Source organism: Rhizobium sp. BK650 (assembly GCF_014195325.1).
Lineage (GTDB): Bacteria > Pseudomonadota > Alphaproteobacteria > Rhizobiales > Rhizobiaceae > Rhizobium.
In genome coordinates this window covers 330,752-387,563 of the sequence record NZ_JACIBK010000003.1, presented here as the reverse complement: position 1 = coordinate 387,563, position 56,812 = coordinate 330,752, and the positions used below count along the sequence as shown (strand labels likewise).

At 60.5% G+C, this 56,812-nt stretch carries 54 protein-coding genes and 1 pseudogene (1 of these 55 only partly in view); 21 read left to right on the top strand and 34 right to left on the bottom strand.

The window, feature by feature from the left end; all coding sequences use genetic code 11:
• Positions 1-232 carry the final stretch of a helix-turn-helix domain-containing protein gene (locus tag FHX15_RS10090; protein WP_184396274.1) on the top strand. 989 nt of this gene lie to the left of the window's left edge, so only the last 232 of its 1,221 coding nucleotides appear in the window; its start codon lies beyond the left edge, outside the window; its stop codon occupies positions 230-232.
• A gap of 28 nt (positions 233-260) precedes the next feature.
• Positions 261-893 (top strand): PQQ-binding-like beta-propeller repeat protein, encoded by a 633-nt coding sequence (locus FHX15_RS10085; protein ID WP_184396271.1) that lies wholly within the window; start codon positions 261-263, stop codon positions 891-893.
• Positions 894-931: 38 nt separating this feature from the next.
• Here FHX15_RS10085 and FHX15_RS10080 read toward each other — a convergent pair whose 3' ends face one another.
• From FHX15_RS10080 to FHX15_RS10060, 5 genes are all read right to left on the bottom strand, one after another.
• Positions 932-1,621, bottom strand: coding sequence for a type 1 glutamine amidotransferase domain-containing protein (locus FHX15_RS10080; RefSeq protein WP_184396268.1), 690 nt, complete (start codon positions 1,619-1,621; stop codon positions 932-934).
• A 239-nt stretch (positions 1,622-1,860) separates the two neighbouring features.
• Entirely contained in the window at positions 1,861-2,280 is a 420-nt protein-coding gene (locus tag FHX15_RS10075; RefSeq protein ID WP_184396265.1) for an organic hydroperoxide resistance protein, read from the bottom strand.
• Between the two features lie 60 nt (positions 2,281-2,340).
• Positions 2,341-2,985, bottom strand: a complete 645-nt coding sequence (locus FHX15_RS10070; protein WP_184396262.1) for an isochorismatase family cysteine hydrolase — start codon at positions 2,983-2,985, stop codon at positions 2,341-2,343.
• Positions 2,986-3,002: 17 nt separating this feature from the next.
• A complete protein-coding gene (locus FHX15_RS10065; protein ID WP_184396259.1) occupies positions 3,003-3,545 on the bottom strand; it encodes a hypothetical protein in 543 nt (180 codons plus the stop codon).
• A gap of 71 nt (positions 3,546-3,616) precedes the next feature.
• Complete coding sequence (locus FHX15_RS10060) at positions 3,617-4,849, bottom strand: epoxide hydrolase family protein (protein ID WP_246778934.1); 1,233 nt, start codon at positions 4,847-4,849, stop codon at positions 3,617-3,619.
• A gap of 359 nt (positions 4,850-5,208) precedes the next feature.
• On the opposite strand from FHX15_RS10060, the gene FHX15_RS10055 reads away from it, so the two are divergent.
• From FHX15_RS10055 to FHX15_RS10045, 3 genes are all read left to right on the top strand, one after another.
• A complete protein-coding gene (locus FHX15_RS10055; protein WP_312861812.1) occupies positions 5,209-8,064 on the top strand; it encodes a winged helix-turn-helix domain-containing protein in 2,856 nt (951 codons plus the stop codon).
• Positions 8,065-8,177: 113 nt separating this feature from the next.
• Positions 8,178-8,426: a hypothetical protein gene (locus FHX15_RS10050; protein WP_184396257.1), complete on the top strand. Its 249-nt coding sequence runs from the start codon at positions 8,178-8,180 to the stop codon at positions 8,424-8,426.
• A gap of 135 nt (positions 8,427-8,561) precedes the next feature.
• A complete protein-coding gene (locus tag FHX15_RS10045) occupies positions 8,562-9,350 on the top strand; it encodes a hypothetical protein (RefSeq protein ID WP_184396254.1) in 789 nt (262 codons plus the stop codon).
• A gap of 38 nt (positions 9,351-9,388) precedes the next feature.
• On the opposite strand, the gene FHX15_RS10040 is transcribed toward FHX15_RS10045, so the two are convergent.
• Together FHX15_RS10040 and FHX15_RS10035 are read right to left on the bottom strand one after the other, a co-directional pair.
• Positions 9,389-10,192 (bottom strand): class I SAM-dependent methyltransferase, encoded by an 804-nt coding sequence (locus FHX15_RS10040; protein WP_184396251.1) that lies wholly within the window; start codon positions 10,190-10,192, stop codon positions 9,389-9,391.
• A gap of 90 nt (positions 10,193-10,282) precedes the next feature.
• A complete protein-coding gene (locus FHX15_RS10035; protein WP_312861811.1) occupies positions 10,283-10,735 on the bottom strand; it encodes a TspO/MBR family protein in 453 nt (150 codons plus the stop codon).
• A 166-nt stretch (positions 10,736-10,901) separates the two neighbouring features.
• On the opposite strand from FHX15_RS10035, the gene FHX15_RS10030 reads away from it, so the two are divergent.
• Together FHX15_RS10030 and FHX15_RS10025 are read left to right on the top strand one after the other, a co-directional pair.
• Positions 10,902-11,660, top strand: a complete 759-nt coding sequence (locus tag FHX15_RS10030) for an adenylate/guanylate cyclase domain-containing protein (protein WP_184396245.1) — start codon at positions 10,902-10,904, stop codon at positions 11,658-11,660.
• A gap of 102 nt (positions 11,661-11,762) precedes the next feature.
• Entirely contained in the window at positions 11,763-12,560 is a 798-nt protein-coding gene (locus FHX15_RS10025; protein WP_184396243.1) for a class I SAM-dependent methyltransferase, read from the top strand.
• Positions 12,561-12,588: 28 nt separating this feature from the next.
• Here FHX15_RS10025 and FHX15_RS10020 read toward each other — a convergent pair whose 3' ends face one another.
• From FHX15_RS10020 to FHX15_RS09995, 6 genes are all read right to left on the bottom strand, one after another.
• Positions 12,589-12,981: a hypothetical protein gene (locus FHX15_RS10020; protein WP_210290646.1), complete on the bottom strand. Its 393-nt coding sequence runs from the start codon at positions 12,979-12,981 to the stop codon at positions 12,589-12,591.
• Positions 12,982-13,149: 168 nt separating this feature from the next.
• Positions 13,150-13,896, bottom strand: coding sequence for an SDR family oxidoreductase (locus FHX15_RS10015; protein WP_184396237.1), 747 nt, complete (start codon positions 13,894-13,896; stop codon positions 13,150-13,152).
• A 157-nt stretch (positions 13,897-14,053) separates the two neighbouring features.
• Positions 14,054-14,953 (bottom strand): helix-turn-helix domain-containing protein, encoded by a 900-nt coding sequence (locus tag FHX15_RS10010; RefSeq protein ID WP_184396234.1) that lies wholly within the window; start codon positions 14,951-14,953, stop codon positions 14,054-14,056.
• 93 nt (positions 14,954-15,046) lie between these two features.
• Positions 15,047-15,673 carry a hypothetical protein gene (locus tag FHX15_RS10005; protein ID WP_184396231.1) on the bottom strand — a complete coding sequence of 209 codons (627 nt, stop codon included), beginning with the start codon at positions 15,671-15,673 and terminating at the stop codon, positions 15,047-15,049.
• On the bottom strand, positions 15,660-17,693 hold the full coding sequence (locus FHX15_RS10000; protein ID WP_184396228.1) for a DEAD/DEAH box helicase: 2,034 nt from the start codon (positions 17,691-17,693) through the stop codon (positions 15,660-15,662). Before FHX15_RS10000 ends, FHX15_RS10005 begins: the two co-directional genes overlap by 14 nt.
• A gap of 207 nt (positions 17,694-17,900) precedes the next feature.
• On the bottom strand, positions 17,901-18,938 hold the full coding sequence (locus FHX15_RS09995; RefSeq protein WP_184396225.1) for an MBL fold metallo-hydrolase: 1,038 nt from the start codon (positions 18,936-18,938) through the stop codon (positions 17,901-17,903).
• 775 nt (positions 18,939-19,713) lie between these two features.
• Between FHX15_RS09995 and FHX15_RS09990 the strand changes: the two genes are divergently transcribed.
• The 3 genes from FHX15_RS09990 (at position 19,714) to uvrB (ending at position 25,307) form a co-directional block, all read left to right on the top strand.
• Positions 19,714-19,914, top strand: coding sequence for a hypothetical protein (locus FHX15_RS09990; RefSeq protein ID WP_184396222.1), 201 nt, complete (start codon positions 19,714-19,716; stop codon positions 19,912-19,914).
• A gap of 391 nt (positions 19,915-20,305) precedes the next feature.
• Positions 20,306-22,096, top strand: a complete 1,791-nt coding sequence (locus FHX15_RS09985) for a glycoside hydrolase family 15 protein (RefSeq protein WP_184396219.1) — start codon at positions 20,306-20,308, stop codon at positions 22,094-22,096.
• A 277-nt stretch (positions 22,097-22,373) separates the two neighbouring features.
• The gene (uvrB, locus tag FHX15_RS09980) at positions 22,374-25,307 is read left to right on the top strand and encodes an excinuclease ABC subunit UvrB (RefSeq protein ID WP_184396216.1); all 2,934 of its coding nucleotides are present in this window, start codon (positions 22,374-22,376) and stop codon (positions 25,305-25,307) included.
• Between the two features lie 312 nt (positions 25,308-25,619).
• Here the strand turns inward: uvrB and FHX15_RS09975 are convergent, their stop codons facing one another.
• Complete coding sequence (locus tag FHX15_RS09975) at positions 25,620-26,399, bottom strand: DUF3037 domain-containing protein (protein ID WP_184396213.1); 780 nt, start codon at positions 26,397-26,399, stop codon at positions 25,620-25,622.
• Position 26,400: 1 nt separating this feature from the next.
• Positions 26,401-27,168, bottom strand: a complete 768-nt coding sequence (locus FHX15_RS09970) for a HipA family kinase (RefSeq protein ID WP_312861818.1) — start codon at positions 27,166-27,168, stop codon at positions 26,401-26,403.
• Between the two features lie 464 nt (positions 27,169-27,632).
• Here FHX15_RS09970 and FHX15_RS09965 point away from each other — a divergent pair, with 464 nt between their 5' ends.
• Both FHX15_RS09965 and FHX15_RS09960 read left to right on the top strand, forming a co-directional pair.
• On the top strand, positions 27,633-28,805 hold the full coding sequence (locus tag FHX15_RS09965) for an MFS transporter (RefSeq protein ID WP_184396206.1): 1,173 nt from the start codon (positions 27,633-27,635) through the stop codon (positions 28,803-28,805).
• Positions 28,806-28,855: 50 nt separating this feature from the next.
• Positions 28,856-29,242, top strand: a complete 387-nt coding sequence (locus tag FHX15_RS09960; RefSeq protein WP_184396204.1) for a GNAT family N-acetyltransferase — start codon at positions 28,856-28,858, stop codon at positions 29,240-29,242.
• Positions 29,243-29,250: 8 nt separating this feature from the next.
• On the opposite strand, the gene FHX15_RS09955 is transcribed toward FHX15_RS09960, so the two are convergent.
• Positions 29,251-29,859: a DNA polymerase III subunit epsilon gene (locus FHX15_RS09955; protein ID WP_184396201.1), complete on the bottom strand. Its 609-nt coding sequence runs from the start codon at positions 29,857-29,859 to the stop codon at positions 29,251-29,253.
• A 470-nt stretch (positions 29,860-30,329) separates the two neighbouring features.
• Positions 30,330-30,659, bottom strand: a complete 330-nt coding sequence (locus tag FHX15_RS09950) for a hypothetical protein (protein WP_184396200.1) — start codon at positions 30,657-30,659, stop codon at positions 30,330-30,332.
• Positions 30,660-31,227: 568 nt separating this feature from the next.
• Between FHX15_RS09950 and FHX15_RS09945 the strand changes: the two genes are divergently transcribed.
• Positions 31,228-31,875, top strand: a complete 648-nt coding sequence (locus FHX15_RS09945; protein ID WP_184396198.1) for a pyridoxamine 5'-phosphate oxidase family protein — start codon at positions 31,228-31,230, stop codon at positions 31,873-31,875.
• 138 nt (positions 31,876-32,013) lie between these two features.
• Here the strand turns inward: FHX15_RS09945 and FHX15_RS09940 are convergent, their stop codons facing one another.
• Positions 32,014-32,622, bottom strand: coding sequence for a J domain-containing protein (locus FHX15_RS09940; protein WP_184397140.1), 609 nt, complete (start codon positions 32,620-32,622; stop codon positions 32,014-32,016).
• Between the two features lie 688 nt (positions 32,623-33,310).
• Between FHX15_RS09940 and FHX15_RS09935 the strand changes: the two genes are divergently transcribed.
• A complete protein-coding gene (locus FHX15_RS09935) occupies positions 33,311-33,523 on the top strand; it encodes a cold-shock protein (RefSeq protein ID WP_007818490.1) in 213 nt (70 codons plus the stop codon).
• A gap of 258 nt (positions 33,524-33,781) precedes the next feature.
• On the opposite strand, the gene FHX15_RS09930 is transcribed toward FHX15_RS09935, so the two are convergent.
• The 11 genes and pseudogenes from FHX15_RS09930 to FHX15_RS31740 form a co-directional block, all read right to left on the bottom strand.
• Positions 33,782-34,186, bottom strand: a complete 405-nt coding sequence (locus FHX15_RS09930; protein ID WP_184396196.1) for a hypothetical protein — start codon at positions 34,184-34,186, stop codon at positions 33,782-33,784.
• 275 nt (positions 34,187-34,461) lie between these two features.
• Positions 34,462-34,779 (bottom strand): hypothetical protein, encoded by a 318-nt coding sequence (locus tag FHX15_RS09925; RefSeq protein ID WP_184396194.1) that lies wholly within the window; start codon positions 34,777-34,779, stop codon positions 34,462-34,464.
• Entirely contained in the window at positions 34,776-34,985 is a 210-nt protein-coding gene (locus tag FHX15_RS09920; protein WP_184396192.1) for a hypothetical protein, read from the bottom strand. The genes FHX15_RS09925 and FHX15_RS09920 overlap by 4 nt, the downstream gene beginning before the upstream one ends.
• A gap of 79 nt (positions 34,986-35,064) precedes the next feature.
• Entirely contained in the window at positions 35,065-35,619 is a 555-nt protein-coding gene (locus FHX15_RS09915; RefSeq protein WP_184396190.1) for an alpha/beta fold hydrolase, read from the bottom strand.
• 703 nt (positions 35,620-36,322) lie between these two features.
• The gene (locus FHX15_RS09910; RefSeq protein WP_184396188.1) at positions 36,323-37,510 is read right to left on the bottom strand and encodes an arabinose transporter; all 1,188 of its coding nucleotides are present in this window, start codon (positions 37,508-37,510) and stop codon (positions 36,323-36,325) included.
• 211 nt (positions 37,511-37,721) lie between these two features.
• On the bottom strand, positions 37,722-38,201 hold the full coding sequence (locus FHX15_RS09905; protein ID WP_210290644.1) for a GNAT family N-acetyltransferase: 480 nt from the start codon (positions 38,199-38,201) through the stop codon (positions 37,722-37,724).
• A 26-nt stretch (positions 38,202-38,227) separates the two neighbouring features.
• Positions 38,228-39,025: a glycosyltransferase family 25 protein gene (locus FHX15_RS09900; RefSeq protein ID WP_184396182.1), complete on the bottom strand. Its 798-nt coding sequence runs from the start codon at positions 39,023-39,025 to the stop codon at positions 38,228-38,230.
• 91 nt (positions 39,026-39,116) lie between these two features.
• Positions 39,117-39,908 (bottom strand): YdcF family protein, encoded by a 792-nt coding sequence (locus FHX15_RS09895; protein ID WP_246778913.1) that lies wholly within the window; start codon positions 39,906-39,908, stop codon positions 39,117-39,119.
• 109 nt (positions 39,909-40,017) lie between these two features.
• The gene (locus FHX15_RS09890) at positions 40,018-40,704 is read right to left on the bottom strand and encodes a glycosyltransferase (protein WP_184396179.1); all 687 of its coding nucleotides are present in this window, start codon (positions 40,702-40,704) and stop codon (positions 40,018-40,020) included.
• Positions 40,705-40,752: 48 nt separating this feature from the next.
• Entirely contained in the window at positions 40,753-41,625 is an 873-nt protein-coding gene (locus FHX15_RS31745; RefSeq protein ID WP_409527008.1) for a 3-deoxy-manno-octulosonate cytidylyltransferase, read from the bottom strand.
• Between the two features lie 210 nt (positions 41,626-41,835).
• Positions 41,836-42,498, bottom strand: a pseudogene (locus tag FHX15_RS31740) (glycosyltransferase family 8 protein); the annotation flags it as partial.
• A gap of 489 nt (positions 42,499-42,987) precedes the next feature.
• On the opposite strand from FHX15_RS31740, the gene FHX15_RS09880 reads away from it, so the two are divergent.
• The 4 genes from FHX15_RS09880 (at position 42,988) to FHX15_RS09865 (ending at position 47,574) form a co-directional block, all read left to right on the top strand.
• Positions 42,988-43,929, top strand: a complete 942-nt coding sequence (locus FHX15_RS09880) for a glycine betaine ABC transporter substrate-binding protein (RefSeq protein ID WP_312861817.1) — start codon at positions 42,988-42,990, stop codon at positions 43,927-43,929.
• The gene (locus FHX15_RS09875) at positions 43,926-44,585 is read left to right on the top strand and encodes a L,D-transpeptidase (protein ID WP_184396170.1); all 660 of its coding nucleotides are present in this window, start codon (positions 43,926-43,928) and stop codon (positions 44,583-44,585) included. Before FHX15_RS09880 ends, FHX15_RS09875 begins: the two co-directional genes overlap by 4 nt.
• A gap of 29 nt (positions 44,586-44,614) precedes the next feature.
• The gene (locus FHX15_RS09870; protein ID WP_184396167.1) at positions 44,615-44,935 is read left to right on the top strand and encodes a hypothetical protein; all 321 of its coding nucleotides are present in this window, start codon (positions 44,615-44,617) and stop codon (positions 44,933-44,935) included.
• 257 nt (positions 44,936-45,192) lie between these two features.
• On the top strand, positions 45,193-47,574 hold the full coding sequence (locus FHX15_RS09865; RefSeq protein WP_184396165.1) for a calcium-binding protein: 2,382 nt from the start codon (positions 45,193-45,195) through the stop codon (positions 47,572-47,574).
• A 354-nt stretch (positions 47,575-47,928) separates the two neighbouring features.
• Here FHX15_RS09865 and FHX15_RS09860 read toward each other — a convergent pair whose 3' ends face one another.
• On the bottom strand, positions 47,929-49,092 hold the full coding sequence (locus tag FHX15_RS09860; protein WP_184396162.1) for a M20 aminoacylase family protein: 1,164 nt from the start codon (positions 49,090-49,092) through the stop codon (positions 47,929-47,931).
• 794 nt (positions 49,093-49,886) lie between these two features.
• On the opposite strand from FHX15_RS09860, the gene FHX15_RS09855 reads away from it, so the two are divergent.
• Positions 49,887-50,807: an ornithine cyclodeaminase family protein gene (locus tag FHX15_RS09855; RefSeq protein ID WP_184396160.1), complete on the top strand. Its 921-nt coding sequence runs from the start codon at positions 49,887-49,889 to the stop codon at positions 50,805-50,807.
• 219 nt (positions 50,808-51,026) lie between these two features.
• On the opposite strand, the gene FHX15_RS09850 is transcribed toward FHX15_RS09855, so the two are convergent.
• Complete coding sequence (locus FHX15_RS09850; RefSeq protein ID WP_184396157.1) at positions 51,027-51,602, bottom strand: DUF308 domain-containing protein; 576 nt, start codon at positions 51,600-51,602, stop codon at positions 51,027-51,029.
• A gap of 156 nt (positions 51,603-51,758) precedes the next feature.
• Between FHX15_RS09850 and FHX15_RS09845 the strand changes: the two genes are divergently transcribed.
• Positions 51,759-52,331: a TetR/AcrR family transcriptional regulator gene (locus FHX15_RS09845; protein ID WP_184396154.1), complete on the top strand. Its 573-nt coding sequence runs from the start codon at positions 51,759-51,761 to the stop codon at positions 52,329-52,331.
• A 100-nt stretch (positions 52,332-52,431) separates the two neighbouring features.
• Here the strand turns inward: FHX15_RS09845 and FHX15_RS09840 are convergent, their stop codons facing one another.
• The 3 genes from FHX15_RS09840 to FHX15_RS09830 form a co-directional block, all read right to left on the bottom strand.
• Complete coding sequence (locus tag FHX15_RS09840; protein WP_184396151.1) at positions 52,432-53,226, bottom strand: transglutaminase domain-containing protein; 795 nt, start codon at positions 53,224-53,226, stop codon at positions 52,432-52,434.
• Between the two features lie 236 nt (positions 53,227-53,462).
• Positions 53,463-55,223 (bottom strand): adenylate/guanylate cyclase domain-containing protein, encoded by a 1,761-nt coding sequence (locus FHX15_RS09835; protein WP_184396148.1) that lies wholly within the window; start codon positions 55,221-55,223, stop codon positions 53,463-53,465.
• A 271-nt stretch (positions 55,224-55,494) separates the two neighbouring features.
• Positions 55,495-56,226 carry an SDR family NAD(P)-dependent oxidoreductase gene (locus FHX15_RS09830; protein WP_184396145.1) on the bottom strand — a complete coding sequence of 244 codons (732 nt, stop codon included), beginning with the start codon at positions 56,224-56,226 and terminating at the stop codon, positions 55,495-55,497.
• An 81-nt stretch (positions 56,227-56,307) separates the two neighbouring features.
• Here FHX15_RS09830 and FHX15_RS09825 point away from each other — a divergent pair, with 81 nt between their 5' ends.
• Positions 56,308-56,700, top strand: coding sequence for a helix-turn-helix domain-containing protein (locus FHX15_RS09825; protein ID WP_184396142.1), 393 nt, complete (start codon positions 56,308-56,310; stop codon positions 56,698-56,700).
• Positions 56,701-56,812: the final 112 nt, after the last annotated feature.

The following is a 56,812-nucleotide window of genomic DNA, read 5'->3' as shown; positions in this document are numbered from 1 at the left end:
GGAACATGCCTCGTTGCTCGCCCTTCTTTCGGATGGCGAATCCTGGTCGAGCACGGCGCTTTCGATCGCGCTTTCCACCAGTCCGCGCACGGTGCAGCGGGCACTCGATGCGCTCAGCGAAGCCGGTAAGGTACAGTTTTTCGGCAACGGTCGCGCCCGGCGCTGGATGATGCCGCCGGTCGTCGGCTTCCCGACAACATTGTTACTCCCCGGCCCGCTGCCGAGCGATTAACATTAGTCTTCTGAGTGAGGATGAAGCCATGAAGACAGCGAAGGCAGAGATCGTCAGAGAATACGGCCCCTTTGAAGACGCACCGCGCGTCAACGGCGTCAGCTATGACGGCCGGCAGGTCTGGTTCGGCTCCGGCGACAAGCTGCATGCCATAAACCCTGAGACCGGCGCTGAAATCCGCGCGATCGACGTCGCCTCGCATGCCGGCACTGCTTTCGACGGTCGCTACCTCTTCCAGATCGGCGAAGACAAGATCCGCAAGATCGACCCCGAAACCGGCGCAGTCGTCGCCACGATCCCGGCCCCCGGCAATGGCGGCGATTCCGGCCTTGCCTGGTGCGAGGGCAGCCTCTGGGTCGGCCAGTATCGCGACCGCTGTATCCACGAGATCGACCCGGAGACCGGCAAGATCCTGCGCACGATCGAATCCAAGCGGCATGTGACGGGTGTGACCTGGGTGGATGGCGAACTGTGGCACGCGACCTGGGAAGACGACAGGAGCGACGTGCGCCGCATCGACCCCAAGACCGGTGACGTGCTCGAGCGGCTGGAGATGCCCGAAGGCACCGGCGTTTCCGGACTGGAATCCGATGGCGGCGATCTTTTTTATGCCGGCACGGGTGGAGCCGCTACAGTGCAGGCGATCAGGCGGCCTCGGTGAGACGACGCCTGATAGAGGCGCCTGTCGCATGGAACGGTTTACTTGCCCTGCTTCCGAAGCGCGTCGATCAGAACGAGCGCTGCGGGGCCTGACGATGCGGGGTTCTGGCCGGTGATCAGCTGGCCGTCGGTCACCGTGTGAACACCCCAGTCCTTGACCTTTGAAAAGATCGCGCCGAGGCTCAGCAACTCGTCCTCGACGAGGAACGGAACGACCTTCGTCAGACCGACGCCTTCCTCCTCGCCATTGGTGAAGCCGGTCAGCTGCCGACCGGAAACGAAGGGCGTTCCATCGGCATTCTTGACACGATGCAGCACGCCCGGCGCGTGGCAAACGAGGGCGATGGTCTTGCCGGCGGCAATGAAGGACTCGATCAATCTGATGGAATTCGGGTCTTCGGCCAGATCCCACATCGGGCCGTGCCCGCCGGGATAGAAGACCGTGTCGTAGTCAGCCTGGTTGACGCTGTCGAGCCGGACGGTGTTTGCAAGCCGCGCCTTGGCGGCATCGTCGGCATTGAAGCGGCGCGTAAGCTCGGTCTGGAAGTTCGGCTCGTCACTCTTGGGATCGAGCGGCGGCTGGCCGCCTTTCGGCGAAGCGAGCGTCATCTCGGCGCCCGCGTCCTTGAACGCATAGTAAGGAGCGGCGAGCTCTTCGAGCCAGAAGCCCGTCTTCCTGCCGGTATTGCCGAGCTGGTCATGCGAGGTCAATACGATCAGAACTTTCATGATGCCTGTCCTTCCCTGGGATTGGCCCGGCCTTGGGGATTGGCTGGGGCTACGTTGATGAGGAGTGAAACCGATGATCCGCCGTCATGCAGATGACGGCACCAATCATTCCAATTGCCTGAAGTCTTGGGTCTGGAGCGGACGTAGCGGAGAAAAGTGACGAGGGAATAGTGCTAATGGGCGAAAGCGGGAGCCCTCATAGAGGGTTTCCCCTGTCTCTTAGCCTGGAGCCGTGCCCTTCAAACGAGTTGGAAGGTCACGCCGATATTGCCGCGCGTCGCCTTCGAATAGGGGCAGATCTGATGCGCTTCCTCGATCAGGGACTGCGCCACGTCGCGCTCTACGCCGGGAATGCCGACGTTGAGCCGCGCCGTCAGCGAGTAACCGCCATCCGAGAGGTTGAGATCGACTTCGGCGTCGATCGTCACATCCCCTGACAGAACGATCTTCTTCTTCTGCACGATTATTCCAATCGCGCTTTCGAAGCAGGCGGACCAGCCGGCGGCAAAGAGCTGTTCGGGATTGGTGCCGATCCGCGCCGAGCCCGGCACGGAGAGGCGCACGTCGAGCCGCCCGTCGGACGAGCGGGCAACGCCGTTTTCGCGCCCGCCGCTTGTGTGTGTCCTTGCGGTGTAGAGAACTTTCGAATGCTGATCCATCGATGTCACTCCTTTGAGACATTGGTTGAAATGAAGGTTTGCGGGCACCTGCCCGAGCGTTCACGCGGGCTCTGCGTTGCGCATGGCCATGATTGCAGCGACCACCTGTTCCGTCGTCACGATGGCGCTCGCATAGTTCGGCATGTTGATGACAAGCGCGGCATGCATCATCTCGTCGGAATAATCGGCGACGGCGTCTTTCACGACCGTCACGTCGTAGCCGAGCTCGGCGGCGAAACGCACCGTCGCCTCGATGCAGGTATGGGCGATCAGGCCGATGACGATCAGCCGGTGAATGCCGCGTCTTTTCAGCTGATTGTCGAGATCGGTATTGGCAAAACCGCTGGAACACCAATGTTCCGACGCCACGACCTCACCGGCGACTGGGACGAACTCCGCCTTGAACTCGCCGCCCCAGGTGCCGAGTTCGAAAGTGCGGCGGTTCCAGGCGAGCTTCTGGATCGGGGCGATATACTTCCAGTTCTCGTAATCGCCCTCGCGGTAGCGATGGTGCATGGCGAAGAACACCGGCAGTTTCGCCTCACGAGCCGCTTTCAGGATCTGCTCCATATGCGGCACGCAGTCATTGGCCTCGGCAACCGCCTGAATGCGCGGCCAGATCTTGCCGCCTTCGGAAATGAAGTCGTTGTATGGGTCGACCACCAGAAGCCCGGTGATGTCGCGCTCGTAGGAAAGGTTTGTCATCGCAACTCTCCCTGGCTTCAGGCCGCTTTGGACGGCTGATTGCGAAGCGCGAAGCGCTCGATGCTGGCGGCAAAGAGAGGCGTTTCGCCCTTGTTATGGGCGATCGACATCGGTTGGCGCTGCGTGCGGAAGATGTCGAAGGGAATGCCTTGCCGGTCGAGGAAGGCCATCATCTCGTCGGTTGCGAAGGATTGAACACGGTTGGTGAATTCGCTCCTGCCGGCATCGATTGCCCTGACGCTGAGCTCCCAGGTCACATGGATGGTGATGCGGCCGGTCGGCGTGAAGACGTCGGAGTCGGAATCGAGGATCAGGTGATCTCGCTCGGCAAGCGTTTCGACATAGTGCTGCACCATCAGGCTGCCGCCGATCGTCTCGACATTGATCGACATGCGCGTGCCGTCAGGCGCAGTCGTAAAGCCTGCGGCGATATGGGCCGGCGAGCAGGATTGATATTCCTTCTCCGGCAGCGTGAAGCACCATCTCGGAATATCGATCTTTTCGATGGGCACGTTGATGATGGCGGTGAAGCTGGAATCGACGATCTGGTTGTCGCGCATGGTCTTTCTCCACTGGGTGAAGTGCGAGTTGTAGGAAGGCGGCGCGGGGTCGCCGCGCCGCCCTTGGGAGGTCAGATCTGCTCGCGCAACGACTTGAAGGCGGTGCGCAGCTCGGCGGTGAAGATCTCCGGCTGCTCCCAGGCGGCAAAGTGGCCGCCCTTTTCCGGCCGTGCATAATGGATGAGCTTCGGATAGGCCTTCTCGGCCCAGCTCTGCGGCGCCTGATAGATTTCATCCGGGAAGGCGCTGACGGCGACCGGGATCTTGATGCCGCGCGGATCGAAGAAACCGCCCGAGGGGAAATGGGCATTGTCCCAGTAGAGCCGTGCGGACGAGATCGCCGTATTCGTCAGCCAGTAAAGCGTGACATTGTCGAGGATATCGTCAGGCGTCAGGCCCTCCTTCTCCCCGTCGAAGGAGCGAGCGATCATCCGGTAGCTTCTGATATCGTGGTCGAGCATCCAGGAGGCGAGGCCGATCGGCGAGTCGACGATGCCGTAAAGCGTCTGCGGCCGGTTGTTCATCTCGATCGCATAGCCAAGGCCGTTCTTGTAGAAATCGGCGAGCTGTTCATAGGCGCGCTTTTCGTCGGCGGAAAGATCGGTCGGCGCCGGTGAGCCCGAGGACAGAAGCTTGGCGATATCGGCTGGGACGGTGGCTGCCATATTGGTGTGGATGCCGATGAGGCCGGCAGGCTCCTGCACCGCCATCAGTTCGGTCACGGCATTGCCCCAATCGCCGCCCTGGGCGACATATTTGGTATAACCGAGACGCTGCATCAGCACGGCCCAGGCCTTGGCGATGCGCGGCGGGTTCCAGCCTGCCTCCTTTGGCTTGCCCGAAAAGCCATAGCCCGGCAGCGAAGGGATGACGACATGGAAGGCATCGGCCTCGGTGCCGCCATAGGCGGTAGGATCGGTCAGCGGCTTGATGATCTTTAGCTGCTCGATGATCGAGCCCGGCCAGCCATGGGTGATGATGATGGGCAGCGCGTTTTCGTGCTTTGACTTCACATGGATGAAATGAATATCCAGGCCGTCGATCTCGGTCATGAATTGCGGGAAGGAATTGAGCCGGGCTTCGGCCTTGCGCCAGTCATGGCCCCTCCAGTGCTTGGCGACTTTCTGGATGGTGTCGAGCCGCACGCCCTGTGTATCGTCGGACACTGTCTCGCAGTCCGGCCAGCGAGTGGCGGCGATCCGCTGGTGCAGATCCTTCAGCTGTTCGTCCTTGAACTTCACCTGGAACGGGCGGATGGCATCGGGGTCCGTCGCTGCGGCCAGTGGTGACGGCATCAACGCCATCGTGCCGGCAGCGGCCAGTCCAAGCGTTGCCGCCCCCAGAAGCATGCGGCGGTCCTGATCGATTTCTTCCCTTTCGATATGCATGGCAATCTCCTCGGTTCGCGATGTTTCAGCTGCACCTCAGTGCTGACTGAAACCTACGAGAGAAAGCCGCCGATAGCCCGTTAGCGCTTGTGAGGCGCTGTTAGCTCTTGCGAGCCGCATGCGGTGATCCGCAAAACGGCTACTAACGATCCCACGATAAATCGGGGTTCGCGTAGCTTGTTCCGTCAGCCGAAACAGCCGCGATCGGTGTATGGCGCGGGCCGGCCAGTTGCTTTAAAGTTCGCCGGCCACCGGGCTGGTGCGGGAGATACGGCGTGGCGAATGGGGTGGACGAGGATATTGGCGGATTTCACTTCGGCCCGTTCCGGCTAGCCGTCAACGAAAGGCTGTTGACCAGAGACGGCATGCCCGTCGAGCTCGGCGGACGGGCGCTCGATATCCTCATTGCGCTCGTCACCGCCCCCAACGAGATCATCAGCAAGAAAGATCTGATGGCGCAGGTCTGGCCCGATGCGCTGGTAGAGGAAGGCAGCCTGCGCTTCCATATGACTGGACTGCGCAAGGCGCTCGGCGATGGCCAGGGTGGCGCCCGCTACATCGCCACGGTCGCCGGCCGCGGCTATTGTTTCGTTGCTCCCGTCGCGCACGCACCTGTCAAACGCACCGACCAGCCCGCCGCAACAAGCCATTTTCCGCATGCCAATCTTCCCCCGCGGCTCGGCCGAATGATCGGACGCGACGTTGACGTAATGAAGCTCGCGGCACAGCTGACGGATTCCCGTTTCGTCACCATCGTCGGCCCCGGCGGCGTCGGCAAGACGACGGTGGCGGTCGCCGCCGCTCATCAGGTCGCCGATCATTTCGCCGGCCATGTGCTTTTCGTCGATTTCAGCGTGATAGCCGAACCGGATCTGGCAGCAACCTCGATCGCTTCCATGCTCGGCCTGCCGGTACAGGCCGAGGACCCGACGCCGGATATCGTTCGCTTCCTGAGCGGCAAGCACTTCCTATTGGTGCTCGATACCTGCGAACATCTCATCGAGGCGATTGCCGCGATGGTCGCGACCATTCTGGAGGCTGCACCCGACGTCCATGTGCTCGCCACCAGCCGCGAAGCCCTGCGCATCGAGGGCGAGCGAATCTATCGGCTGGATGCGCTGGGCTATCCTCCTCCGGATGCGTCGGGCCTTTCCGTCAGCTCCATCGAACAGTTTCCGGCAACGCAATTATTCATCGAACGCGCAATGGCGAATGGCGCTCGTCTTGATGTCAGCGATGCGGAAGCGGCGATCGTCGGCGCTATCTGCCGCAAGCTCGATGGCGTGGCGCTGGCAATCGAGCTCGCCGCCCGGCGCGTCGAGGCCTATGGTCTGGAACAGACCGCAGCCCTTCTCGACCAGCGCCTCACACTCCTATGGCACGGGCTGCGCACCGCTCCGCCGCGCCAGCAGACATTGCAGGCGACCCTCGACTGGAGCTACAGCCTGCTCTCGGATCTCGAACGCACGGTACTGCGCCGGCTCGCCGTCTTCGTCGGCCATTTCACGCTCGATGCCGCGCTCGAAGTGGTGACCAACGAAACGCTCGACCGTGCCGCCGTCTTCGAGGCGATCGATAGTCTCGTCGAAAAATCCATGGTCGCCGCCCGTCCGCTTGGCGCCATGATGCGCTACCGCCTGCTCGATACGACCCGCGCCTATGCACTCGAGCTTTGCACCGATAAAGCCGAATGGACCGAGCTTTCCAGCCGCCACGCCAGCTATTACCGCCGCTGGCTCGAGCAGAACGGCAGCGAATGGTCGTCCCTGTCTACCGGCATGGAACGCGCGCCGCATTTTGCGGCGCTCAACAATGTGCGTGCCGCGCTCGACTGGTGCTTTAGCGAGAGGGGCGACACGCAGGTCGGCATCGGACTTGCGGCAGCTGCCGCTCCCGTCTCCCGGGCCATGGGGCTGCTGACCGAGTGCCATCGCTGGACCGAACGCGCACTTCAGGCGCTGAACGAGACGACCCGCGGCAGCAGCGAGGAAATGCAGCTACAGGCCTCGCTCGGCGTCTCCATGATGTTCACCCGCGGCCATCACGAGGCGACCGTCGCGGCGCTGAACCGAAGCTTCGAGATTGCCGAAATGCGCGGCGATTACCTGAATGCCGTGCGCCTCATCGGTCCCATCTATTTCTACCATCTGCGCAGCGGCGAACAGCGGCAGTGCCTGCTCTATGCGAAGCGCTGCGCGGATATCGCCGCGACACTCGGCGATCCCTCGGCATCGGCGCTGGCACACACCCTGATGGGTGTATCGCTCTGCATCATGGGAGAACTTGCCGGGGCGCGCACCGAACTCGAAACCGTCCTCGAACCGGACAATCCGCCGGCAAGCCGCCAGATCCACTACGGTTTCGACCATTACAGCTGGGCCGGCATCGGCTGGGTCACGGCCCTCTGGCTGCAGGGCCATACCGACCAGATGCGCGAGGCGATCGCCGAAGCAATTCGCGAAGCCGAAGCCATGCGCCACCCCGTTGCTTTCGCAATCGTCATCAACGCCGTGGCGGCCCTCCTCTGGGTCGGTGATCTCGATCTTGCCGAGGCGCATCTGAACTGGTTCATCGCCCGTGCCGAAACCCATGCCACGGGCCCCTATCTGCATATGGGCAATGCCTTCAAGGCCGAGCTTTCCATCCGCCGCGGCGATATCGAAAATGGCGTCGTCACACTGCAGCGCCATCTTGAAAAACTCCACGCCACCCGTTTCGAACTCTTCACCATCCGCTTCCACATCGTCGTCGCCACAGGCCTTGCCGCCACAGGCCGCTTTGCCGAAGCCTGGACGCTTGCGGAGGAAGCGGCGGTACAGATCGAGGAAAAAGGCTACACCTCCTATCTGTCGGAACTCTTGCGGCTCAGAGGTGCGATCCTGCGTGCTGCCCCCGAACTCAGCAACAGGTCGGCGGAGGATTATTTCACCCAGTCGCTTGATCTCAGCCGCGTGCAGGGCGCAAAGGCTTGGGAAATCCGCGCCGCCACCGACCTCTCCCTGCTCTGGGCGGCGCAAAACCGCGCAGCGGATGCCGAGGCGCTGCTGCGGCCGATCTTCGAGCGCCTTACGGAAGGGCGGGACACGCCGGATCTGAGAGCGGCGGCGAGTGTGCTGGCGAAGCTCAGATAGCCGATGGAGGCGCCGCCTCAATCCCTTTAGTGAAGCGCTAACCATATCCGGAACTCGCCGGAACCGCTGACCATCGCAGAACGTTTCCTTCCCTCAGCCAATCGGTGAATGTCATGGTCCAGTGGTTTGAGGAACGCTACATTTCACGCGAGGAGCATCAGCGCATCGTCGATTACTATCGCAAGCTGGTGGCGCAGCTCTATTGTACCGTGCGGGACCTGCGGACGGCTGGCGAGATGCAAAAGGTGCAAATTCCAGCAGCCTCCAAGGAGCCGGGAGATATTCCGGCAGCTGCTCAGCACTCCGTCGGCCTCAACGTCATCACCGTCGATTTCCGCCGCAGGTCCGCGCACCGCCGCTAACGACCGTGGCAAGCGCTTTGTCATGGAACCTTCCGGAATCGTGGCTGTTCTCATGCTACGAGCAGCCGAGGCCGCCTGCAGGCGCGGGCTTGCCTTGCGCGCATTCCATGAAGCGAAGCAAAGGGAGTCATTCACATGGCCAATCTCCGCAACGAGAACATCCCGACCTCTGCCGCCGGCACGCAGGTGAGCGCGCTTACCGCATTCTTCGACAGCCGCGCTGATGCCGAACGGGCGCTCGCACGGCTCGAGGATGCGGGCATTCCGGCAGATTCGATCCGCTTCCTTCCCGGCTATGAGGCCGATGACAACGCCGCCAATGTCGCAAGCGACGACCGACGCGGCTTCTGGTCGATGCTGGGAGGCTGGCTATTTCCCGATGACGATCGCGCCGTCTATGCCGAAGGGCTGCGCCGCGGCGGCTTCCTCGTCTCCGTGCAGGTGGACGATGCCAGCTACGAGACCGCGCATGACATCCTGGACGACGAAGGCTCAATCGACATGGATGAGCGGGCCGATCAATGGCGGCGCGAAGGCTGGACGGCAAGCCATGCGCGCGAGGCTTCAGCCGCCCCCGCCCATGACCGCCGCGCTGCTGCCGAGGACGACCTGACGGTGACGGAGGATGCCTTCGCTCCCGACCGGACCGCCACGGAGCGCGCAATGGACTCTTCCACCGTCTCGGACGAGGCGGCTCCTGTCGGCAAGCGCGATCTCAGCAACGGCACGCCGCGCGTACGCTCCTATACGTCAGGACAATCTGCCGCCGATGAGCCCGAGGTCGGTGTTCCGAAGACGGCGCCGCATGGCAGCGAGACGATCGAAGGCAGCGCCCGCAGAATGATATCCGAAGCTGACGGCGGCCAGTCGCAGTCGCAGGACGCTGACGGCCAGAGCCAGTCGCAGTGTTTCCGCCGGACCTGAGGGCGGCAGTCGGTGACGGACGCTGACTGCAGCTGGCCTCAGCCCGGCACCCTACCCCGGCACGCCCAGGCGACCGAGGCGAAGGAGCGCGCCCCGTCCGGCTCTCCGGCCTCATAGGCTTCCCTGACCGCGGTATCGACCCTCGTGCGCGTATAGGCATCCAGCCCCGCCACATATTTGCCGAGCGGCCCTTCGCCGGCGGCGATCGGCGCCCAGTAATCGTCGAAGGAATCGTACTCCATGCGGATGGTCAGCGATGTCTCCTCGACATCGACGAGGCCGTTGGCGGCAAAGCTCGCCTTCATTTCCCCCGGCCGCATCATCGGCTGGAAGCAATAGCGATGGCGCATCGCCCGCGCATTGGCGTCGATCATGGCGACCGTATCCCACATCATCCGCATGCCGGACATGCCGCCATAATGATCCCAGACGGCAGCGGCCACGGTGCCGCCCGGCCGCACGACGCGGCGCATCTCAGCCACCGCCTTGCCGGCGTCAGGCACGAAATGCAGGACGAGCAGCGAAAGCGCCCGGTCGAAACTCTGATCCTCGAAGGGCAGCGCGCAGGCATCGGCCTCCTGAATGGTGATGCGCGGGTCAGCGTTGCGCCGGTTTGCCGCCTCCACGAAGACGGGCGAAAAATCGATAGCCGAGATCGATTTGAGACCGGGCCGTTCCGCAAGCGTGAAGGTCAGGCTCCCCGTGCCGCAGCCGACATCGAGAATGCTCTCGCCATCGGCAAGCCCGGCGAAGTCAATGAAGCCGGGCGCGAGCCGCTTGCTCCAGCGCCCCATCAGCCGCTCGTAACCATCGGCACTTTCGACATTGAAACTCGAAGCCATCGCAGCCTCCCCCAAGAAAGCGACACGTAACCGGGACGGTGCCCCCTTTATTTTTAGGGCTTGTCGGCACCACGACAAGCGGAACGAACCTTAATTCATCGCGACAACAGCCGCATTGAGCGCGGTGGCATAGGCGACCCAGAGGCCGTAGGGAATAAACAGCGCCGATGCCAGACGATCCCGCCGCCACGACAGCCCGATAAAAGCAAGGATCATCACCAGCAGGGCGATAATGATCACGAGGCCGAGTGCGGGACGCTGCAGGCCGAAAAAGGCCGGCGACCAGGCGAAGTTGAGGACGAGCTGCGCAACCCAGACGACCATAAGAGGTGAATTGCGGCTGTGCTCGAAGGTCCGCGCGCCGGCGATGCCGATCAGGAAGTAGAGGATCGTCCACGCGGGACCGAAGAGCCAGTTCGGCGGCGTGAACCAGGGCTTGGCAAGCGACGCGTACCATTCGCCCGAAGGGCTCATCAGGCCGATCAGCAGCCCGCCGCCGAGCGCCAGCAGGATGAAAACCAGATAATGATCGAACCTGTGCACGGGGCCCTCCGCTTTCAGTGACGAATGAAGTGGTGCCCCGCCGGCCGCGGTCAAGAGCATCGCAGACGCGCAACATCCTGCCCACCGTCGTCGCCTAACCGGAAGCATTCCCTGTTGCCAAACCCGCCGGACTGGCGGAAGCTGCCATATTAAGAGGATTGCGGCCATGACGACCACGACAGCGATCGGGCATCACGCAAAACCTGGCAGCGCCGGCATCTGCCGCGGCTGCTGGGACCAGATGCATATGCCGATCCCGATCGGCGGCCCGCTCTCGCTGCCGCTCCGCGCCTTCGGCATCACCAGAAGCAAGATGAACCCCGACATCTGCACGATCTGCGAGCGCTCCTTCCAATATGTGAAGAAGCAGCGCCAGATCACATCAGGCGCCACCATCCTCTTTGCCGATATCAGGAACTATACCGGTCTGTCGGAACGCATCGGCGCCGTCGAACTCAGCCACATCGTCAGCCTGTTCCAGGACCGTTCGGCAGGCGCGATCTGGGCCAATGACGGCATCGTCAACAAGCAGATGGGCGACGGGCTGATGGCGATCTTCAATTTCCCGATCACCCGCAAGGACCATGCCGCAGCCGCCATCATGGCAGCACTCGAAATCCAGCGCGCCTGCGCCGAAGCTCTCGCCGAGATCGACGTCGGAGAACCGCTCGGCGTCGGTGTCGGCATCCATACCGGCGAGGTGCAGATCGGCGAATTCTCCAGTTTCCACAGCGATTTCACGGCGATCGGCGGCGTGGTGAACCAGGCCGCAAGACTGGAATCGCAGGCCGCACCGGGCGAGATCCTGATATCGGCGGAAACCGCGCTTCAGGCCCCGGGGCTTGCGGACCACGGCGAGATGCGGATGCTCTCGTTGAAGGGTATCGGGCAGCCGGTGGAGGCGCGGATTTTGCGGGTGGGCTGAAGCACTAAAGCCTGGACTTTCAGCCGCCGGCGATCAAGCCTCCCCACACACATCCTCCGCCCTATATCCGCCCGGCACAAGCACAAACGCCGGGGAAGCCCAATGCCGTCCACCTTCATCGCCAGAGGCGCCGAGGCCTATGAAGCCACCATGGGCCGCTGGAGCCGCAAGCTCGCAGACCCCTTCCTCGCCTTCGCCGGCGTGCCTTCGCACGGCCGCGTGCTGGACGCCGGCTGCGGCACCGGCAGCCTGACATTGGCGCTATCGACCCACCCCGAACTCGCCGCCATCGAAGCCCTGGATTTCGAAGAAAATTTCGTCGCCGCGCTGCGTACCCGCACCGACGACCCGAGGATATCCGCCCGCCAGGGCGACGTCTGCGCCCTGCCCTATGAAGACCAAAGCTTCGACGCCGCCTATTCCCTGCTCGTCCTGCACTTCGTCTCCGACGCCGACAAGGCCATCACCGAAATGCGCCGCGTCCTGAAACCGGGCGCCACCGCTGCCGCCGCCGTCTGGTCCCATGACGGCATGCCGAGCTGGCGCCTCTTCTGGAACACGATCCGCGCCCTCGAACCCGAAGGCGAAGGCAACGGCATTCCGTCAGGCCCAAGGCCAATGACATCAGAGGGCGAGTTGCGGGCGCTGTTTGCCAGCGCCGGCTTTGCCGATGTCATCGAGGCAAGGCTGACGATCATGATGGACTATGCCGGTTTCGATGATTTCTACCTGCCGAAGGTCTATGGGCAGGGACGGTTTGCGGCCTTCTTCGAGGCATTGCCGGAGGCGAGGCAGAAACGGCTGCGGGAGGCGCTGAAGGCGGCTTATCTCGATGGCAGGTCAGAAGACGGGCCGCGTGGGTTTGAGAGCGTGGCATGGGCGGTGCGAGGCATCGCTTAGGTGCAGGAGTCCAGCAGAAGCCGCCGCGTCAGACATCCTTTCCTCGGAGCGCTTGCGGAAAACGGCGCCTGATCAGCACGGCGAAACACAGGCACGACATAGCCAGAGACGGAACGAGCACTGCGAGCGGCGCTACCGTCAGGAACGCTTGATGATCGCCCGCATGCCAGAACCACGCCGTGGAGAGAGCAGCCGACAGAAACACGGCGGAAAAGAACATCATGCCTGACCAAAAGACTGGCCGCTTGTGGAGCCGATAGGCGTTCGTGCCGTAGATCAAGAAGAAGAAGAGGTACAAGGGAACCGAAAGGATGCTTTTCCAGACCATCAGTATCCCCGCGACGCAGCCGAATAGGAACGGGACATGCCCGAGGAGCATGCCCACGAGATAAGCCAACACGAAGAGGTCGACCTGCGGCAAACGAACGTCTCAATCCATCCCGCTCTACGCGATGAATGCCATTGGACGTGGCTGTTCATCAAGATTTTCGGAGCAAGCAAATGGACGGCGGCGATATCTGCCTGCCGGTTCCAGACCGGATATCCCGGCCCTGCCGCGGAAGCCGGGATATGTTACGGGCGGTCTCTATCACCAAGCCTGCTGTGTCGGCATTACAAACACCTCGGCAATATCCATATGCGGCGGCGATTGCAGCGCGAACAATACTGTCTCGGCAATATCCTCGGCCTTGAGGAACTCCATCTGCGTCTTCAGGTCTTCCATCTGCTGGCGCGCCGCCGGATCGGAGATCTGGTCGTAAAGTTCAGTGTCGACAGCGCCCGGCTGCACGCAGGTCACGCGGATATTGTGCTTCTTGCCAAGCTCCATGCGCATGCCATCCGACAGCGCCGTGACCGCATGTTTCGTCGCGCAATAGACCGTAAGCCCCGCAAAGACCTTGCGGCCGGCAATCGAGGAGGTGTTGACGATATGGCCGGATTTCTGGCCGATCATGTGCGGCAGCACGGCGGCCGTGGTGTTCAGCACGCCCTTGATATTGACGTCCACCATCCGCTGCCATTCATCCACCTTCAGCGCTTCGATATCCGAAAGCGGCATCAGGCCGGCATTGTTGAAGAGGATATCGACGCCACCGAATGCCTGCGCCAGCTTGGAAACAGCCGCTTCGACCGAAGCGGCGTTCACGACATCCATCTCCAATGCGATGCCCTGCCCGCCTGCCTTTTCGATCCGGGAGACGAGCTCTTCCAGCCGGTCGGTGCGGCGCGCGGCAAGGCCGACCCTTGCGCCATTGGCCGCAAGCTTCAGCGCCGTGGCTGCGCCGATACCGCTCGACGCGCCGGTGACGAGGGCGATTTTTCCTTCGATAGACATGGTCTTTCCCTTTCATTGCCGTCCTTGAGACGGTTGGTTTCGACGGGGAGCAGACTAGAAAAACACCCGCATGCCTGCGCTCGGCCGCTTGCTTAAACTGTCGGGCATTTGCTGCGAAAAGAGAGCATTACGCAGCGGGACTTGCGTCCCCAAAACCCTACCCGCGATAATCCCGCGGGCTGACACCGACCTGCCGGCGGAACACCTGCGCGAAATGGCTGGGGCTGGAATAGCCGAGATCGAGCGCGATCTGGATGATGCTGGCATCCGTCTCGCGCAGCAGCCGGCGCGCCTTGTCCATCTTCAGCTGGATGAAATAATCCGACGGCGAAGCACCGGTCGATTGCTTGAAGACGCGGGAAAAATGAAAGGGGCTGAGCTCTGCCTCGGCCGCGAGGCTTTCAAGATTGAAGGCCCGGCCGAGCCCCGCCTCCATCATCCGCACCACCTTCTGCAGCTTGAAGGCCGGCAGCGCCCCGCGCCGGGCCGGCGCTGCGCCATCCCGCCTGCCGTAATGCCGCACGAGATGGACGGCGAGCGCCTGCGCAACGCCCTGCACCGCCATTTCGCTGGGCTCAGCGGCATCCGTCAACTCTTTCAGGATCATCCCCATCAACCCCGAAATCGCCTCGTCCCGCGCCCCCGAAACATCCGCCAACCGAAACCGCTCCGCGCCCTCGGTGCCCAAAACCTCCGCTATCGCCCGCTGGTAGATCGGCAGCCCGAGATAGAGATGCATGACGCAAAGCGCCTCGCCGGCGCTCGTCTCCCATCTCAGTTCATAGGGCGTCTCGCTATGCGTCAGATAAAAATCCCCCGCCGAGACCTCCACCGACATCCATTCGCCGCCGATGTCGCGCTCCTCGATGCGCGCCGAGCCGGAGACGATCCAGACCAGCAATGGTTCGGCGACGGCGGGCACGAGGAGATTGGTTTCCAGCGGCTGATGGGAGAGGAGATGGACGGAAATGGTGCTCCATGCCGGGCCTTGGCTCTTGGCGAGAAGGCGGGCGTGGATACGCTGGCTCAGGGTTTCGGGGGTGGATTTATCGGGCATGGTTAGGGCGACAACCTACTCCGATGGATAAGCCTCTATCGGAGCGCGCCGAGTACGGACTGCTAGAGTGCTACAAAGTCGCGGTACAATCCTCTATCGACGCAGAAAATGACAGTCGGTACCCGTATCCAACATATCGGTGAAGTCCCCAAGTGACATTCGGTCCTCTAACCCTATCTTAAAAGTTGTGGCATTTGAATAGAAGACGTCAATATGGTTCTTAGGATGCAACTTTCCATTTTCACGCGCAATATCGTGATCAAACCGAAGATATCCGTCGTCACAAATCATCAGATACTTAAAAAGCCCCCACATCGATGAATCAACCTCTAAGGACGCGGAAATTGGGTCGAGAAAAACATAAATATCGCTAATGGAAAGTATATTGTGAGTAGTTATTAGCGACAATACTTCAGAGGTAATCTTGTTGTCTACACAACCAGAAGATAACGAACTAAAACGTATTTCGTCCTCTGCAATCTGTGTAAAAAAGGGGAAATTTACCGAAAATACCTTATTCTCATCAATAAAGAAAAGTCGACTCATCTGATCAACATGGAGACGCATAAATCCCGCTACCAGTTCGGCTTCTGGCTCGACATATGCTGTCATTATCTTAATGGAACGCATCCATATCTTTATAATATCTTCCTTGCTTCGCACCGGCGAAAACAGTTGGTTTAGCTGGAATCTATCAAGCTTAAAGTCAAATGTCTTCAAGATCGCCGTGCTCCAGCATCATCTTATAGTTGAATTCAGCCACCATGAATACGTTATCGTGGTCAAAATCTTCACCTACTGTATTCTTGACAACATCAAGTAGCCTTGACCTAAAGAGCGGCAAAACATCTATTTCGTCGAAAATTTTCTGGACAAAATCGTAAAATGATTCATTTGCGTTTGAGTGCTTTATAGTCGTACGTATCCGCTCTTTTTCCGCTTCACTAGGAGGCTGAACTTCAATATACCCGAGCTCATTGATACCCTTAAGTCCAGACCTAAGATTTTCTAAAACTGAATTATTTGCAACACTTGATACAACAAGGAATGATTTAATAAATGACCGCGTAATTGTCATATATAACGCATTTCTGTACGCATATGACTGACCGATTTGACCGGTAACACAGATAACAAAGGGGAACTCCAAACCTTTTACATTGTTTCTGTTACTGACAAATAACTGGCTTTTAATCCTCTGTTTAGTCTCGTGCGCCTTGTTAACATTCCAACCTGTGGCGCGCGGGATCATTTGTTCCAACATGTCTGCTAGAGCGTATGTCCGGTTGTTGTTATCGAGGAGAATAATTCCCACGTCATCAGCAGTAAGGGTCGGGTTTTCATGCGAAATCCGGAGAACGATCTCGACAACAGACTTCGCTGCGGCAACCGTAAACTCACCGTCGATCGCTACGATCTCAACACAATCGATATTTTCTTTTTCTATGTCCTCGAACCGACGCAGCGGTTCACGCTTCAATCGATAAAACGAATCGCCGGCCTTTTTCTCGACGCTATATCCGCACTTCACCCATTCGTCGTCTTCAAGCCATCTTAATTTCCGGGATTCAAATAGGCCCATTCCAACGGAGTGGGCGAACATCAGTGTCTTGGGATCGGTTCTATAACACTTGCTTAGCAGGAAGTCGGGAGAAATCGAGGCAGTAATGGTCTCATCAAATATGCTTTGAAATATGTCACCAGCAATGAAAACAGTCTCTTTGCATACATATTCACAAAGCTGAAAAAACGACTCCGGAAAATCTTGACTTTCATCAATTAGAATATAGTCAAAAGCGTATTTCCTTTCCTTAAAATCTTTTATCGCCGCAAGCGCCGCGGCACATACCCGATCGAATGTCGCCGAGTAACTATATCGCTGAAATGGAATTCCATAGAAATCACAGATGTAGCGATAAGTCCCAGAGTTCCTATCGTTCGATGAGCCCCAAGCATGGACACACCAAAGGCGCTCATCCCATTTGATTTGCTGTTCCACTTTCATGAAGTTAAAGAAATCTGGGATTCGCCGTTTTAGGCTATCGGCCAAAATCCTATTGTGGCATGTCATAACGATCTTGCTATCAGGACTCTGGATGTAAAGTTCCTTAAGCTTATGGAGTAACAGCTCCGTCTTTCCAGTGCCCGAAAGACCCTGTATTCGAATCGGGGATTTCTTTAATTTCTGATAAACAAATCGTGTCTGATCCCCATCAAACAGGAGGATTTTGCGTTTTACTTTCTCGAGAAGATTTCCAGGTGGGTCGGCACGCACTCTTTCGATGTCGTTGATGCTGCCAGAAAGAAGAGAAACTAGAAGCTCTGCAATACGCTGTTTGGCTGGATCTTCGATCCACACTTCGTCCTGAATCGATTGCAGATTGAGAGAATTCCCCAAAGGAAATTTACTAACCAGATCCCTCTTCCATGACCTGGGTCTTCCGATAGATTCCTTGTATCGATACTTGTCGGAGATTGAGCCCAAATCTTCAATGAAATCATCAACGAAAGAATCAAAAGAGTCTTCATCGCCGGAGAAATCGATAAAAGTAATCCGACGCTTAGGTGATAATAAAACGATATAATTATCATGGTCATATGAATATTTACTATCGCCAAGCGGCCGATCTATAACGTACGCCTGCGTTTTTGTTTCGTCAGCCCACCTTTCAATTTGATCGATGAGATTCTTATTAGTATCGTTTTTTTCGGCTTGAAGAAAAAAGAAACTGCTTGCCATCCTGAGAATCCAAAAATGCAATCGTTGCCAGTGGAGGTTACAGGCTGCAGTGCGGCTGGGCAACACGCATTACGTGCCTTTAGCTATTTTGCTTAGTAGCTCTATCGGACGGTTGAATTGCTTAACGTCTGAATTTCTGCGCAGGGACTCTTGTTGAATTATTGAACGCTGGATACTTCCGAACCGGGAATTCTGCTTCGTTCGATCTCACTCCCCCACTACACCCCCAGCCTTCTTCCAAGCATCAATCCCACCCTCGATATGACACGCCGTCCCCATTCCCGCATCCTGCGCCGCCTGCACGGCCATCGCCGACCGCTCCCCGAACGCACAGTAAAACACGACCCTCTTCCCCGTCGCCGCCGCCAGCTCATGCAGCATCCCGCCCGCTGACAAGTTCTCCTGCAGATCCGCATAGGGCGCATGCAGCGAGCCCGGGATCACGCCATGCCGCTCCCGCTCGCTCCTCTCGCGCAGGTCGACGATGACGACATCGCTCCGCCCGCGCAGGTCAAGCGCATCCTTCGCGCTCACCGCCCAGCCCTTGCGGGCGATCTCGTCCTGGTGGAGGCCGACATGGATGTTGGCAGGGACGGCGACGTCCATCATCTTGGGGTTGGGCAGGTGCAGGTTGTTCATGAGGTCGACATATTCGTCGATCGATTTCACCTGCAGGCGCGGGTTGAAGCGTTTTTCCTCGCCGATGGTGGAGACCGTGTCGCCCTTGTAGTCATGGGCGGGGAAGAGCAGCGTTTCCTCCGGCAGGCGGAGCAGCTTGTTGAAGATCGAGTCATATTGGGCGCGCGGATCGCCGTTCTGGAAATCGGTGCGGCCGGTGCCGCGGATGAGCAGCGTATCGCCGGTGAAGATGCGGTCGCCCATCAGGTAGGAATAGGAATCGTCCGTATGGCCGGGCGTATAGAGCACGTCGAGGCTGATGCCCTCGATGGTGACGCGGTCGCCTTCGGCAACGCGCATGGCGACGACATCCGCCTTGGTCTGCTCGCCCATCACTGTGATGCAATGCGTCTGGTCGCGCAGCGCGCCGAGGCCGGTAATGTGGTCGGCATGCAGATGCGTATCGACTGCCTTGACCAGTTTCAGGTCCAGCTCGCGCACGAGCTGCATGTAGCGATCCACCTTTTCCAGCACGGGATCGATGATCAGCGCCTCGCCGCCGCGCCTGGAGGCGATGAGATAGGTGTAGGTGCCGGAAACACTGTCGAAAAGCTGTCGGAAAATCATCTGTCCCTCCATTGCTTCCTGGCGGCTCTGCGCTTTCCCCCTTTAGGAATGGCGAGCCTTGCCTGCGGCTGCTGATTGCATCGGACGTCTGCGCCGATGATATCTTTACGCCGGGAAAAGCGGAAGAAGCCGGCAGGGATAAGCGCCGCATTCCGCCCTCGCCCAATCTGAGTAGCTGATGTAAGGCAAGGTGGCTTTCGCCTTGGGTAAGATGGGCTGCAGCACGATGCAGATAGCGCCTTCGGCCTTAGCGGAAGCCGGGCGGGATTCTGCAGCCGTTGGGTAACGACAACGCCCGCCGAAATCGCGCCCCTCCGGCCCACGGCGCCGGCGCGGCCGCGAATGTCTTGAGCAAGGCCGGTCACAAGCGATTGGAAGTCCAGTCAAATCGCGGTTTTTACTGCGCAAAAATAATGCAAATGCCCGGCAGAAAGCATTGCCGGGCATCTGTTAAGCATTGCCTGAAATAATTCGCCGCGATTCAAAAAGTGAAATGGCGGTTTCATCATTCCGGTCTACAATACCCCACGCTGGATGCTGCAAAACCAGTGGAGAAGGGTATTCCGGGCTCCTAAGCGGATTGCCCTTCTCCTTCTATACCGCAAGCGCCGCTCTGTTTCTATTACGCGTGTAACATTGTGAACGGTCTTTGAAAGAATCCTCTGGGCAGACCAGGGGCCGCACGATGACGTGATCTCCTTCTCGTTGAAGAATGCAATCTGCGCCCTACAACGTTCCCGGGGGGACGTGTGAGGGCCGGGGATGAGGGAAGTCGATGATCAGAGAGAAAATGTCGGCGAGCCAGACGCCGATGCAGGAAGAGGATGTGGCCGTTTGTCAGCGCGTCTATGACCATATCTGCGAGGCAAGGCATATCTCGACCGACAGCGAACGCGAGGAACTGGCGATCCAGATCCTGCATTTCTATCAGCATGGGGTGAAGGATCAGGGCAGCCTGGAGCGGCTGTTGCTGTAGCGTGCCCGCTGGAGGTGACCGAAGGCGTAAGAGCAGTCATGGGCTAACTCCTTCATCGGGCCGGATAACAAGCAATGTGGTGCGCCGTGGCCCCCTCATTCGGCCCTCCGGGCCACCTTCTGCGGGGGCGAAGGGGGAATCCGCGGCACCCGTCGCCACGGGACGAGATGCTTTGGGACGAGACGCTTCAATGGGGAGCGGGACGTAGCGGCGAGGTCCCTTCTACCCTGGGGGGGCGACGGGCACCAACGCATCTTGCGTCCTGTCCTTGCCACAGCGAGTTTGAGGCACCTGCACCACCTATCCCGCCGCGTTCAACCCACCGGCCCGACAGTTGACCTCCCCACAAAAGCCCTACCTAAAATCCGGCTGGTATGTTCAGGAGGCACCGGTGTCGGCACTGATTGAGGATTACGCGCTCATCGGCGATTGCGAAACCGCCGCACTCGTTTCCAGGAACGGCTCGATCGACTGGCTCTGTTTTCCGCGCTTCGACTCCCCCGCCTGCTTTGCCGCCCTGCTCGGCACGAAGGATAACGGCTTCTGGTCCATGTCACCGCCAGGTGAAAACGTCAGTGTCACCCGCCGCTACCGGGACGACACGCTCATTCTCGAAACCGAGTTTCGGACCGAGACCGGCACCGCGGTTTTGATCGACTTCATGCCGCTGCGCGATAATACCAGCGATCTGATGCGCATCGTCGAGGGCAAGAGCGGCACGGTGACCTTCGAGACGGAGCTCAACCTGCGCTTCGACTACGGCCGGACCGTTCCCTGGGTGACGCATGGCGAAGACGGCGGCATTACCGCGATCGCAGGTCCGGACAGGCTGACGCTGAATTGCGCCGTTCCGCTTAAAGGCCGCGGCCTGAGCACGGTCGGCTCCTTTTCCGTTGCCGCGGGCGAGAGCCAGGTCTTCACCCTCACCTGGTCCCCCTCGCATCTGCCGCAGCCGGCCCGGCGGCAGGTGGAATATGCGCTGCCGGACACGGAGGAATTCTGGCAGTCCTTCGCCGCAAAATGCCCCAAGGTCGGCAAGTGGACGGAACAGGTGAAGCGCTCGCTCATCACGCTGAAGGCGCTCACCTACACGCCGACCGGCGGCATCGTCGCCGCCGCCACGACCTCCCTGCCGGAAAAGATCGGCGGGCCGCGCAACTGGGACTATCGCTATTGCTGGCTGCGCGACGCGACGCTGACCCTGCTCGCCCTGATGAAGCTCGGCTATTACGAGGAGGCCCATGCCTGGCGCAACTGGCTGCTGCGCGCGGTCGCCGGCGCCCCAGCGCAGATGCAGATCATGTATGGCGTGGCCGGCGAGCGCAATCTGCTGGAATGGCAGGTGCCCTGGCTGGCGGGCTATGAAGGCTCGCTGCCGGTGCGCATCGGCAATGCCGCCGCCGAACAGGTGCAGCTCGATGTCTATGGCGAGGTGGCCGACGCCATGCTGCAGGCGCGCAAGGGCGGCCTGCCGCCGCATCATCGCACGCGCGAACTGGCGACCGCCATCCTGCCCTTCCTCGAAAAGGTCTGGGTTAAGCCCGACGAGGGCATATGGGAGGTGCGCGGCGAGCGCCAGCATTTCACCTATTCCAAGGTCATGGCTTGGGTGGCCTTCGACCGCGCCGTCAAGATCGCCGAGGACGACGGCGATCCCAGAGCCGCCGCCCGCTGGCGCGCCGTCGCCGATCGCATCCATGCCGAGGTCTGCGAGAAGGCCTTCAATGCCGAGCTCGGCTGCTTCACCCAGGCCTACGGCTCCACGGCAATGGACGCCAGCCTGCTGCATCTCGGCATGGTCGGCTTCATCCCGCCGGATGATCCGCGCTACATCGCGACCGTCGAGGCGATCGAGCGCAAGCTGAGACGCGATGGCCTGCTCTTGCGCTACGAGACGCAGGAGGTCGACGACGGACTACCAGCAGGCGAAGGCGCCTTCCTCGCCTGCAGCTTCTGGCTCGTCGATGCGCTGAACATGATCGGCCGCCGCGAGGATGCGCTGAAACTGTTCGAGCGGCTGCTTGATATTTGCAACGATGTCGGGCTGCTGGCGGAGGAATACGATCCGGCCGCTGGCCGCATGCTGGGGAATTTCCCGCAGGCGTTCAGCCATATCGGGCTGATCAATAGCGCCCTGAACCTGGCGCGGGCCGAGGGGCCGGCGGATCAGCGTTCGGCGTGATGGAGTGGCAAAAACCCCTCCCCAACCCCTCCCCACAAGGGGAGGGACTAACTTGGGGCGCTCTCCCCACCTCTTCCGAAACGTCTGACATGTGGAAGGCGGGCGCGGCAGTTTAAGCCCCTCCCCCTTGTGGGGAGGGGTTTGGGGCGGGGCCTTTTTGTTTCACGAGACGTTTCTTCAGAAATCCCACTATTCCAAAATCCCGAACGATTCATTCGTTTCCCTTTTGTACTCTCAACCCCTTCCATTTCTGCACCACAACAGCCATATTCCGCGCATGGCAAAATCTCCGAAGAAATCCCCCGCCTCGACCGGTTTCGAGGAAGCTCCCCAATCGTCCTTTGAAGGCGCCCCGCTCAGCGGCTCGGTCGCCGACTGGGTGAAGCAGCTTGAGGCCGATGCGGAGCAGGCTGGCATCGAAAGCCAACGCGAAATCGCCTCCAAGGCGGGCAAGCACCGCAAGAAGGTAGAGAACGAGGCGCGCAAGCATACCGAGGCCGTCAGCGTCAACAAAAAGGCCACCGTCAGCAAGACGGCGCGTGGGGTCTCCATCGGCGGTTCGTCAGACCCAAAAACTCGTGCCGCGGCGGGCCTGAATCCCGTGGCCGGCCTCGATATCTCGCTCGAGGATGCCAGCAATATCTCCCCCGGCGGCGTCACCGCCACGGTCGAGGCGTTGTCGAAGCTGATCGAGAGCGGCAACCCGCTGCACAAGAACGGCAAGATCTGGACGCCGCACCGCCCTGCCCGGCCGGATAAATCCGAAGGCGGCATCACCATCCGCATGGCCTCGGAATACAAGCCCGCCGGCGACCAGCCGACGGCGATCCGCGATCTCGTCAGCGGGCTGGAGAGCGGCGAGCGCAGCCAGGTTTTGCTCGGCGTCACCGGCTCGGGCAAGACCTTCACCATGGCCAAGGTGATCGAGGAAACGCAGCGCCCGGCGCTCATCCTGGCGCCGAACAAGACGCTGGCCGCCCAGCTCTATTCCGAATTCAAGAATTTCTTCCCCGACAATGCGGTGGAATATTTCGTTTCCTACTACGATTATTACCAGCCGGAAGCCTATGTGCCGCGCTCCGACACCTATATCGAGAAGGAAAGCTCCATCAACGAGCAGATCGACCGCATGCGCCACTCGGCCACGCGCTCGCTGCTCGAACGCGACGATTGTATCATCGTCGCCTCCGTCTCCTGCATCTACGGTATCGGCTCGGTCGAAACCTATACGGCCATGACCTTCCAGATGAATGTCGGCGATAGGCTGGATCAGCGCCAGCTGCTGGCCGATCTCGTGGCCCAGCAATACAAACGCCGCGACATGGATTTCCAGCGCGGCTCCTTCCGCGTCCGCGGCGACACGATCGAGATCTTCCCGGCCCACTTGGAGGATGCCGCCTGGCGCATCAGCATGTTCGGCGACGAGATCGACGCCATCACCGAATTCGACCCGCTGACCGGCCAGAAGACCGGCGACCTGAAATCGGTGAAGATCTACGCCAATTCGCACTATGTCACCCCGCGCCCGACGCTGAATGCCGCGATCAAATCCATCAAGGAAGAGCTGAAGGGCCGCCTGGTGGAGCTGGAAAAGGCCGGCCGCCTGCTGGAGGCCCAGCGCCTGGAGCAGCGCACCCGTTACGATATCGAGATGCTGGAAGCGACCGGCTCCTGCCAGGGCATCGAAAACTATTCGCGTTATCTCACCGGCCGCGACCCCGGTGACCCGCCGCCGACGCTCTTCGAATACGTCCCTGACAATGCCATCGTCTTCATCGACGAAAGCCATGTCACCATTCCGCAGATCGGCGGCATGTATCGCGGCGACTTCCGGCGCAAGGCGACGCTCGCCGAATATGGCTTCCGCCTGCCCTCCTGCATGGATAACCGCCCGCTGCGCTTCGAGGAATGGGACGCCATGCGCCCGGACACGATCGCCGTGTCGGCCACGCCGGGCAGTTGGGAGCTGGAACAATCCGGCGGCGTCTTCGCCGAACAGGTCATCCGCCCGACCGGCCTCATCGATCCACCCGTCGAGGTGCGCTCTGCCCGCAGCCAGGTGGACGACGTGCTCGGCGAAATCCGCGAGACCGCCGCCAAGGGCTATCGCACCCTCTGCACCGTGCTGACCAAGCGCATGGCCGAGGACCTCACCGAATATTTGCATGAACAGGGCGTGCGCGTGCGCTACATGCACTCGGATATCGATACGCTGGAGCGCATCGAGATCATCCGCGACCTGCGCCTCGGTGCCTTTGACGTGCTCGTCGGCATCAACCTGCTGCGCGAGGGCCTGGATATTCCCGAATGCGGCTTCGTCGCCATTCTCGATGCCGACAAGGAAGGCTTCCTGCGCTCCGAGACATCGCTGATCCAGACCATTGGTCGTGCAGCGCGTAACGTCGACGGCAAGGTCATCCTCTATGCCGACAACATCACCGGCTCCATGCAGCGCGCCATGGACGAGACGGCCCGCCGCCGCGAAAAGCAGATGGCCTATAACCAGGAGCACGGCATCACGCCCGAAAGCGTCAAGGCCAAGATCTCCGACATCCTCGACTCGGTCTACGAACGCGACCACGTCCGCGCCGATATCTCCGGCGCCTCCGGCAAGGGTTTCGCCGATGGCGGCAACCTCGTCGGCAACAACCTGCAGGCCCATCTCAACGCCCTGGAAAAGTCCATGCGCGACGCCGCCGCCGACCTCGACTTCGAAAAGGCCGCCCGCCTGCGCGACGAAATCAAACGCCTCAAGGCCGTCGAACTCGCCGCCATGGACGACCCGCTCGCCCGCGAGGAGGCCAAGTCAATGGAAGGCAAAGGGCGCGGCAAATCGATCTCCCCCCTTGTGGGGGAGATGTCCGGCAGGACAGAGGGGGATGCCACACCCACCTACTTCGCCAAACCCCACCTCGACGAAATGGGCCGCCACGTCGCCACCCCCGCCGACGGCAAGAGCCTCTTCCGCCGCAACACGCTGGACGAGATGACCGTTGGCCGGACGGAAAAGCCGGTGACCGGGCATGTGCCGGAAAAGCCGGAAGCGTCTATGGGCACGAAGCGGTTTTCGCCGTTGCTTGAGGGTCAGCCGGAGCGCGACGACGTGCGCCCGCTGGTACGCGGCAAGACGGGTGTCGGGAGCTACGAGGATCCCGGCGAGCAGAGGCGCAAGGGGCGGACGAAGGGCAAGACTGGGCGGCCGGGGCGGTAAAAAGGCGTTTCTCTTGCTGCCTATAAACGCCTGACCTGATCAGGCGTTTTGAGCCCCAAAGCAGCTGCCGTGTTCGATACCGCCCTGAGCTACACTTCGCCGTAGAGGGGCGGCAGATGTCACCAACGCCTATGCCTGCACTCAGGGATGTCGTCTGTATCTTGTTGACCGATAAATAGCGTGTAAGACAGCTGCAACACAGAAAGCAGATTCAACAGCTGAGAGCGCGGCTATCTATCCATCTACGATGCCGCGCGTTAATTTGGATCAAAACGCCGCGCACAAATAACATAGAGGGCAAGCTGTCTCGTGTCAGTGCGCGCTTCGCCGTATTTCTTCGGAGAGTTCGTAGACCTCTTCCAGTCGGAAGAGCTTTGCACCAACACTCTGAAAATCACTTCGCAGGTTATCAACGAAACGATCGGGTTGAGTGCCGAACTCGCCCACGACAATGAGGCGTTTTCCCAGCATCTCGGAGAGTGCCTTCCCTTCCAAAACTCGCTTTCCGGCTTCAGCAAGACCCCGCTGCGGATTGTCAAATCGAGCGGCGTCGATCAGGTTGTAAACTCCGTTCTGATAGCCGTAATCAGCTTGAACGCTCACTCCATACTGCTCAATGTGGACAGGCTCGGGGCGCTTGTCGAGGAGAGACAGGACGCCAGCATCGCGAAAAGCAGTCGTTAACAACGTGTTAATTCGCTCAATTTTCTTGGAATGACCATGCCAAGCGACCAATTCGATGAAGAGTTTCTCCGCGACATCATCAGCTCGCTCGCCAGCAACTGCGTTCATCGGTGTCAGGCGAAATAGATCGGCTCTCTTAGAATTAAACTCGTTTATAGATGTAGCGGCAACCGCCGATCGAGAGAAGTTATGCACGACCCTCTGCGAAAAATCGTGAACAGCGCTTTTTAGGAATGTCGCGTTGAAGTCACCAAAGAATTTTTTCGCGCGTGCAAAGTCGTCTGCCAGTTTAACGACAACCTTGCCCTTACGGTTTTCAAATACCACAACTCCCAAGTTAACGTATTCAAACCGCTCCGGAAACGGGCTGAACTGTACTATAGAATAGAATAGTTTCATTGATTCCATTTCAAGCCTCCTTCCCGCCTAGATCAAGTTCCATTTGGTCGAATATCGCGTCAGGCAGCCATTCGCTCATCCGTTTTGCCCGTTGCACTAGCAAATCAGTCAGACGATTGGCAGTGCTGGCAGTAAAGCCCCACTCCGCCGGCGGCGAAAGACATATATTCCTTATCTCGCCAATTGCCACACCGCATAGTGTATCAAGCGCCGATTTCACGTCGCCGCGGGTCAGCATTGGGGCAAACTCCTTAAACAAACCGTAAACCGTTTGTTCGGTAGCCCAGGAATCGTTGATTTCGTCATCCAGCGAGGTCTCAGCGAACGCATGGCTGTGATCAATGACCAGTAGCTTTGTTCTCCGCTTATCTGGCACGAACAGGATGTTGTCGTAGTTCAGGACGGCACCGTTTGCATCCTCTGCAAAGCGATCCTTATTTCTGATCCAAGTGTCGAATGCCACCAGGAGTGCTAGGTCGCTCGGCGTCCGTAGATTGGCCAGAAGCTTCGAATTTGGCGATAAGCTCTGAGCCTGCTCCCAGCGAGAAAAGAATGCCGGACCGCCCTGAACTGTGACAAGCGGGTCAGTAGTTTCGACGTCCGGTATCTCCACCACCGCAAAGTCTGGCGTGCGGAGACCAATTTTGCCGGCAAGTTCCGCTGCTAGCAGTTCTGTTACTAATGCATCTAAACCTGCTCGGTTACCCATGTATTTCACAAGTGCCGTGCCTACATCGGTGACCACCAGCAGTGGCCTAGTGCTTGTTGCAAGCACCATATTCACGCGCTCTATTCGCGCAGGTTGCCAATGTACCCCAGCTAGCACTCTCACCCCCGTTAAGTTGGTGGTACACTAGCGAAGCGACAACTTCAATGTGCGGTCCAGGCGGCGGCATTTACGCTGCTGTCTTGGCTTTGCCCGCGACTGGGCATCCGTCGGTCTAAACCTGCCCTACCTCCACGCGGGCGCCGCATCAGACCCTGGAACGGCGACGTGGCGGCCTGTAAGGCCGATGATGCGAGCGGGAACGGTTAGGCTTTCAACAAGGCGCCAGCGCCGCAATCCGGAACAAATACACCCCTTCCCCAAACCTCCCACCACTACTGACAGAAACTGTCAGCACACCTCCCGCATAATGCCGGCGCCGCAACCATGCGAGCCAAGCGCGCGGCAAAAATGTCCGGCCATGCCGAGGGAAGCGCCGGGCGTCCATCCAGATCGCACCGGAGGAGCGCCCCGAAATGAAGCCCCATCACCGCATCTTTTTCATCCAGTTCGCCGTCGCCGTCTCGCTCGGCGCCCTGGTCTCGCGCCTGCCCGATCTGCAGCGCAAGTTCGGCGTCAGCGAAAGCGAGCTTGGCTTGCTGCTGGCTGTGATGTCGACTGGCGTGCTGTGCGGGCTGACATTTTCCGTGCGGTTCATCGAGAGGCTCGGGGCGCGCAGGATGGCCTTCATCACCGTGTTCGGCGCGTCGTTCTTCTTCGCGCTCATTCCCTTCATGCCCTCAGCGCTGCCTGCGCTGCCATTGTTCTTCATTGCCGGGCTGTTCACAGGCGCCTTCGAGATCAATGCCAATATCGAGACCGATCGTCACGAGGCGCTGCTCGGCTACCGGATCATGAGCCGGGCGCACGGCATGTGGAGCCTCGGCTTCTTCATGACAGCCTTCATTGCCGCCGGCCTGCGGCAGGCCGGCGTCTCCATCGAGCTGCACAGCGTGCTCGTCCTCCTGGCCGTCCTGATTTCAGGCTCGATCGTCTTTTCCGGCATCAGGAGCGCGCCGCCGCGCAAGGGTACGGAGACGAAAAAAACGCCGCTCGTCGCTTTTCCCACGGTCGGGTTGCTGCCGCTTTGCCTGATCGGCGCCGCGCCGCTTCTGGCGGAAGGCGCGAGCGTGGACTGGTCGGCGATCTATATGCGCGACGTCTTTGCGGCGGCCCCCTTCGTCGGCGGGCTCAGCGTCACGCTCTTCTCGCTCTGCATCGCCATCGGCCGGCTCGGCATGGACCCGATCGTCGACCGCTTCAATCCGCGCCCGGTGGCGCTGACGCTGCTGGCGATCGCCGCCGTCGGCCTCGTCCTGGTCGCAACCGCCATGCATCCCGTCATTGCGCTCATCGGATTCGGGCTGACGGGCATCGGCTGTTCCTCGGTCTATCCGCTGGCGATCTCGGCCGCCGCCCGGAGCACGGACCGCGCGGCCTCCGTCAATGTCGCAGCGCTCGGGCAGACGACCTTTCTCGTCTTCTTCGCCGGGCCGCCGTTGCTCGGCTTTATCGCTGAACATTTCGGCATCCGCTTTTCCTATTGGGCCGTCGTGCCCGTCATCCTTGCCGCCCTTCTGGTCAGCCGGGCGCTCGCACCCGCAGCTTCGATTGCCGGCGGCCCGGAGCCCGTGAAGACGCATGGCTAACCGCCCGCATCTACGGTAGTCTTGCCGGGATCAGCCCCCGGAAATTATGCATGCCAGATATCCGCATCGACCCTTTTCCTACGCCGGAAGAATTCGCCGCCCTTTGGCCCGCCGCCTGGGATGGCGCCGAGGCACCGGATTTCGCCCGCATCCTGCCGCGCAGCCTTGCCCATCTCGGCGCCTATCATGAAGGCCGGCTGATCGGCTTCGTCAATGTCGCCTGGGATGGCGGCGGGCATGCCTTCATCCTCGATACCACGGTGCATCCGGATCTGCGCCGGCAGGGCATTGCGACCGCGCTTGTCATGGAGGCCGCGCTGATCGCCCGGGAGCGCGGGGCGCAATGGCTGCATGTCGATTTCGAGCCGCATCTGACCGGCTTTTACCGCGCCTGCGGCTTCAGGCCGACGGAGGCCGGCTTGATCCGGCTGACCTAAAGCTGGGTCTACGACAGAAGCGGCCGGTAGCCGCCGCCGGCTTCGCGCCGCGTCAGGAAGAAATGCAGGAGATTGGCATAGCCGCGAGCATCGTCGATGGCGCGATGCGTGTGCTCGACATGGCCGAGCCATTCGCGCGGATAATGGGCGATATCGCACTCCCACGGTTTGCGGCCCGTCGCACCCGCCACCATCGACTGGATACAGAGCGGCGGATGGCAGAACAGCCGATCGGCAATCCACGGCCCTTCGAACAGCGGCCGGCCGGTAAAACGCTTCAGGTAATGATCGATCCAGGGGCCGTCGAGCGCGAGCGGATGGGCGGCGAAGATCGGCTCGGCGCCGAAGGATGTCACCCAGGCGGTGAAGCGGGCCATGACCTCGGCCGCGGGTTCCGGCCTCTCCGTCGCCGCCGCGAAGGCCTGCGGATGGGCCTGCCAGAAAGCTGAAGTCCGCTGATCGCGCCCCGCGCCCTCCAGCGGCTGCAGCACGGCTTCGAACTCGCCTGCGAGGAGGCCAGCTTCGGTGACGGCGACGCAGGCGAAGGAGAGCATCGAATGAGCGCCCGGTACGGGGCCGTCGAATTCGCAATCGGTGACGATGTAGATATGCGGCACGCCTGTTCTGCTCCCCGGTGTGTTTTCGTGTTGGGGTGAGCATAGCGGGATATTTGCGGGTTGCCATGGGATTGTAGCAGAGGAAAGCCGGGGTGGTGTGGGGCGTGATTGTAAACGCTTTGCCGTGGAGCACCCCCCTCTGCCCTGCCGGGTTGCCGGGGTCGAGCCGCGGGTCTCGACCCGTCCTTCGGACCCCCCACAAGGGTGGAGATCGACAAGCGGCTTGACCTTCGCACATCGCTAAGGTCGTGCTTTGCAACGCTGATGTCTGGGGATACCGGCGCGCCCAGCCAATCTCCCCACCTGTGGGGAGATGCCCGGCAGGGCAGAGGGGGGTGCCGCACGGCATGCCCTCGCCTTCGTCTTCTCGATTTCCTTCAGCTCCCGAAAGCGATGGCCATAAGAAAACACCCGGCCACCTCACGATGACCGGGTATTACTCGACCCGCGCCGTATCCGGCTTCAGGGCATCAGTTATTATGCGCCGCGCAGGCTTCGTCCATCGGGGTGGCGTTGCTGGTGCCGCCCTGGGTCTGCAGCTTGCCGGGGCCGGTGCCGCTGCTGCTGGCGTGGCCGGGGCAGCGGAGCTTATGCGTCTTGGTGTGGCTAGACACCTTCATGTTGTGCGGCTTGACCTTATGCGTCGTCATTGGCTTCTTCGCAGTGGTGCCAGCGCCGCCGCCGGTATCGACGGTGTTCTTGTCCATGGTCGCGCCCGTCGGGGCCGGGTTGGATTGGGCAAAGGCGGATGTCGCCATGCCGAGGGCAAGAAGCGAGGCTGCAACAATTTTCATACGCATGGGCTTTCTCCCAGGTAGATCAGTTGATCGATGCTTACGGAACCTCTGATAACGCTGATTGTTCCACCGCAATTTCCACAGCTTTTCCCCAACTCAATTTGAGGGCGAGCTGTGCCGCAGGTTTCAATCGGAGTACATTGTCGGAATTGCATGCGCCGGAGGAGGAGACGGCCGCGTAAGGAGGCAGGGCGGAAACGAGCCGCCAGGCCCGTCATCAGATCTAAAGCCCGGAAACCCCACCGGGCTTTTTTCTTGGAAGCCCCCATCCCGAGTTTGCCCGTCTCATGCTTCTGGCACGCCCGCGAGCAGCAATCTTCCAGCACCGCTTCGATTCCCTCCGGCAGCAGCCACTCGGTGGCGTTTCAGAGCAGCCATCATCGCCGCCGCATTGGCCGCCATCCTGCGCGAACAACGGAGAACATCCGCCGCCGGAATCGCGGCGAACTCGGATCGATGGGATCACCGCTCATCCGTGTCTCTCCAGTCGATCTAACTTGATTGCAACGGCAATTCACGATATCAAATCTGATGTACGTACATCATATGAACTTCCAAGGGGAATATAACGATGGCGTTCAATTTCAATCCGGAATTTGCCATAGCAGATGAGCAATCTCTTCGAAGTCTGTTCGAGGCGACGCATGCCCTGGCCATACAGAAGTGTCGGGGCACGCTCGGCATACACGCCCAAGAGTTTATCCGGCGCTCGCCATTTCTCTGTATCGGCACCCAGAATCCTGACGGCAAGGCCGATGTCAGCCCCCGTGGCGATCCTGTCGGCTTTGTCAAAATTCTCGATGAGCGCACGCTGGCGATACCGGACCGGCCCGGCAACAACCGCCTCGATACATTGGTCAATGTTCTCGCCAATCCGAGTGTCGGGCTGCTGTTCATGATCCCGGGTTTCGACGACACATTGCGCGTGAATGGACGCGCCGTTCTGACGACGGACCCTGATCTTCTGGACAGCATGAAGGTCAACGATCGCCTTCCCAAACTCGCCATCGTGGTCACGGTGGACGAAGTCTTCATGCACTGCGCCAAGGCTTTCCGGCGCTCTCACCTGTGGAACCCCGAGCACCACCAGGATCGCTCGGAGATGCCGTCGCTTGTGAAGATCATTCTGGACGAAACATCAGGCGCGCCGGAAGACAAGGACGAGCAGAGCAGAATGGATGCCGATCTCGAGGATGCGTATAAGCGGACGCTTTACTGACGGATTGAGGCTTCGCTTGCCGAAGCCGAGACGGATTGTCGGGAGAAAAATTGGAGTGCTGGCGCCTGGACCGGTGACCACTATCGTTGAGGGGTTTGCGGCCCATTTTGAGCATGAATGGTCGAATAGAGCGTCGCCCTACTCCGCAGCCTCCTCACGCTGCGGCTCCGCCACCTCCACCATCTCAAGCTCTTCCAGTGGCGCGGGAGCCTCCACCTCGTAGGAATAGCCTTCGAGCATTGTATAGGTATGCTCGATGGTCGCGATCTGCTTTTCCGTCTTGCGGATGGCCTCGGCGATGGCTTCGCTGCGGGCGCGCATCATGGAGCCGAGCACGTCGGTTTCCGGCCGCCGGCCGAGGCGGTCAATATGTTTGCGCACGCGGGCGCGGTGGCGTTCGAGCTCCAGGATGTGGAAGCGGCTTTTGACGATATCGTCGGAGAGCTTGCGGCGCATGGCGGCGACAGGGTCGAAACTGCCGGGCTCGCGCTCGTCGAGGATCACCTCGTTGACGAGCGATTCCAGCATCAGCACGCCTTCGAGATCCTTGGGGTCGGCCAGCTGCGGATCGTAGCCCGTATCGTCATAGACACGCCGGCGCACCGGATCCTGCAGGAGTTCATAGGCGATCTGCAGCCGGTTGAAATGATCGCTATCGCCGCCGGCATCCGGATGCGCGCCCTTGGCGGCCTTGCGCCAGGCAAGCTTGATCGCCTCGCCACTGGCGTCGCGCTCCAGTCCAAGCATGGCATAGGGATCGATCACGCCGGCACTTCCTTCATTCACTGCTTCGTCCCTCCGAGACCTAACCGCAGGCGGCCACCGCATCAAGCCCCGAAACACCCTGCCATAATTGCGGCCGCTCGGGACGAAATTGTGGAACGGGACGGATTTTCCCACAGGTGAACGGTTAACGCGATGCGATTCCCGCTGCTGAGGTGGTTTACCTCTCATTCCCTCCTCGTGCTGTCACGAGGGATGATGTCACGGAACGAGGGAGCTGGCGCCCTCAGCTGGAAGTGGCGGGGGATCGCCAAAGGGTTGTAATTCCCGCCATGCGCCGCTTTGATACACGTTTATCACTCTATGCTAACGCTCCGCCAACCATTTGAATCATCACCGTTTCCAGCGACCGGATAAGCCATGCCACAATATTGCCGCTTGCTTTTTGCCCGAAATGCTGGCACGAACTGCAACACTCGGGCATCTCGCATGCCGGTGACTGGACTGAAGTGGTACTGCCATGTCGGAGCGCCAATTCCGATAGGGCGGCATGGGTGACACCTATGCGCGTAGATGTTCTTTCCCCGTACGTGACGTCTCGACTGACCCTTCGCGTCCGGCTTCTAGGCCGAAACGCGAAAGCTAAAGCCGTCCGCCTCCCCACCGCCGGGGGTGCGGATAAACTAACTAGAATGGGAAAAGGACTATCCCCATGGCCACCAAGGGCACCGTAAAATTCTTCAACCAGGACAAGGGTTTTGGTTTCATCACGCCGGAAGGCGGCGCCAAGGACGTTTTCGTCCACATCTCCGCTCTCCAGGCTTCCGGCATCCAGTCGCTGCGCGAAGGCCAGCAGGTTTCCTTCGACACCGAGCCGGATCGCATGGGCAAGGGCCCGAAGGCCGTCAACATCCAGGCCTTCTGATCTGACTTGACTGCTTTAGGCAGACGACGGCGCTCCGCAAGGGGCGCCGTTTTTGTTTTGAGGGCTTCGAGGGGCTGGGATTCGTCCATACCTCGAAAAAAGACCCTTCCCCACAGATGGGAGGGGTTCTACCGCATCCTCAGCAATCGCCCTTATGTTCGCCGAGCAACTGGAGCAGAGCCTCCATACCCCGCACCCGCATTAGCGCCCTGCTCGCCTGACCCGCGCCACATGCTCACTGAAATCAATTCCGGCTGATCATACGACCACGCCGAAATAGGCTGAGATATAATCGCCCCGCTTCCACAGGCCGGCGTGCAGCCGGGCTTCGATACCCTCCGATGTCACCGCTTCGAGAGACAGGATACGATCGGCAATCGCCTCGCCCGGCTGCAGGATCGACTCGATGGCAGCCGCTTCCGCAGCGATGGTCTGATAGTCGGGCAGCGATTTTAGGCGTCGGTGCGCAAGCTTGGCAGCCTCATGCAGGTCGCGACCGAGCGCAATGAGCATGGCGTCCTCTTCCGGCGCGAAAGCGGCTTGCTCAGTTTCCTTGCACCGCGCAGACTCCCGGCCGCTCGCCTCGGCGATCGCCCTCTCCTGGCAGAAGCCGCCTGAAAGCTGCGCGGCGCGAACCAAAGGCTCTTCCGGAAAAACCTTCAAGCGGCTGTCCCGTAGCGCCCGGATGGCGCACTGGCGCCGCGCGTCTGGATTTTGGTGATATCGCTCCGTTCGAGCGGGCAGGCATGCATGCAAAACTCTCCTGTTACAATCTCGCTGCCATCATAAGGTTGTATCCGCCATCATCGACAACAATCAAGGAAATTATTCCTACCCCCAATCACAATTCGTGCGGGATTGAATTTTTTCAAGGACTTGCCAGGCCGCGAAAGCGGGCAATATCCAGATCTCCTTCCCTAGCTGGCATGAATGCCGGCTCAGGCTACCTGGCTGTGACGCTCGACGAGCTCGGCCCATTCCATCGCCGCATGGCGCCCGAGCACTGTCTTGTCATTCTCGATGACAGCGGCGATGCGCCGGAAAAGTTCGTCGGCAAAGGGTGCCGGCCGGCCGGATTCCGTATTCCCGGCCGGGCGCAGCATGGTGCCCTCGGCAAGATGGATGGCTTCGACGCTGAACCCTTCATGGCCGCCCGAGAGCGCGGCCGAGCCGTAGAGCAGCAGGCCATTGTCGTTCCGGCCGAGGATGGGGATGATGAGCTCATCGAAATCGAACCGCAGGCTGAAGGCATTCATCGGCCGACGACCTCCTGGTTGAAACGCTCTGCGCGGACAAGCTGGCTTTCATAGCGGCCCGCGAGCGACAGCACGAAGCTGGCCGCAAGCACGAGACCGGCAAGCGGCTGGACCATGCCGATGGCTTCGCCCCGGCAGGTGCCATGAGTCCGCGTCGGCATGCGGAAGGGCGCCCGGCCCCGTTCTCCAGAATATTTCGATACCATGCGGCAGCTCCTGCATCGGATCTGGTTTCAGCGATGCGGGAGGATGCAATGCCAATGGTTGAGCGATGGAACTGGCGGGCTAAACCGCAAGCGAGCGGATATCCTTGGCGATATCGGCGAGATCGTTGTCGAGCTGGTGATCGCGTCCCGGCAGAGAGCAGACGACCGCATCCGGGATCGCCCTGGCATATAGCTCGATATGGGCGAACGGCACGGTATCGTCTTCGCTGCCGTGATAGATGAGCACGGGCAGTCCCTCCGGCAGGCTTTCGGCAAAGTCATCGCAAGCCGAAATCTCGTCGCTCTCCCATCCGCCCGCGCCGATGAAGGGCGGCGCGATGAGGATGACGGCGCCCGGCTCGAATGCCGGCCACGCTTCGGCAAGCGTGTGGAGAAGCACCGTGCCGCCGAAGGAATGACCGATGAGGATGGCGCCCTCTTCGAGGGTTTCGAATTCCTTCAGCAGGGCGGCCTTCCAGACGGAATAATGCGGATCGGCTTCGTCGGGCATGCGCGGGTAACGGATCGCATGGGCTTCGCCGAGTTCGCGGGCGAGGCTGTCGACGAGCTTGTTGTCCCATGCGTCATGGGTAGTTTCCCCTGCGCCCTGGATGAAGAGGATCTGTGTTGGCATGGATAGCGTTTCCGGTTGTGACCGTCAGTGAGATGGGTCGGTGCCGGCGCAGGGCAAGGCTGTTGACCCTACCTCCGGAGACCATTCGACGGCTCGGAATTCGCTAGCAGATGCCGCTAACCTTGGCGGTGCTGTTCGGGGTGCAACCTTACCAGCGCTACCACCTTCCGCCGATGCGACGTATATCCACAACGCGGCCATCGCGTTGGCGTATGGAGATCTCGAACCGGCCGTTGCCTCTCCGGGCACGGTAAACGAAGAAGCGACCACGGCAGTCGATCCGCCTGACCTCCCTGAAACCGCGGTTGCGGAGCAGCCTCTCGCCCTGACTGCAGGTAATCCCCCTGCCTCTATTGAGATTGGTTCCGACACTGATCGAGACGTGGGTCTGCGCGCTTGCTTCGGTCGGCACGGATATTGTTGGGACCGACAGGCCGACAACCAACGCTAATGATAGAAACAACGATGATCTGGACAAGGCATCCTCCCTTGAATAACAGGCCTGGAATACACCATAGTCGTTTGCTATTGTAGTTATACAACCCCAAGGATGGAAGCGATAGAGGGGTCGCCTCAGGAGGAACCATCTCCATTGCCCGGGAGATATTGAAGATCAGCTCGGGCGGGTCGAGACCGCTGGTTCGACTCCGGTGGAACGGAGGGGCGCTTCCGCCCCCCTCCTTATCCATGCAAGTCCGATGCATCACCCCTCGGTGACCACCGTACCTCGCCTTAAGGCCACGGCAATCGCGAAACCGCAAACCGCCGTCATCCCGCCGACCAGGAACACGCTCGCATATCCGGTCCGATCGGCAAGCATGCCGGCCAGCGGCCCGGTCAGCCCGTAGGCCAGATCCTGAAAGGCCGAAAATCCCCCAAGCGCCGTGCCGCGCAGATGTGGCGCCACGAGATGCACAACTTCACGCCCCATAGCGGGAAAGATCATCGAGCAGCCGAGGCCGGTCATGAAGGCGCCGATCAGCGCCACGATCGGATCGGCAGCACTCCAGATCAGCAACTGGCCGATGGCTTCGACCGCAAGCGAGACGACGGCAACAGCCAACCCGCCATAACGATCCGGCAGATGGCCGAAGACGAGGCGCACCAGCACGAAGCCGCAGCCGAAGGCCGTCAGCCCGAGGCCGGCATGATCCCAGCCGAGGTCACGGAAATAAAGGGTGAAGAAGGAGCCGATCGCGGCAAAGCCCATGCCCTGCAGGCAGACGATCAAACAGTGTACCCAGATGCGGCCGATGACGGCGGCAAGCGGCGGGCGCTCCCTGCCCGGATGGGCGGCTACGGCGGGAACGCTGCGGATCGCAGCAAGCCCCAGCAGGGGCAGCACGGCGCTGACGGCCATCGTGCCGGCAAAGCCGAGATGGTCAAGCAATAGCAGTCCGAGCGGCCCGCCAAGACCGAGCGCCCCGTAGATCGCCGCGCCGATAAGCGCCAGCACCCGGCCGGAACGCTGCGGCCCGACGATCCCGATACCCCAGGCAATGACACCGACAGCAACGAGGCTTTCGCCGAGTCCGATCAGAAGCCGCCCGGCAGCGAGGGCGGCGAAGGCCGACTGTGGCGCCTGCTGCAAGAGCCCAGCCGCAAGCGAGATCAGCGCACCCGCCGCATAGAACACCAGGCCGCGTTGCACGGCAACCCTGGCGCCCCTGCTGTCTGCTAACTCGCCCGCATAGCCGCGGGTAAGAATAGTGGCGAGAAAGGCAATGCCGACACCAAGGCCCGCCCAGCCATTGCCAAGGCCAAGCGCGCTCGTCACGAACACAGGCACGACCGGAAGCGCGATCGCAACGCAGAGATAGGAGATGAAGAGGATCGCCGTCAGCAGGTAAAGCCTTGCCTGCTCGCGATCATCGGTAAGACGGAAAGCCATGAAAACCTCCTGGCTGTTCCCTCGTCGACGGGCACAAAAAAACGCACTCCGACCGGCGAGGATCGATAAGTGCGTTGCTTGACGTCAAACGCTTACGGCCAGAAGACTGGCATGGCCTAGCAGATACGAGATATGTGGATAGGTGTCAATGGGCGGTGTGCCGCCGCACCACCTGTTTCATGCCTCCCTTATGTCAATCAGTGGTATCATGTTACCGTCCCGATACGGCCTCAATCAGCTGCCGCCTCATGAAGTGGCTTATGGGCGTCGCCGTATAGGGTGCAAAAGGCTGACATGGCTTGTACCCGCCGCGACGATACAGTTGTTGTGCTTCGATGTTGCGTGTTCCAACTTCGAGCAGCATGGTCTCTGCTGCGAGCGTCAGGGCCTGAGCTTCCGCTCGCCGAAGCAGTGCCATACCGATACCAGCACCCCGCATACCGGCATCCACGATCATACGCTTCAGTTCCGTGGTGCCGTCACCTCGCTCAAACAGCACACAAAGTCCGACCGCCCTGTCGGCGAGACGCGCGATGAGTACATGCGTACCCGGTTTTGCCAGCGACTCCGCAGTGATCGGCCGACGGTATTCGCCCGGATAGAGCGCTGCGGCGACAGAATCCGACTGCGCCAGAAGCGCCGAAACTTCGTGCTGCAGCGCCGGTTCGATAGTGACGGAAACTTCAGACACCACGCCGGCACTCACCTCGTGCCCACCTAAGCTGATTTCACCACGCCGGCATTAAACCTGGAGCGATCGACAAGAACATCTCTCTTCTGCCCCACGAAGAAGCCGAGGACGAGATTCCTCGCCTTGATGCTTTCGAGCTCCAGCCGGCGCGCGAGCTTGCGCAGCTTGCTGAGCGGCAGGAAGACTTGGTCCTTTTCCGGGCGAACGAAATCGCCGCTCTCGGCCTCACCTTCCAGAAATCGCTGCTGGATCACCGGCGCCGGCTCGATCTGATAGGCTGCAAGCCAGGAGCGGTGCCAGAAATGCGCATCGATCAGCGAATAGCTTGTGGTGTCAGCCAACGCGCGTTTTGCCGCCTCGGGGCCGATGACATAGCCCGCGGTCCCCACCCGGTTCTGATAGACGCGGGTCGCGCCGAAACGGCCGGCTTCGTCCTGCCAGGCGCGCTGGCGGTTGAGGATATGGCGGCGCGGCGCAAATTCGAGGTCGTAGACGTTGTTCCAGGCATCCTTGCGAGCCTCGATAGCGGCAATAACGGCCGCGATATCATCTGACAGCACCGCATCGTCTTCGAGAATGAGCGTCTTTGCGCCATGCTCGATCACCGCTTGCCAAGCCTTGCGATGCGACAGGAAGCAGGCAATGTCCTGCCGCCGCGTCGGGCTCGGCCAGTTGCTGGCAGCGGTCTGACACTCCTCGGCCGACAGGTCCGCCGCTTCGAATGCGTCGAAAAATTCGAAGGTGAGGCCAAGTGCGGCCAGTTGCCGGATCTGGAAGCTCCGCCGAACCTCGTCTGCCTTGCGGCTGATGATCAATATTCTCAAGTGAGCTCCCTGGCGCTCCATGCCTACCATATCAGCGCACATATAACTATGTTTCGAGGCGCGCAAAAGGGTTCCGATGCAAGCAGGCCGCTCATTGCGGGTAAAGCGTCGCAACACGGCCAGCGAAATAGTAGGCGACGATGCCGATCCATTCGCGCACGCCGGTGCTCAGCAGCCCGGCATTGATGAGCGGATAGGCGACCGTCACCTTCAGGCCCTCCTCTCCCGTCGTGCGGTAATCGGCGACCCAAGGAGTGACCTCCATGCCGAGATTGCGGAAGATCGCGACGGCCCGGGGCATATGGAAGCCCGACGTCACCAGCAGGCAGCGGGAAAGGTTCAGCCGCTGCAGGATCACGCGAACATTGATGGCGTTTTCATAAGTGTCGCGCGATTCCGCGTCATATTCGACGCGGGCCGGATCGATATGGAAATCGTCGAACATCCGGCGAATGACATCCGCTTCCTTCATCCCGACGCCTTCAAGGCTGCCATCGCCGCCGGACATGATGACCTTCGCATTGGGGTAAAGGCCGGCAAGCCGCACCGTCTCGATATAGCGGTCACCGCCATCATCGAGATCGTAGCCGCCGCGCGCGCCGTCGACCAGCGTCGGGATGCCGCCGCCGAGCACGATGATGCAGGCGACATCGGCGGGTGCTGCCGGCCGCGGAAAGCGATCTTCGAGCTCCTGCACGATCAGCGCGCCCGCCGTGGTGTAGAAGCTGACGAAGACGAGCAGCAGCGACAGCAGCCCCGCGGCAACAGCGAGCCGCCGGAAGGAAAAGAGCATCAGGAACACGCTCGCCGCCATCAGGAGGAAACAGATCGTCACCGGCTGGGAAGCGATCCAGAAAATCTTCGCGAAGAAAAACATGGGCATGCTGGGGTCCTGCTGAAACGCGGCCACGAAACCTTATTCGTCTGCCGCCCGCAAGCCCGGTTTTGAAGCGCCCCCAGCTATGAAGGCGCTCACCATATTCCGGCACCCGTCAGCCCCGCTGCTGGACGTATAGCATGCGCTCGCGCGTGGCGAACCACTCCTCGGCGTAATCGTCATCGCGGTATTCGTCGAAATAGGGTCCGCCATCGGTGAAATGCACGATCTTGGCGTCATCGCGCTTGTCATATTCGTTGACGAGATAGTTCCAGGTGACTGGCAACTCGCCGATCAGGTGGTCGCCGTCCAGCCACTTGAACTGATGGAGCTGCAGCCCGGTCGCGGTGTTGACATAGTCGGGCGTCAGCGCCGTGCATTTCGCGTTGTTGAAGAGGATCAGGCTCGACCAGTTCTTCTTTTCGTATTTCGTCTGCACCTGACCGAAAAACTTCGTCTCCACCTTCGGCTGATAATCGTGCTTGACGCACATGAGCGAATGGCGATCGTCGCGCAGCGCCCAGAGCTCGGCAATATCGGTGCGCGCCAGCATGTCGCAATCCATGAACAGGCTCCAGCCCTGATACTGGCTGAGATAGGGCGTCAGAAAGCGCGAAAAGGAGAACTCGGTCGATTGAAGGGCGTTGCGCTCGCGCGTGAAGATGCTCTCGATATTGCGCAGGTAGATCGGCGTGATGCGCACCGGCAGGCTCGACTTTTCGAGGATGCTTTGAGAGAGCACATGATGGGCGATAACTTCCTTCGAATCGAAGCCAACATAGATGTTGACGATCTCGGTCATGTCATTTTCTCCTTGGCACAATTGCTTGGTCACGAATGTCGGCCGCGTTCAGGAAGCCTGCTTCGCCTGGCGGTCGAGCGCGCGCTGCTTGCGGGTCTTCGGGCGCGCCTTGCGAAAGGCCTGATCGAGCGCCCGCTGCCATTTGGTGAGCGACATCAGCCCGTCGATGAGGGTGAGCGCATGATCGAGGCGGGTGGCCAGCGCTTCGTTGATCGCAGCCTGGATCTCCCCGTCTTTCGCATCCGGGAAATGTCGGTTCAGCATGTCGAAACGTGACGGGCCGGCATGCTCGGCGCTGGTAATGGCGCCCCGTTGCGCGAGAAGCCGAAAATAGATCCGCTCGAAGGTCCAGTCGTGAACATCGAAAACCTTCCAGCGCGCGCTGCGCTTGCCGGAAAATCCCGCCAGCACGATTTTCGGTTTCAGCTGAAGCTGCTTCATCCAGGCAACGAGCGCAAAGCCGCTCGTCGGTATCTTGTCCGGCGGATAGTAGCCGGCCATCAGCGGTTCGAGATCGCCGTGCAGGACCTTTGCCCCGTTGAATGCGCTTGCGGGACTGAACCGTTCTTCCGGCGCAGTGCGGATATTGAGGATGCCGAGGAATTTGTCGGTGGTGAAGAATTTCAGAACGTCGGCGACCTCGCGCCGGTGGACGATATTGGCGCCCATCATCCCGCTGCGTGCCACGAGAATGGCATGCCCCGGAAAGCTGTCGTCGAGAACCTTGTATACCTTGTTGAAGAACACGAACAACGCATCGTCGGGATATTCGGTCCGGATCGTCTGCAGATCGAGTGCCTCACTGTTGGCGACCAGAACGATATGCGAGTAGCGGTCGAAGAAGGCCTGCCAGCCTTCCGCGCTCTGCGTGTGAAAACGGTCGCTTCCGCTTTGTGCGGCGCCGGGATAGTTGTCAGACATGACGTCTCCGTTGCTGGCGCCGAAATGCGCCTTCAGATGCCGGGAGCGGTTCATCGCGCCGGCGCACTTGCCGAGGGCCAGGAGGTAATCGGAGGTTTTCTGGAAGCTGCTGCGCCGGCTGACGAACCCCGCCCAATGCGTCTTCGACAGCATCTCCCAGTAGATCCCGGCATAGAGCGAATGCCCCGCCTGGACGGAAGCATGCCAGGGCTTACGGCGCCCGGTGAAATGCACCAGCACGGGATGGGTGATATAAGGCATGATGCCCGTCTGGACATTCCATCGGTTGTCCAGCCGCTGCCATTGGCCGCTAAAAGCGATGTTGAGAATATCCTGGTCGTTGAAGGCAAAGCTCCGCCCCGAACACAGAAGCGACCGCGCCGTCTCAAAGAAACCGCCGGCCCGGACGGCGGCGCAATCCAAGAGAAAGACCCCGGCATTGAAATAACGCGATCCCGGAGCAAGACCGAGCTCACGCTCGCGCTGTCCAATCTTCTCGGGAAAGGCGGTGACGTAATCGTCGACCGCGCCGATCGCCTTGCCGTGCAGGTCGGCGTCGAATATCGGATCGACATTGCCGACAGCCAATATATCGGCGTCGAGATAGAGAATGCGCTCCAGCCCCTCGCCCATCAGCCGGTCGAGATAGAGGCGCGCAAGCGTCGACTTGCGCCAGCGACCCTCAGTGCCGGGCGTATCGGCGGGAAAGGCGAAATCGATGACCTCGATATCGACGCCGTTGACGGTATTGAAATCAGCGACATTGGCCTTCTGCTCGTCGGGCAGGTCGATGCCGATGACGACAAGCTTCATATCTTTCTGTCGACTGTTGCGTGTCACAGACAGAAGCGCGCAACAGGCCGCCGGCAGCATGCCCGTATCCGTGAATGTGTACAGGGCCTTGCTATGCATGCCCGCCAGCCGTTGATTTCAATCCCGCGGCTCCCACTCAAGATATGAAGCGTTGAATGAGATCGGCGCCCTGCCGACATCGGCTGATCGCTGGGAACTCTGAGAAAACCCTGCGGTGTTCAACGGCCTCAGGGGGATGACACTATGCGCAGAGGAGTCTTGTCAACTTTAGTTGCTAATATTCGAATATTTTTTTCTCTTTTTATACGAATATTCTTTTATGGCTATCGATAGAGGCGGCCGCGACCTCCGGAAATCTGAGGAGCGCCCCAGCGCCAGCGCTCTCTGAGCCCGACAACCCCCACGAATTTACGCCAGAGTTTACGGTAACGTACTTCCCCGGCATGCGCGTAATATGTTTAGAACTTCAACCGGCTGGGGAGCGGAGGAGTTTCTGTGAGACATCGTCAGGAAAAGAACCCGCAACGGCCCGGCTTTCGTGCGAGGGCGATACTTGGGGCAGTGGCATCCATCGTCATCGCATCCGGCCCCGCTTGCAACGCCCAGGCGGCCGAACTCGTCATCGCCGTCCCGAACTGGCCCTCCGGCCAGGCGACGGCCAATATGTTGAAGGTCGCGATCGGCAAGACATTCGGCCTCGAGGCAGACCTCCGCGAGATGGGAGAACTCAATGCGTTCGCCGGGCTGGAATCCGGCGAAGTCGATATTCATCCGGAGGTCTGGCGGCCAAACCTCGATGCGGCAGTCGCCAAATATGTGGATGAGAAAAAGACCGTCGTTCTGGCCGGCCGCGCAGTTGCCGCCTGGCAAGGCCTCTGCGCCACCGAAGATGCCGAAAATGCCGGCATCAAAAGCATCAAGGACCTGTCGGATCCGAAAAAAGGCGCATTGCTCGACACGGATGGTGACGGCCGCGGCGAGCTATGGATCGGGGCCGAGACCTGGACCTCGACAGCCATCGAGCGGGTGCGGGCCAATAGTTATGGCTATGCCGCCAATCTCGAACTGGTCGAGGCAGAGGAAGATGTCGGCATGGCCGCCGTCGATGCCGCGGTCGCCACCGGCCGGCCGATGGTCTTTGCCTGCTATGCGCCGCATAACGTCTTCGAACTCCATAAGGTGACGCGACTGGAGGAACCGGCCTACGATCCCGCTCGGTGGCAGATCGCGCCTGGCAGCGATCCCCTTTGGATCGAGCATTCGAAGGCGGATGTCGCCTGGCCACCTTCCTCCTTCCATATCGCCTGGTCGACCGCCTTCGGCGCCAAACACGCCGATATCGCCGCCTTTCTGGAAAGGGTCGACCTGACGCCGCAGGAAGTGACGGCGATGACCTATGCGCTGCAGGTGGAGCGAATCCCGCCTTCCGACTATGCGGAAAAATGGGTGGCCGATCATGCCACCCGCATCGATGGGTGGGCCAAGCCATGAACCGGACGTTCAAAATATCAGCCCTTACCTCCCTCGCCGCCTCGCTGGCCGCCTTCGTGGCGCTCGCAGCCCAGACGCAGATCTACGATCCCAAGACCCGGCAATGGGTCGACTACGACAAGAATACGGCTCGCAAATACTATGCCCGCAATAAGCAGGTTCCCGATGCCTTCCGCCGGCAGGTCGTGACCTTCCGCACGGCAGAAGAGCCCGGCACGATCATCATCGACGGCAACCAGCATTTTCTCTATCTCGTGCAGCCTGGCGGCCAGGCGATCCGCTACGGCATCGGGGTCGGTCGCGAAGGTTTCGGCTGGGCCGGCATCGTTCGCGTCGGCCGCACCGCCGAATGGCCGACCTGGACGCCACCCGCCGAAATGGTGGCCCGCGATCCGAATGCCGCCAAGTGGGCGGCCGGCCAGCCCGGCGGCCCCGACAATCCCCTCGGCGCCCGCGCACTTTATCTTTATGCGGGCGATGCCGACACGATCTACCGCATCCACGGCACACCGGAATCCTGGACCATCGGCCTCGACGTGTCCTCAGGCTGCATCCGCATGAACAATGACGACATCATCGACCTGCATTCGCGGGTGAAGATCGGCGCCAAGGTCATCGTCCTCATGCAAGGCGCCGCCCTCTACAAGGGTGTTTGAATCGAGGGCGTCTGAAACAGGGGAAAGATATGCACCTTTTATTGAAGAGCCGACCGCTTCCGACGCTGATCCTTGCTTCGCTATCGGCACTTGCCGCCTGCCAGTCGTCTGCCCCGCCGACGCCGGATCAGATGTCGCGCAATGCTGTCGAGACCGCGCCTGCCGACTTGCAGCTGCTCTGCGCCGACGCGGCTGCCAAAGAGGCCGGCCTCGACCGTGCCAAGGTCCTGCCGACGGGCTCACGCCCGGTCGAAGCGGGCGGCTTCAGCGTCGATCTCAACGCCTCCGGCCGCAAATTCGCCTGCGTGATCGACAGAACAGGCGTGGTGCGGAGCGTTCAGGCGGTGTGAGGCGGTGGCAACTGGGCTCGCCCGTGGACACCCCTCTCTTCTGCAGGGCAGAGGGTGCCCCAGCCGCAACGCAGGAAGAGTTAGACCAGCTCGGACCATTCGCTGCCGCTGCTTTGCTGGTCTACCTTACCCTCCCTTCCGAAGGTTACCGGAACCGTCGGCTAATCTTCAAAAAAGAACGGTATAGTAGCAATACGCATCTGATCTGCAGCAACGCATCCGTTTTCTCGGTACCATCTATCTGAGGAGGAAGGTAAATGCCGTTTGTGGAATCTCAGGTCAACAAGTTCACCGCCAACTTTCAGTATAGTGCTGCGACCACCCAGCTGCCGGACGGTGGATGGGTGATCACTTGGGCATCGATGCTGGAAGATGGCAGCGGTGCTGGAATCTACCAGCAGGTCTTCGACGCGACGGGCTCCCCTTCCGGTCCCGAAACTCGCGTCAACACCACCGTCGAAGGCAACCAGGACATGCCGGCCGTGACGGTCCTTGCCGATGGCGGCTGGGTGATCACCTGGGGAGAACAGGGAATCTCCACCCCTGGCGTCCATCTGCAGGCATTCAATGCGGACGGCACGCCACGCGGCGGCGAGACCCAGGTCAACACCTATGAGGGTGCGGGACAGGGGTTACGATCGGTTATGGGGCTTTCCGACGGAGGCTGGGTCGTCAGCTGGCTGTCGGCAGGCCAGGACGGTTCCGGATACGGGATCTATCAGCAGGCCTTCGCCGCTGACGGCAGCAAGATCGCTGGAGAGACCCGGGTCAATACACACACCGATGGAAACCAGTGGCAGGGCTCGATGGCGCCACTCGACGGCGGCGGCTGGGTCGCGACTTGGTCATCGCCTGGGCAGGACGGTTCCGAAACCGGCGTATTCCAGCAGATCTACAATGCCGACGGCACGCCGTACGGCGGGGAAACGCTCGTCAATACCTACACCAATTCCTATCAGGACAGCCCATCCATAGTGGCACGCGACGGCGGCTGGGTCGTCATCTGGGAATCGCTCGGCCAGGACGGCTCCAGCCGCGGAATCTATCAGCAGGCCTATAATGCCGATGGAACGCGGCTCGGCAGCGAGACGCAGGTCAATACCACGACCGACGGCAACCAAGCCTATCATGGCTCCGCTGCATTGGGCGACGGCGGCTGGGTCGTGATCTGGATTTCGGGCGACGCCCATCTCATGCAGCAGGCCTACAATGCGAACGGGACGCCGCAAGGCGGCGAGACCCAGGTCGATACTGACGGGACATATCCAGGGAACCAGAAGGTGACTGCTCTTTCCGACGGCGGCTGGGTGGTGACCTGGATGGTGATCGGCAGCAGCGAAACCTTTTACCACGTCTACCAGCAGGCGTTTAACGCCGACGGGACGAAAAACGGCGACGAGACGCTGCTCAATACGCTGACCCACAGCTACAAGGATGTTCCCCAGGTCGCTGCGCTCGATGATGGCGGTTGGATCGTCAGCTGGGCATCCGACAGTGATTACAACGATGTTCAGGGATATGACTCCGGCATCTTCCAGGTCCGCTTCGATGCCGACGCCCATGCGGTGGAGCTTCCGAGCAACCGCATCTACGGCACCTATCCCGACAAGAACCTGGTCGGCACGCCTGCAGACGACGCGATATATGCGAGCTCCGGCAACGACACGCTGGCAGGCCTTGCGGGCAATGACCATCTGGACGGAGGATACGGCCACGACCGGATGACGGGCGGCCTGGGCGACGATACCTACATCGTCGACACCCAGGCCGACAGGGTTGTGGAGCTGGCAGGACAGGGTACCGACACGATCCTTGCCCAGGTGAGCTACTCGCTGGGGGCCAATGTCGAGAACCTCGCCTTCGTCGCGGAGGGCAATCTCTATGCGAGCGGCAACGCCCTCGACAACGTCATGACGGGGAATAGCGGTAACAATAGCCTCGGCGGTGCTGCGGGAAGCGACACGCTTTCCGGTCTCGATGGCAACGATTATCTCGATGGCGGCGCCGACAACGATAGGCTCTCCGGCGGCTCCGGCGACGATATACTCGCGGGCGGCACCGGCGACGACACTATGGATGGCGGGGATGGAAACGACAAATACAAGGTCGACAGCGCCGGCGACGTCGTCCACGATACCGGAAACGGTATCTTGGATTTCAACGATATCATCTATTCCACGGCCGAAACCTATTCGCTCGCCGGAACGGGCGCCGAAACACTGATCCTTCAGGCGGGCGCCGTTACCGGCATCGGCGACAGCGGCAACAATCAGATAACAGGCAATGCCGCCGCCAACACGCTCGTCAGCGGCGGCGGCAGTGACGGCCTGGCCGGCGGCGGCGGCGCCGATACGTTCGTTCTCGCCGGACCCAGTCCATCGAACTTCGTTTTCATCAGCGACTTTGGCGCCGACGATTTCTTGTCGTTCCGGTCCAGCGATTTCCAGGGAATGACTGCATCCACGCTGGACTTCCATCTCGGCAAAACCGCCATCGGCACCGAGGCCCAGTTCTACTTCAATACCTCCGACCGCACGCTCTATTGGGATGACGACGGCACCGGAGGAGACGGCGCTGTTGGAATTGCCCTGCTCAACGGAGCCTATGTCCTGCAGTCCGGCGACTTCCTGTTCGCCTGATCCTGTTCGACTGATGAAACGCCGACAGCGGCAGGCAGGACTTTGCGAGGAGAAATGGCAGCCGTTTATGCGGCCGTTTCTTTTGAGTGTTTCAGCGCCGGTTCGCCCGGAACACCCCCCTCTGCCCTGCCGGGCATCTCCCCCACAAGGAGGGAGATTTGCTGGGCGCGCCGGCTTCCCCAATCAATGAGCGTTGCAAACTGCGCGACGTTAGTGATCTGCAAAGGTCAAGCCACTTGCCGATCTCCCCACCTGTGGGGGGTCCGAAGGACGGGTCGAGACCCGTGGCTCGACCCCGGCAGCCCGGCAGGGCAGAGGGGGGTACCACATGGCACAACCTCTCCAACATCACCCCTACCTTCCCCCAAGCTCCTGCCCGACCAGCGACAGCCAGTATCGCACCCCATGCGCAATCGCCTGGTCGTTGAAATCATAGGCCGGATGGTGCAGGCCGGCACTATCCCCGTTGCCGATCAGGATCATCGCGCCGGGTCGCTTTTCCAGCATATAGGAGAAATCTTCCGCACCCATCGACTGTTCGTACGCCGCATCCACCCGGCCCTCCCCGGCCGCGCGCCGAGCCGCCGCAACGACCGCCGATGTCCTGCCGGCATCGTTGACCGTCACCGGATAGCCCGGCCGCCAGTCGATCTCGGCTTCCGTCTCGAACAGTTTCGCGGTCCCATGCACGATATCGCGAAACCGCTGCTCGACGGCCTTTCGCGTCTCTGGCTGCATGGTGCGGATCGTGCCGCCGAGGCGCACAGAAGCGGGAATGACATTCAGTGCCTTGTCGTTGCCGGCCTCCGAGAAGGTGACGGAGACGACGACGGGATCGAAGGGATCGGTAAAGCGCGAGGCGATCGATTGCAGCGCCGTGACCATATGGGCGCTGACGAGAACAGGATCGCGCGTGAGGTTTGGCGAGGCCGCATGCCCGCCCTTGCCGTTGATAGTGATGACGAAACGGTCGGCGCCCGCCATGAAAGGGCCGGCACGGGTGGCGAAAGCCCCGATCTCCAGGCCTGGCTCGTTATGCATGCCGTAGACCTCGTCGATGCCGAATGTTTCGAGCAGCCCCTCCTCGATCATCACGCGCGCTCCGCCACCGCCCTCCTCCGCCGGCTGAAAGATCAGCACAACCTTGCCGGCGAAATCCCTGTTTTCGACAAGGCATTTGGCGGTGGCAAGCAGCATGGCCGTGTGCCCGTCATGGCCGCAGGCATGCATGCGGTTGGCATTTCTGGAGGCATAGGGAAGATTGGTCTGCTCCGACATCGGCAACGCATCCATGTCGCAGCGAAGCGCAATCGTCTTGCCTGGCCCCTTCGTACCCTCGATGACGGCAACGACACCGGTCTTGGCAAGCCCGGTCGTGACGTTTTCGCAGCCGAATTCGGCGAGCTTGCCCGCCACGAAGGCCGCCGTCTCCGGCAGATCGAAGAGCAGCTCCGGATTCTGATGGATATGACGGCGCCAGCCCTTGGCCTCCTCGGCGACGGCTTCGATAGTGCTCATGCTGGTATCCTCGTGATGGTGCGGTCTGGCGAAGACGCCTGACGACGGAAGGTGAGTTGGTGTGAGACTAGCCGCGCAGAGGGTGGTTTGCCAACGGGAAAGGGCTCGGTATGAAATTAGATCCGAAATCTCCCCCGGTAGGCATCTCCCCAAAATCCGAGTTTGCTTTAGGTACCTGTGCCACCCCCTCGCCCCTCATCTCTGTCCCCGCATGCTATTAACATACCCTCTTGACCTAAAGTGCACTTAAGGTTGTAGGGAACCTTTCGAGGCATGACAACATAAGCGATTTTCTCGATGGGCCGCGGTCAGGATAACGGATGGTTTTCTTCAGATATTCAAAAGTCCGGTACTCCAGGGGACGCGCGGCGCTCGCGGCTATTGCTTCGCAATCCTTTGCAATTGCGTTCCTCGTGCTCATGTTTCGTTCGATCAGTACCTATAGCGCAGCATCAACTCACTCCGTCTCAGAGTTTGTGACAGCGATCGTTGGCTTTGAAATTGGTCTTTTCTACGCTGTATTGGCCTGGCCGCTAACGGTTCGACGCGCCATGCTCGTTTTTGTCGTAGCAGTCGCGTTCGCAGCGTTTTACTGGGCAGTTTCCCCGGAGCCCGAAGACCGGTGGCTTGCCCAAATCATAGCTGGCGCGGGGGTTGGACTCTTATCCGCAGTTGCATTTCGATGGCGGTTTTTCACGCCGCCTGCTTTTCCGAGGGTGCGGTGACGCTTGTATCCGGACACCCGCGATACGCAATATCAGGGCAACTTCTCTCAATCATCGGAAGGCGCAGTAATGGTCAAACTGCTCGGCGATAGCGACCTCACCGGCCAGGATGTGATGGCTAGGGCAATCGATGTCATGGAACTGGCCTTTCGAGCGAGGCTCGATAACAAGATCGTATCGCCACCAAGGCATCACGTGTCCTTCGGAGAGCACGGCGATCTGGTGTTCACGGTGGGAGGGATTCTTGGCGAAGCTCCACTGGCCGGCTTCCGTGTGTACGACACGTTTCAGAATTCGAAGCAGTCTCAAATCGTCGCTGTCTGGTCGCCAGATAAGGGGCGACTGAAAGGCCTGGTTCTTGGGGAACGTCTCGGTGCCATCAGGACTGGCGCAATTGGCGGCGTGGCGATACGGCATCTGAGCTCGGAGAATGCGAGATCTGTTGCCGTGATCGGTAGCGGTGTCCAGGCCCGAACTCAGCTTGCTGCGGCCGTAGCAGTGAGAACGATATCCTCTGTTCGTGTCTACAGCCGAGATTTGGTCAACAGAAAAGCTTTCGCCCAGGAGATGCAACGCGATCTCAATGTAGAGGTCACGCCTGTCGAGAGTGTTGCGAAAGCGACGACGGATGCCGACATCGTTATCTGCGCTACGTCAAGCCGGAGCCCGAAATTACATGCTGCAGATCTGACGCCGGGCGCTCACGTCAACACAGTTGGCCCCAAGCTTGTTGAAGGGCATGAAATTGGGTTCGACGTCGCTGATACTGCTAAGATCATAGCCACCGATGCACCCGAACAAACACGGGCCTACGCGTCGCCTTTCTTTCTAGCCGGCACACGACACGAAAATCGAATGGTCGATCTGGCCGAGTTCGTTTCTATCCCCAGCAGGACCCGGTCTTCGTCACAGGACATTACCCTGTTCTGCTCTGTTGGGCTCGCCGGAACCGAGGTGCTGTTGGCATCGGTTTTGCTCGACGCATTTTGACCTCATAGATATTTCCGCGGCTTACGCGCGGTAGCTGCGTTCCTGTAACGGCACCGTCGCTCGCGCTGGTGCTCGTGATCGATGCAATCCGACCAAGCTCTCCGGACCACGCGCACGTCCGGCGCATGGTCCCGAGAAAGTGGGCTCGATGCCATGCTTAAAAATCCCAGGTTCTGACGGCCACAAGGGATGTTCCTGCATGGCGCTGGATTGCGCCCTTCACCCCTGCACAGCCGCCTTCCGATAGGCCGCAACCGTCATCCACACTGCCGACAGCAGGAAATAAAAGGCACCGAACCCTGCATAGGGCGCAATGTCGAGAATGCTCGGTACTGCGGTTCCAAAGGCACGGCTGATCATGAAGCCGCCCGCGAGCGTCGATTGCGCGCCGCTGAGGACCATCACCCATTGCGCCCCATATAAACGCCAACGCCTCACGGCTGCTGAAAGCTGCAGGAGGCCGGAAAGGATCGCCCAGACGCCGAAGACGGCGAGGACCGCATAGGTGCTGTTGAAGACGGCAATGATGACGGCAACCGTGGTAATCGTGCTGACCGCGACGTTGAGGGACTGGGCAGGATTGACCTTCAGGCCGCCGTTGACCCTGGCGTCCACGAGGTTCGCCACCGCATCCCAGGCCGGATAAATGACGAGCAGCACGGAGGCAAGCATAGATTGGCTTCCCGACATAGTAGCTGAAAGGATGGCCGCAATAATCCAGCCGATCGAAAACAGCGCTCGGACGAAATAATAGGATCGCAGCCAGTTCGATTGCGAAGATGATTGGTTCTGCATGACAGGCTCCTTGTTTGTCTTCCTACTAGTAGGTAGATATATTTCGGGAGTCAACCAGCCGTGGGCCGCCTAACCGTGCTGGCCCAAACACATATCCGTGAAATCGCCCGAACAGGTAAACTTGACAGGCTCCCTACCAGCAGGTAGGCCAGCATCATGGAACAGACGACCTCGGAAAAAATCCTTGATGTGGCGCAGAACCTCGTCGTGGCGGGAGGCTATAACGGTTTCAGCTATGCCGATATTTCCGATGCGATCGGCATCCGCAAGGCGAGCATCCATCACCATTTCCCGACTAAGGCCGAATTGGTGCAGGTCCTCGTCGACCGCTATACGCAGCGCGCCGAAGCCGGCCTCAATGCGCTTCGCGAACGCGTCCCCGGTCCTGCAGGGCAGCTGCAGGCCTACGTGAATTATTGGCGGACCTGCATCCTCGACGCGACAGAACCTTTCTGCGTCTGCGCTATGCTCGCCAGCGAAATGCAGATGCTGCCGGATACTGTCGCATCCCACGTGCGCCGGCATTTCGAGAATCTCGCCGCCTGGCTGACATCAGTGCTGAAGGCCGGCGCCGAGCAGAAGCTCTTCCGGCTTGCCGGATCGCCCGAAGAGGAAGCGCAGATCCTGATGGCCTCGGTCCATGGCGCCATGCTGTCGGCCCGCGCCCTCGCCGACCGCAACCTGTTCGCCGCGATCGTCGGCCCGCAGCTCGCCCGGCTGAAGGCGTAGAGCGCAGCGCATCCAACTGCGTCTACCAAGGGCGCTTCGCCCCTTTGAACCCACGTATCAAGATTTCCCGAAAATCGGTATCCGTTTTCGGGCCGGTGCTTCAGGCCAGCCAGTCCGGCTTGCGGGCGACAAGCGGCTGATGCGGGCGGGAGGCGAGATCGTCCAGCCATGCCAACTCATCATGCGGGACCAGTCGGCCTGCCTCCGGCGCCTCGCGCCAGCGATCCCATTCGGAGGTCACGCGATCGTTGAGGACATGGTGGTCGCGCAGGACATTGACCTTGAGAAACCACAGGCCTGTCGTGTTCTCATGCCCGAAGCTTGCGGGCTCGGCCTCGCCGCGACGGCACGTCAACCACGCCTCCCCCGCCATCAGAAAAGCGTTGCGGGGCATGTCCGCGGCATCGAATTCGATATGCATTTTGCGCCTCAGCATCGCGTCTATTTGCGCGTCGGCAAGCCGCCACCTACCGGTCTCGCCATCCTGATATTCGCAGATCCAGTGATCTTCCCATCCCCCGGAGAAATAGGACGCGAAGCCGCAGCGCACACGCGCAGGAACGCCCTTGCCCCGCAGAAAAGCGCAGAGCATGAGCGCGAAATCCCGGCACGTCCCGACGGATCGCCTGTCGGCAGGGCGGGCCTGACCGAGAGGACGGTCGTCGCGCTTCATGATATCGGCAAGCCGCTCGGCAATGGACAGGGTCTGCCGTGCGGTCGGCCCGAGCGTCGATGCGTCGAGACCATAGTCCGAGAGCCAGCTGGAATGCAGCAGAAGGCCCTGAACGATGCCGGCCAGATGCCCGACCTCGTCAGGGAAAGAGGCGATGGTTTTCGCGTGGAGGCCAGGGTCCGACATCGGCATGTGGGCAGTCCATCGCTCAAGGCTGGTCATGCTGGCGCTCCGGTTGCTCTCGATGGGGCCTAGCCAAATCGATCCGCGACCCGCCGGCAAGGTCACGAAGCGGCAAACCGGTCACATCGCCGCATGATATTTTTCAAGGAGCTCCCATCTGCAATTGGACGAGAGATTGCGGCACGCTTCAGAATATCCCCGACTCCTCGTGGGCGGGAGCGCGATTTGGCCGGCAACGACGCGCCGGAGCCGCCGAGCAGATGCCCTAGCGATCCTCATCGCAGGAACAGCGATTTCTTCCGAGCCGCAGGCTTGCGCGGCGTCGACGGCAGGCCGGCGTCGCAATTCCGCTCAACGAGGGTTTCGGTGACGGACTCCTCCGCATAGGTTTCCTGCATCCGAATGTAGACCGCTGACAGGCCCGGATCGAGGGAAAGCGCCTCCCGAACCAGGAATTCCGCCTTTCCGGCGTCGCCGCAGGCCATGCTGGCCGCAACCTGGTAGAGCGACTTGCGCCTGGTCTGGAAGGGCAATGTCAGCGCCACCTGCATCATCTCCTCGAAACGACCGAGCGCGTAGAGGGCCGCCACCCGATCTTCGGTGATCCAGACCGGCAGGAAGGGATCGAGCGTCTCGGCGCGATCGAGCATCTCGAGCGCGTGCTCGGCCTCGCCCGCGTAGACATAGAAGGCCGCGCTGCGGCCGAGAATATAGGCGTCGTTCGGCGCAAGCTCATGGGCGCGAATGTGATGGTAACGCGCCGAAACGAAATCGCCCGACTTCATCTTGATCGCGCCCATAATGCGGTGGGCTTCCGGGTCGGACGGGTCGAGGGCGAGCGCGTGCGCAACCTGCTGTTCGGCCTTTTGCATGTCGAAGCTCGGCAGGTTGCTCCACGAGCAGACATGCATCGCGAAGGGACGGCCGAAACCGGGGTCGGCAGCCATCGACCGCTCGAACCAGGCCATGGCTTCATGGATGTGAAAATCCGAGACGCCCACCAGACGGTGATGGTCGAGACCCCGCAGATAATACTCGTAGGCCGTCATGTTTTCCGGCCGCTTCAGCCGCGCTGCCGCAAGTTCCGACTGCTCGATGCGTCCGGACACGGTTGCTGCAACACGCGCGATGATCTCATCCAGCACATCGAGCAGCTCGCCAAATGGACGCTTGATGCGATCCGACCAGATGACGAGGCCTTCCGCGGTTTCCGTAAGGGAAATATTGATCCGCAGGTCATCGCCCGCTTGCCGGATCGAGCCGCTGATGACGTAGCCGACGCCGAGCAGGCGGCCGATCTCGACCGGGTCTTTTGTCGTCAGTGCGGTTGCTGCCGAGCGGGAACTGACGAACAGCCCCTTGAGGCGGCTGAGCTCGAGCGTCAGGTCGTCCGTAATGCCCTCCGCCAGGAAACATTGGTCCGCCACTGCGCCGGGCGCCACGTCGAACCGCGCCACGGCGATCGAGTTGGATCGAGGAGCCTGAACGGCATTGGGGGCGGATCGCGTCGGCGCGAACTGAAAGACGTGACGGTCTATCAGTTCGGTCACCCGGTAAATCCGGATCGGCTCCAGAATTCCCTTCAGCTGCCGTTCGCCGACATCTTCGAACCCGCAGGGCGAGACCCGCCGGACCTGATCGTAGAGCAGTCCTGAGACCTCGATTGCGCCAGGCGGCGCAGACGCCTCGATGCGCGCGGCGATATTCACTCCGTCGCCGCGCAGATCCGAGCCAACGACGACGACATCGGCGACATGTAGGCCGAACCGCATATCGCCGCCGCTCGCTCCAGGCAGGGCTGCGATCTCGGCGCGCGCTTCGATGGCGGACCGGAGCGCATTGACAGGGCTGGCGAATTCGGCAAGCAGGGCATCGCCCGCCGTGCCGAAGACGCGGCCTTCATGGCGCTGGACGACCACGCGAACGGTTTCGAGGACGGCGTCGATCCGGCTGATCGCTCCCTCTTCGTCCGTTTCCATCGCGGGAGTGGAGCCGACGAAATCCGCGACCATGATCGTCGCCAGCTTGCGCTGCATTCTCGATCCCTCCCGCTGCAGAAGCACGTGATGGCGCAATGTAGCACATTCGCGAGCCTCGATGTTCTGCGATTGGCAATGCTATCGGCAAGCAGGCCGGTTATTGGCCGCTTTCGGCCCGAAGCGGGCGCTTCACGAGAGATGAACGGGTCCGTGGAGAACAGAGTCGCTGACATGATCGCAGTCGGTATCCAGTGTCTTTTTCCATCTCGAACGCTTTCAATTACTGTACCCGATCTCCTCAGATCGGGTACAGCGTTTGGAGGTAAGCTTAAACCTGCCGCAAGCCGCCGTCGACGCAGAGTTCGGCACCAGCGATGTAACTCGCGTCATCGCTCAACAAGAACAAGGCGGCCGCAGCCACTTCTGAAGGCCGCGCCATTCGCCCCATCGGGATCGGAGCGACAAGCGCCGCACGCATGTCTTCCGGAACCGCAGCCATCATTTCCGTATCCGTTGGACCTGGCGCAACAACGTTGACGCGTATACCCTTGGGCGCGAGTTCTGCCGTCCAGGTTCGGGCATAGGAACGAACGGCTGCTTTGGTGGCGGCATAGGTTCCGTACGAAGCGTAGCCCGCACTATCGGCGATGGATCCGACGAGGACGACCGACCCACCTCCTGTCATTACGGGGAGAGCAGCCTGCAGACCGAAAACCATCCCGCGGACGTTGACGCCGAAGTGGCGGTCGAAGTGGTCTGGCGTTATGTCGGCGATTTGCGCGGGCTCGGAAAGGCCTGCATTCAATACGAGCGCGTCAATACGGCCGCATGCTTCGCGCACTTTTTCGACAGCCTCCACCATATCTTCGGGCACACTGGCATCGGCGGCAATGCCGACCGCGTCATTCCCGATACCCTTGGCCGCCTTCTCGGCATCTTCACTTCTGCGACTGGTAATGAAGACCTTCGCCCCTTCGGCAGAAAGCCGCTCTGCAACTGCCAAGCCGATACCCTTGGCGCCCCCGACGATCAGGGCAACCTTGTTACTCATTCGAGCCATCGTGAATCCTTTCAATTGATGGTCTCGTCATGATATACGTCCTATATCTGGTATCAATTACGCACCTGAAGTAGCCTAGATATGAACGAGTATACTGGCTTGGAAGCACTTTCTCAGTCCGCCTTTGACGACATGGCACGGGTTCGCCCGGTGCTCGACAAGATCGCCGATAAATGGACGATCCTGATACTGACAGTGATCTGTCCCAAACCCTCGCGCTTCAACGAGATCAAGCGGCGTCTCGATGGGATCACGCACAAGGCTCTGGCCGACGCTTTGAAGAGGCTTGAGCGGAACGGCCTTGTGACGAGAACCGTACTCCCAACGCAGCCGATTGGCGTGGAATATGCAATTACTCCACTAGGCCATTCACTACGGGAGCCGTTTGAAGCGCTGTGTTCATGGGCAGCAGCCAACGGCGACAAGGTCGAGGCGGCCACACTCCGCTACGACAACACGGGAAATCGTCGCTGACAATGTCGCTATGACCGCTTCTGACACATAGTCATGCCAATCGGGCAGGCGCAGCTTGAGTGAGATCAAGGAGAAATCCTGTTACTGTGCCACATTGCCGGGCGCATAAAGG

What these genes read in the sequence shown, in the direction of transcription:
- FHX15_RS10085 (WP_184396271.1), top strand. Translation starts at nt 261, where the DNA reads ATGAAGACAGCGAAGGCAGAGATCGTCAGAGAATACGGCCCCTTTGAA.
- FHX15_RS10080 (WP_184396268.1), bottom strand. Translation starts at nt 1,621, where the DNA reads ATGAAAGTTCTGATCGTATTGACCTCGCATGACCAGCTCGGCAATACC.
- FHX15_RS10075 (WP_184396265.1), bottom strand. Translation starts at nt 2,280, where the DNA reads ATGGATCAGCATTCGAAAGTTCTCTACACCGCAAGGACACACACAAGC.
- FHX15_RS10070 (WP_184396262.1), bottom strand. Translation starts at nt 2,985, where the DNA reads ATGACAAACCTTTCCTACGAGCGCGACATCACCGGGCTTCTGGTGGTC.
- FHX15_RS10065 (WP_184396259.1), bottom strand. Translation starts at nt 3,545, where the DNA reads ATGCGCGACAACCAGATCGTCGATTCCAGCTTCACCGCCATCATCAAC.
- FHX15_RS10060 (WP_246778934.1), bottom strand. Translation starts at nt 4,849, where the DNA reads ATGGCGTTGATGCCGTCACCACTGGCCGCAGCGACGGACCCCGATGCC.
- FHX15_RS10050 (WP_184396257.1), top strand. Translation starts at nt 8,178, where the DNA reads ATGGTCCAGTGGTTTGAGGAACGCTACATTTCACGCGAGGAGCATCAG.
- FHX15_RS10045 (WP_184396254.1), top strand. Translation starts at nt 8,562, where the DNA reads ATGGCCAATCTCCGCAACGAGAACATCCCGACCTCTGCCGCCGGCACG.
- FHX15_RS10040 (WP_184396251.1), bottom strand. Translation starts at nt 10,192, where the DNA reads ATGGCTTCGAGTTTCAATGTCGAAAGTGCCGATGGTTACGAGCGGCTG.
- FHX15_RS10030 (WP_184396245.1), top strand. Translation starts at nt 10,902, where the DNA reads ATGACGACCACGACAGCGATCGGGCATCACGCAAAACCTGGCAGCGCC.
- FHX15_RS10025 (WP_184396243.1), top strand. Translation starts at nt 11,763, where the DNA reads ATGCCGTCCACCTTCATCGCCAGAGGCGCCGAGGCCTATGAAGCCACC.
- FHX15_RS10015 (WP_184396237.1), bottom strand. Translation starts at nt 13,896, where the DNA reads ATGTCTATCGAAGGAAAAATCGCCCTCGTCACCGGCGCGTCGAGCGGT.
- FHX15_RS10010 (WP_184396234.1), bottom strand. Translation starts at nt 14,953, where the DNA reads ATGCCCGATAAATCCACCCCCGAAACCCTGAGCCAGCGTATCCACGCC.
- FHX15_RS10000 (WP_184396228.1), bottom strand. Translation starts at nt 17,693, where the DNA reads ATGGCAAGCAGTTTCTTTTTTCTTCAAGCCGAAAAAAACGATACTAAT.
- FHX15_RS09995 (WP_184396225.1), bottom strand. Translation starts at nt 18,938, where the DNA reads ATGATTTTCCGACAGCTTTTCGACAGTGTTTCCGGCACCTACACCTAT.
- FHX15_RS09990 (WP_184396222.1), top strand. Translation starts at nt 19,714, where the DNA reads ATGATCAGAGAGAAAATGTCGGCGAGCCAGACGCCGATGCAGGAAGAG.
- uvrB (WP_184396216.1), top strand. Translation starts at nt 22,374, where the DNA reads ATGGCAAAATCTCCGAAGAAATCCCCCGCCTCGACCGGTTTCGAGGAA.
- FHX15_RS09975 (WP_184396213.1), bottom strand. Translation starts at nt 26,399, where the DNA reads ATGGAATCAATGAAACTATTCTATTCTATAGTACAGTTCAGCCCGTTT.
- FHX15_RS09970 (WP_312861818.1), bottom strand. Translation starts at nt 27,168, where the DNA reads ATGGTGCTTGCAACAAGCACTAGGCCACTGCTGGTGGTCACCGATGTA.
- FHX15_RS09965 (WP_184396206.1), top strand. Translation starts at nt 27,633, where the DNA reads ATGAAGCCCCATCACCGCATCTTTTTCATCCAGTTCGCCGTCGCCGTC.
- FHX15_RS09960 (WP_184396204.1), top strand. Translation starts at nt 28,856, where the DNA reads ATGCCAGATATCCGCATCGACCCTTTTCCTACGCCGGAAGAATTCGCC.
- FHX15_RS09950 (WP_184396200.1), bottom strand. Translation starts at nt 30,659, where the DNA reads ATGCGTATGAAAATTGTTGCAGCCTCGCTTCTTGCCCTCGGCATGGCG.
- FHX15_RS09945 (WP_184396198.1), top strand. Translation starts at nt 31,228, where the DNA reads ATGGCGTTCAATTTCAATCCGGAATTTGCCATAGCAGATGAGCAATCT.
- FHX15_RS09940 (WP_184397140.1), bottom strand. Translation starts at nt 32,622, where the DNA reads ATGCTTGGACTGGAGCGCGACGCCAGTGGCGAGGCGATCAAGCTTGCC.
- FHX15_RS09935 (WP_007818490.1), top strand. Translation starts at nt 33,311, where the DNA reads ATGGCCACCAAGGGCACCGTAAAATTCTTCAACCAGGACAAGGGTTTT.
- FHX15_RS09925 (WP_184396194.1), bottom strand. Translation starts at nt 34,779, where the DNA reads ATGAATGCCTTCAGCCTGCGGTTCGATTTCGATGAGCTCATCATCCCC.
- FHX15_RS09920 (WP_184396192.1), bottom strand. Translation starts at nt 34,985, where the DNA reads ATGGTATCGAAATATTCTGGAGAACGGGGCCGGGCGCCCTTCCGCATG.
- FHX15_RS09915 (WP_184396190.1), bottom strand. Translation starts at nt 35,619, where the DNA reads ATGCCAACACAGATCCTCTTCATCCAGGGCGCAGGGGAAACTACCCAT.
- FHX15_RS09910 (WP_184396188.1), bottom strand. Translation starts at nt 37,510, where the DNA reads ATGGCTTTCCGTCTTACCGATGATCGCGAGCAGGCAAGGCTTTACCTG.
- FHX15_RS09895 (WP_246778913.1), bottom strand. Translation starts at nt 39,908, where the DNA reads ATGCCCATGTTTTTCTTCGCGAAGATTTTCTGGATCGCTTCCCAGCCG.
- FHX15_RS09890 (WP_184396179.1), bottom strand. Translation starts at nt 40,704, where the DNA reads ATGACCGAGATCGTCAACATCTATGTTGGCTTCGATTCGAAGGAAGTT.
- FHX15_RS31745 (WP_409527008.1), bottom strand. Translation starts at nt 41,625, where the DNA reads ATGTCTGACAACTATCCCGGCGCCGCACAAAGCGGAAGCGACCGTTTT.
- FHX15_RS09875 (WP_184396170.1), top strand. Translation starts at nt 43,926, where the DNA reads ATGAACCGGACGTTCAAAATATCAGCCCTTACCTCCCTCGCCGCCTCG.
- FHX15_RS09870 (WP_184396167.1), top strand. Translation starts at nt 44,615, where the DNA reads ATGCACCTTTTATTGAAGAGCCGACCGCTTCCGACGCTGATCCTTGCT.
- FHX15_RS09865 (WP_184396165.1), top strand. Translation starts at nt 45,193, where the DNA reads ATGCCGTTTGTGGAATCTCAGGTCAACAAGTTCACCGCCAACTTTCAG.
- FHX15_RS09860 (WP_184396162.1), bottom strand. Translation starts at nt 49,092, where the DNA reads ATGAGCACTATCGAAGCCGTCGCCGAGGAGGCCAAGGGCTGGCGCCGT.
- FHX15_RS09855 (WP_184396160.1), top strand. Translation starts at nt 49,887, where the DNA reads ATGGTCAAACTGCTCGGCGATAGCGACCTCACCGGCCAGGATGTGATG.
- FHX15_RS09850 (WP_184396157.1), bottom strand. Translation starts at nt 51,602, where the DNA reads ATGCAGAACCAATCATCTTCGCAATCGAACTGGCTGCGATCCTATTAT.
- FHX15_RS09845 (WP_184396154.1), top strand. Translation starts at nt 51,759, where the DNA reads ATGGAACAGACGACCTCGGAAAAAATCCTTGATGTGGCGCAGAACCTC.
- FHX15_RS09840 (WP_184396151.1), bottom strand. Translation starts at nt 53,226, where the DNA reads ATGACCAGCCTTGAGCGATGGACTGCCCACATGCCGATGTCGGACCCT.
- FHX15_RS09835 (WP_184396148.1), bottom strand. Translation starts at nt 55,223, where the DNA reads ATGCAGCGCAAGCTGGCGACGATCATGGTCGCGGATTTCGTCGGCTCC.
- FHX15_RS09830 (WP_184396145.1), bottom strand. Translation starts at nt 56,226, where the DNA reads ATGGCTCGAATGAGTAACAAGGTTGCCCTGATCGTCGGGGGCGCCAAG.
- FHX15_RS09825 (WP_184396142.1), top strand. Translation starts at nt 56,308, where the DNA reads ATGAACGAGTATACTGGCTTGGAAGCACTTTCTCAGTCCGCCTTTGAC.